Here is a 57,040-nt window from a genome sequence, read left to right on the forward strand (position 1 = left end):
CTGTTGGAGATGCAGTTGGCACTACTCTTGGATTTAAACGCAGAGACAGTGAACATGTAGCGGATATGATTGGTGGGGGACCTTTTCAATTAAAACCTGGTGAATGGACAGATGATACGTCCATGGCATTATGTCTGGCAGAGACTTATCTTTCAGAAAACAGAATACACACCGATGTGCTTAGAAAATATCTCCTGAAATGGTATCTTGACGGAGAGAATAGTAGTAATGGTCGGTGCTTCGATATCGGGAATACGACGCGATTCGCACTTGAACAGTATATGCGTGTCGGACCTTCCTGGTATGGTAATACAGAGAAACACACTGCTGGTAATGCTGGGGTTATTCGTCAAGCACCGGTGTCTATCTTTCGTCGAAAATCGCTGCGTGCGATTTACTTCGAATCCCAGGCTCAGAGTCGAGCAACGCATGGCGCGGTAGAGGCAATTAACGCATGCCAATTTCTGGGATTGGTATTGCACTATTTAATTAACGGTTATCAAAAAGAAGAAGCTTTTTCCCCTCATGTTTTCCCACTGTGCGCGCGTGTAATGATCATAAATGCGGGTGAGTATAAGCAAAAAACTCGCGATCAGATTCGTTCAAGTGGTTATGTAATCGATACGCTTGAGGCCGCGATGTGGTCCGTATGGAATACTGATAATTTCCGGGATGCGATTCTGCTGGCTGCCAATCTTGCCGATGACGCTGACAGCGTTGCGGCAACGGCGGGACAAATAGCGGGAGCATTATATGGTTATTCCGCTATTCCGCAGGCCTGGAAAAACAAACTCGTACAACACGAACGGATAGCTACAATGGCGGGTAAATTATTCGATAGAGCACCTAAGGATAATTTCTTATAGTTAGAATTGCCAATGATAAACGGTGGAATCTAATGACTTCAATCTGGTGTGATGCTTTAATTTAACTAAATCCCATGCAAAGGATAAAATGACAATCTTTGGTTATGTTGAAAAAGCATTAATTTTAGCAAAAAAGAGATATGCTGAGGTCAAAAATCAGGATCCTCACTCTCCGCTTTTACAAATGTACGACTCTATTGTACAACAATTATTATTTCTATGTGATTTAATTGAAGGCAAGGAAAAGGATAAAGCGAAATTATGGGAAATGACGTTCGGTATGTATGCAGTGAAGGAGTTCGATAACTCTGATGAGTTGTTTTTTGAAAGGTTGTCGGATGCCTGGTTTATTGTGGATCAAATCCGCCGAGGGTTAAAGGTTAGACTGCCGCATGAGGTTGATGCCAATTACAGAATGAAACAACATAATCTTAAAATGAAATATCCTGATGAATTTTAGGGGTTGATATTAAAAATATTTTATTATGGGTGAATGGTGATAGACTTACATGCTAATTTGAATGTATTGTTAAAATATGTAGATATATATCGTAAGTACTTACCTGTTAGCAGTCTTTCAGTCCAGCAGAAGATGCAGTATAAATATAATGATAAACTATTAGAATCATCTTTTGATTGCGATGTACAAAAACAATGGGACTTAACACCACAATGTAACATCTCACTCGCGGAATCACGGGATCGTGCTGTCGGTGCGCTTATTGGTCTTGCTGTTGGAGATGCCGTAGGTACAACGCTTGAATTTTTACCTCGTGACAAAGCACATGTCAAAGATATGATAGGTGGTGGGCCATTTCGACTCCGCGCAGGTGAATGGACGGATGATACATCCATGGCATTATGTCTTGCGGAAACGCTTCTTGAGAAAGGTGATGCTGATACTATATGCTTCAGGAATAAGCTTCTGGACTGGTATCAGCATGGTTATAACAGTTCAAATGGCATCTGTTTTGATATAGGTAATACAACTCGATTTGCTTTAGAGCAATATTTAACTGTTGGTCCCGGGTGGAGCGGTAATACTGCGCCAGAAACTGCAGGTAATGCATCCATTATCAGACAAGCACCTGTCTCAATTTTTTTTAGAAAATCATTAAACAAATCGTTTTATGAAGCAAAAAAACAAAGTATCGCAACACACGGTGCCGCGGAAGCAATAAATAGCACTCAGTATTTAAGTTATTTGCTTGTGCATATGATTAATGGTAGCAATAAAGATTTTATTTTTTCTCCGCATGTCATGCCGCTTCAGCCACGTGTAATGATTATCAACGCGGGTGAATATAAGCAAAAAACTCGCGATCAGATTCGTTCAAGTGGTTATGTAATCGATACGCTTGAGGCCGCGATGTGGTCCGTATGGAATACTGATAATTTCCGGGATGCGATTCTGCTGGCTGCCAATCTTGCCGATGACGCTGACAGCGTTGCGGCAACGGCGGGACAAATAGCGGGAGCATTATATGGTTATTCCGCTATTCCGCAGGAGTGGAAAAATAAACTCGTACAACATGAACGTATCGCCAAAATGGCTGGTGAATTGTTCGATAGAGCCCCTGAAGACACTTTCTTGTAACTGTTTATCTCGATGAAAATTCAGGAAAAGTGGTTTTTTTGTGGCATGAGAAGTCAATCTTACAGCTACTCATTATCAAACCAGCAGCGTTTACGCTTTGCGTATTGAAATGAGTTAACTTCTGGCACTGAGATTAGTCCATAGTGGAATAATGATTATGCTCAACCGAATTACCGTTCAGCTCCCGGTGGAGGGGCTGCTTTTCTGGAAACTCTCAGGCCGCGAGGCGATGTCCGAGTCGTTTGCGCTGACGCTGACCGTACTCGGCACGGACGCGCGCATTGACCGCAGTAAGCTGCTGGGCCAGCCGGTCACGGTGACCATCCCGACGCAGAATCTGCTGACGTCCCGCTATATTAACGGAAAAATTACCCGCGTGGCGGTCAGCGCCGTTGAGCTGACGGGCACCCGCTATGCGGTGTACCAGCTGACGGTGGAGCCGGACCTGTGGCCGATGAAGCGCGACCGTAACCTGCGTATCTTCCAGGGCCAGACGGTGCCGCAGATTGTCAAAACCCTGCTCGGTGAGCATCAGGTCAACGTTGAGGATAAGCTCACCGGCAGCTACCGGGTCTGGGACTACTGCGTGCAGTATCAGGAGTCGAGCCTGGACTTTATCAGCCGCCTGATGGAGCTGGAAGGGATTGCGTATCACTTCAGACACGATGCGGACAAGCACACGCTGGTGCTGACTGACGCCGCCACGCAGCATCAGCCGTTCAGCGGCTATGAGGTCATTCCTTACCACCAGACGCCGTCCGGCGGCAGTACGGATGAAGAGGGTATCAGCCAGTGGGCGCTGGAGGACAGCGTGACGCCGGGGATTTACAGCCTCGACGACTATGACTTCCGCAAGCCGAACGCGTGGCTGTTCCAGGCCCAGCAGAACCCGGCGTCGCCGAAGCCGGGCAGCATCGACGTGTACGACTGGCCGGGGCGCTTTGTGGACAAAGGTCACGGGGAGTTTTATGCCCGTATCCGTCAGGAGCGCTGGCAGGTTGAGCACCAGCAGATTCAGGCCACCGCCACGGCGGCGGGGATAGCGCCAGGGCACACCTTCACGTTAACCAACGCGCCGTTCTTCAGCGACAACGGGGAGTATCTGGTGACGGCGGCGGGCTACCACTTCGAGGAGAACCGCTACGCCAGCGGCGAGGGGGAGACCATACACCGTACCGATTTCACGGTCATTCCGTCGGCGGTGGTTTACCGTCCGGCGCAGAGCACGGCTTGGCCGCGCACCTACGGCCCGCAGACCGCGAAGGTGGTGGGGCCGAAGGGGGAGAGTATCTGGACGGACAAATATGGCCGGGTGAAGGTGAAGTTCCACTGGGACCGGCTGGCGAAGGGCGATGATACCAGCTCCTGCTGGGTTCGCGTGTCGAGCGCGTGGGCAGGCCAGGGTTACGGCGGGGTGCAGATCCCGCGCGTCGGCGACGAGGTGGTGGTGGACTTTATCAACGGCGACCCGGACCGTCCGATTATTACCGGCCGCGTGTACAACGACGCGAGCATGCCGCCGTGGGCGCTTCCGGCCGCAGCGACGCAGATGGGCTTTATGAGCCGCACGAAAGGGGGCTCCGTGGACAACGCCAACGCCCTGCGCTTTGAGGATAAAGCGGGCGCAGAACAGGTATGGATCCAGGCCGAGCGCAATATGGATACCAGCGTTAAAAATGATGAAACGCACAGTGTCGGCGGGGCGCGCAGCCATTACGTGAAGAAAAATGAGCTGCATCGTGTGGAAGCAAACCAGACTCAAGCGGTGAAAGGTGGAACCGAGATCCTGACGGGGAAAGGCAAGCTGGATGCGGCGGTCGAGCAGTATGTTATTGCATCCGGGACGAAGCTGCGGCTGGTCTCAGGTGAGAGCGCTATTGAGCTGAACGCTAACGGCATGATTAACCTGATCGGCAAAGAGTTTAACTTCTTCGTTGAGGGAGATGGTTATATCACCACGGGCGGTAAGCTGCATCTGAATACTTCTGGCACCAAGCCGGGCACAACGGCGCCGGGTTCTGGGCATAAAGGGGATATTGATGCGGCGGTGCAGGCGAAATTTACGCCGGGAAAGGAGAGTAAGGCTGGTGTGGCTGCCAGCGCACCAGCCGAAACCTCTAAAAACGCTACGCCTCCAGCATCCAATGTTCCTTCAAGCGGATATGGAAAGGATGTAGATAGTCTTGTCGATAAATCACCGACGATGAAAAATGACATAGCGACGTTAAAGAAACGAGGCTGGACATTTGAAGAAGGTGAAGCAGGCAAGGGGACGTTTGCCAATCGTCAAAAGCGCGTTATTACCGTTGATAAAAATGAGCTCGGTAACCCGAATGCAGTCGTTCAGTCTCTGTCACATGAAAGTGGTCACGCTTTATATGAACCCAACATTGATTTTTCTTCGCGCGACGCCTATCTCAACAGCACACTCAGTGATGAAGGCGCTGCAACCTTGAACAATATCCGGGTCCAACGCGAAATCATAGCCAACAAGGGTGGGGATATAGGTATTGCAGGCAATCCGGCAAATCAGACACAATATAATCGTATCTATGATTCTCTCGAACGTGGGGCTATAAAGGAAAGTGAAGCGCGTACGCAGATAGGCCGTATCTTTGGCAAAGGCGAACAAACGTCTACCACAGGGCAATATTACGAAGATTATTATGGCGGTTGGTATGATAAAAATTATCCATAGTCTAAAAACGGGTGCGGTGCTTGCGGCTTTATTAACGACGGGAATGGCAGGAGGTAACATGCAGAAACAGGATCTTTGGCAGTTCATTGAAGAAATGAGCGCATCACTCAAAACATTGTCCGTTAACAGTCTGGATAACGCTCCGTTGTCATTCAAGCTAACGAAACAAAATGAATATATCAATTTCTACAATGCCGACGATATCAAACTGGCGGATGGAACGAACATTACTGCAATTGATTTACGTTTAAGTAAAGAAAGTGACGGGATGGCACCGTTACTGAATTTTTCACCGTCCGGCCAGTGCATCACTCTCGACACTGTTAAAAAACATTATCCGCAACTGACGTTAACTGATTATCCACGAGGCCGTTCGGAGAACGAAGTGACCAGTTATACAGCGCTAAAGGATATGAATGGGCAAAAAATAAGCTTCAGTTTTACGGTAAAAAAACCTGACTGCTTGGGTGGGGTCGCTATTAGCGCTGACTAAAAATGTTTATTTCATTACTCACTGCTTTTTAAAGTAGTGAGTAGCATAATATTTATCCAGCAAATGACGATTAACGTGAAAAAACGCCTTTCTGTCTCTCTTTTTTTTACCCTCATGTCTACCTTTCTGAGCAGTTATGAAGTAATGGCTCAGACTATGCCGCTCATTCTGGCTAAAGATGATTTTTCTCTGCAGTTAAACGACCAGATTGTGGCACTGGGTGAGAGATGGACTCCTGAGGTTGCGCGTAAAATTGCAGTTTCTGTGGAAGGTAGTTTTGTCGGTGAAATTCCTTTTGACGGAACGAACTATAAATTCTACCAGCATCAGAAGACTGGGTTAAGAATATTCAGTTCCAATCTCTGGTGGGATAAAACCGAGCGAAGTGTTGACGATTATATTGTGGCGCAGATTACGTTAACTGCTCCGGATGGCAAAACAGTTCGCGGGATCCATATTGGTTCAACAATAAATGAACTTAATAAAGCTTACGGCAGTGGTCAGGTCGAAAATGATTCCGGGGAGCAGTGGGTTTCCTATGAATTGGGTAAGGAATTGCTCTCTTTTGAGCTTAAAGACAGTAAGGTTGTAAAAATAACAATGAATTACGAAAATGGTACTTCAGAGTGATTTATGACCAAAAAACATTTGGCAGCCATATTGTTCACCGCTTTATTGACAGGCCCCGTTGAAACCACAACGGCGCTTGAATTATCACAATATAATAAGCTTGATACGGTTAGCCGCATCGTTAACGACAGCGAAGTGACAGACAATCTCAGGAAAACGCTGGGAAATCATTACCAGACCTTTATTGATAACTTTGATGTCTTCGGTGAACCGCATACCACCACAGGTGGTGGGTTGTTTGTTGAAGGCTGGTTAAAAGATCTCTATCAGGAGAATGCATCCGCGCTGGTCATCAATCCTGACGGCAAAATCTTTGCAGCCTGGGTGGTTCCGACGTCGGACGTTATTCATTACCAGTCATCTGACAATAGCCCGGTTATTCATACCGATATTCAGCAGTGGGCCGCCAGATTTAATGCGATGCATTTTGCAACGTTCGGCCAATCAAAACTCGTATTTGACGGGGAGTGGGCTGGCGAATTCAAGAACGACTCGACGTTAACCCTGCGATTAGCTGAATCAGACAACCGGATCACCGGCTCTTATTGCTATATCTCCCAGAGAGGAAACCGCATAGATTGCCCGGAAGATGATGAGCAAAATCTTAGCGGTACGATCGCTGGCAATCATGCCAGCGTTGAGTTCAACTCATCGTTTGGCGGCGTAGGTGGACGGGCTGTTCTGGAAATAAAGGGGCGTGAAATGGAATGGCGTTTAATTACTCCTCCTCAAAAAGGTAATTACTATGCCCCGCTGCGGTATACGTTACGTAAAGCCGCTTCGGTTCAAAACGCGGAAACCAGAAAACTGGACACCGATAAATTCGCTATTTCGCTGATAAACAAATGCGGCCATTTTGAGAGCAAATGTGACGAGATGGTTTATCTCGGCGTGCGCAAAAGCGATAACAGTACGATCTCCTTAAGGGGTAAAACGTTACACGACTCTGCAGGTAAAATAATCGGCTCAACGTACAAGAATGGCGAGATCGCTTATACCGTGACGTATGCACCTGTGAAATTGGTTGTCAGCAAAGGCAGTCATGTTTTAGTCGAACAGTCAGGTCAGTGGCTTAAATAAAAAAGCCAGCCAAAAGGCCAGCATGGATTGGCCTCTTTTGTTTCTCTCAATATTAATCATCCCGAGTTCACTTATGAAATACACCCTCCAGGAAGGTTCGTTTTCCCTATTTCCTGCTGCCTGGCAGGATAACAGCATGAACATCATTCGCGATGACGAAAGCGGGCTGTCCGTGGTGGTCAGCCGCGGCGTGATTCCCGATGGCAGCGACTACAAACAAGAGTTTCACCGCCAGTGGGACGTGCTGCGTCCTCAGATGGGTGAGATTGCCCAGAGCGAATTCCGGAGCGTAAAAGCCGGGCCTGATGGAAAAATTAACGGGCTGGAAGTTGAGACCACCTTTGACCGCAACGGGCAGCGCCTGTGGCAAAAACAGCTGGCCGTGCAGACGCCGGGCAAACCGGTATTGATGATTTTTACCCTCTCGGCACTCAGAGCCTTTACCGAAGAGGACGAGGTGCGCTGGAGCGCGCTTAAGCAGAGTCTGACGCTAAACGACAACCGGAATGTGTAAGGCATGAGCGATAACAACGCGGCCCGTAAGGGCGACGAGATTATTCACTCCAGCATTTTTGCTGACATCACCAGCATTGTGGCGGAAGGTGCCGCCTATGCGGTGATCGGTGCGGCGGTAGGGCTGGCGGCTACGGCTGCGGCACCACTACTCGGTGCCGGAGCCGCCGCAGCGGGCGTGGCGGCGATTGGGTCCAGCTGTCTGTTAAGCGGAATTATCGGTGGTGTGCTGGCGAACGTGGCGGGGATCACAGACGATATCAGCAATGCCGCGGAAGGGTTAGGTAATACGCTTTTCCCGCCGTCGCCTGCGGGCAAAATCACCACCGGTTCGAACAACGTTCTGACCAACGCAATCCCTGCCGCGCGCGCGGCAGGCACGCTCACGCCCGCCGATACCCCGCCCCCTGAGCCGCAGTCGCCGGGCAGCTTTGCCGATTACGCGGGCATGCTGCTTTCCGCCGCCGGACAGTTTGGCAGCGAAATGTGGCAGCCGAGCGTGGCCTCTGCCGCTGCGGGAACTTCGCCGCTGGAAGAAGACAAGGTGGCGTGTGAAAAACACTCCGGGCCGCAGTATCTGGCGGAAGGCTCCAAAAGCGTCTTCATCAACGGCCAGCCTGCGGTGCGCGCGAAAGATCGCACCACCTGCGAAGGCACCGTTTCCGACGATGTCTCTCCTAACGTGATCATCGGCGGGGACACGCTCACGGTCCGCGATATCAAAAGCGGTAAAACGCCGGGTCTGGCGCTGGGGATGATTGCGCTCTCCCTGCTGCGCGGGCGTCCGGGCAAGATCCTGAAAAACATGCCCTGTGCGCTGGCGGCGGCAGGCGGTGGGATGCTGGCGGATATGGCGGTGAATGCCGTGTTTGGCTCCTCGCACCCGGTTCATGCTGCCACCGGCGTGAAGGTGCTGAATGACGACGACGAGCTCGATTTCTCGCTGCCGGGGCGCTTCCCGCTGCGCTGGCAGCGCAGCTATAACAGCCTGACCACCCGCGAAGGGCTGTTCGGTCTGGGCTGGGCTACAACTTTTGACAGCTATCTGACGCTGGAAGATAACAATGCGACCTGGTTCGATGAAACCGGGCGCGAGCTGAGCTTCGAGCTGCCGCCGGTCGACCGCGCGTTTTACAGCATCAGCGAAGGCATCATTATCCGCCGCAATGAGAACGGCGACGTGGCGATTGCCGACGACGACGGCGCGGTGTGGCGTCTGTACAAACCGACCCGCGCGAATCCTTCTATCCTGCGTCTGGCCTCCCTCAGCGACGAATACGGCAACGCGCTGCTGACGGCGTGGGACGAGCACGGCAGGCTGATCGGTCTTCACGACGAGCCGCGGGCGATAGACGTAACCCTGCGCTATGAGGATGAACGTTTCCCGCAGCGGGTTACCGCAGCCAGCCATTTCGACGGCAACCAAACCTGGCCGCTGATGCAGTGGGGCTACGATGCGCGCGGCCAGCTGGCAAGCGCGACGGATGCCTCCGGCGTGGTGACGCGTGAATACCGTTACAACGACCACGGCCTGATGGTCTGGCACCGCTTGCCCGGGGGGCTGGAGAGCGAATACCGCTGGCAAAAATTCGACCACTGGCGCGTGGTGGAAAACCGCACCAGCACCGGCGATGGCTGCCGCTTTAGCTACGATTTAGACGCGGGGCTGACGACCGTCGAGCACTACGACGGCCAGACGCGACGCCACTACTGGAACGCACAGAATCTGATTGTGCGCTACGTCGACGAGCGCGGTGAAAACTGGCGCTACGAGTGGGACGATAACGAGCTTCTGACGCGTCGCATCGATCCGCTCGGCAATGCCGTCACCTTCGTTTACGACGAGATGGGCAACCGGGTGCAGGAGATCGACGCCGATGGCAATACCCGCACCACCACCTGGCTGGAGCACCGCGCGCTTCCCTCGGCCATTATCGAAGCCGACGGCAGCGCCACCCGCTTCTGGTACGACGAACACCACGGGCTGAAGCGCGTGGTGGATCCGCTGGGGCAGACCACGAAGCTGCGCCGGGACGAGTTTGGCCAGGTTGTGGAAGAGGTCGATGCCGCAGGCAACAGCCGCTATCAGGAGTACAACGAGGCCGGACAGGTTGTCCGTTCGACGGACTGTTCCGGGCGTGTTACCCGCTATCGCTATCATCCGCTGGGCTGGCTGGTGGCTGAGACAGGCGCCGACGGTGAAGAGACGCGCTACCGCTACGACGCCGCAGGGCGCCCGGTGCAGCTCGATCGCCCGGAAGGCTGGACGGAATCGCTCACATGGAACGAACGTGGCCTGCCGGTGAAGCATGCGGGCGCCGACGGGAAAGAGAGTGAGTTCAGATACGATGCGGCGGGGCGCTTAACCGCCACCCGTAATACGCAGGGTGAAGAGGTCCGTCGCCGCTGGGACAGCCGCGGGCGTCTGATTGCCCTGGAAAACGAAAACGGCGAAGCGTACCAGTTCCGCTGGGGCGCTGACTCGCTGCTGCTGGAAGAGGTAGGGCTTGATGGCGTGGCCTCGCAGTATCGCTATGATGCCTGCGGACGCACGATAGCGCGCACGTTTGCCGCCGGCCATCCGGAGGCCATCACCCACGCCTTCGCCTGGAGCGCGAGCGGCCAGCTGGTCGCCCGCACCACGCCAGAAGGGCAGACCCGCTACCACTACACGCCGTCCGGGCTGTTAAGCCGGATTGGGCTGCATCCGGCGCTTTCAGCCGACGCATGGACCACCGAGGCAGAGCAGGAGCTTGCCTTTGAGTATGACGCGCTTGGTCGCGTTACGCGCGAAGCGAGCGAGCATGGTGAGCTGGCGTGGGGATATGATGCGCTGGGCAACCGCACCTCCGTTACGCTGCCCGATGGCCGCGAGCTGAAGCAGTTCTACTACGGCAGCGGGCATCTGCTCAGCATTGCCCTCGATAAGCTGTCGGTTTCCGACTTTACCCGCGACGAGCTTCACCGTGAAACCAGCCGCACGCAGGGGCTGCTGACCACCCGCAGCGAATACGACCGCCTTGGTCGCCTGCATCGGCGGGACGTCTTTACCGGCAACGCTCAGCGCCCGTCGCCGCGCCGCTGGTCCCGCCGCTGGGATTACGACTACCGCAATAATCTGGTTCGCGAAGAGCGGGACGATAATCCGTTCAGCTGGTACCGCTGGCAGTACGACAGCGCCGGGCGCCTGCTGGTGCAGGACGGCACGCTGCCCGGACAGGAGCAGTGGCGCTGGGATGCAGCCGGTAACCCGCTCGAAGGATCTGCTGAGAAGGTCACGCATAACCGCCTGACGCAACTGAACGGCATTCGCTGGCGCTATGATGTCCACGGACGCACCGTGGAGAAAGATAACGGCCAGACCCGCTGGCACTACCGCTACGACGGTGAGCACCGCCTGACGGAGGTGATCAGCCAGCCGCGGGACCGCAACAGGCCGCAGACGCAGGTCAGCTTCCGCTACGATCCGCTCGGGCGACGCATCAGCAAAACGCGCCGCCAGATGCTGGGCGGCCAGCCAACCGGTAAGCCTGTCACCACGCGGTTTGTCTGGGAAGGGTTCCGGCTGTTGCAGGAAGTGCACGGGGAAGTGCCACTGACCTACGTTTACAGCGATCAGGACAGCTACGATCCGCTGGCGCGTATCGACGGGGTTGATGCCCCGGAAATATTCTGGTTCCACTGTCAGCCGAACGGCACGCCGGAACGGATGACGGATAGCGAAGGACAGGTGCGCTGGGAAGGGGTGAACAGCGCCTGGGGCAAATTGCTGCGGGAAAGCGAGACGCAGGTATCAGGATATTCCCAGAACCTGCGTATGCAGGGGCAATATCTGGACCGTGAGACAGGGCTGCACTACAATCTGTTCCGATATTACGACCCGGACTGCGGAAGGTTTACGCAGCAGGACCCGATAGGGCTGGCGGGGGGGATAAACCTTTACCAGTATGCGCCGAATGCGCTGGGGTGGGTGGATCCGTGGGGGTTGAGCCGTGAGTGTAGCGGTAAAACCAAACCTGATTTTTATGTCGGTCCAAGTGGCCCTAGTTCAACTATGCCTTCTACAGCATATCGTTATATGGATAGCAAATATGCTCCACAGACAATAGAAAATAAATCAGCCCCGTTAAGTTATTTTGGGTATACGAAATATAAATCTGCACATGAAGCCAGGGACGCCTATCAAATTTTTTATGAAAAAGGTAATCCAGATTCATGGAGTGATGCTCGTTTATTAGGTGAGTTTGATACATTACAACTGTATAAAAATGGAGTGCCTCAGGTGCAAGTACCTCTTGCCAATGGTGGCCGAGGGCCTGGATATGAGCTTTTCACCAGTGCATACCCTGAGTATGGTAAAGGTGGGGCATTACAGTTGCTACCAATCGAACGTAATTTCCCTGTTATTTTTGAACGTGTAACTATAATTCCGGAGTAAAAGCGATGACAGATGAAGAGTTACGAAAGAATCTTGTTTTTTTAATAAAAAAATATGTTCCGGAAAGTCAACAAAAAGCATTTTATGATGATATATCAAAGTCTGTTGTACCAGTGAAAGGTATTTTAGCTGACTTCAATAAAATCAAAACTAGAACTGTTGATGAAGTTGATGGAGATTTGATACGGGATATTTACTTTTATTTTTGTTGATAGCTAATTACATTGAAAATTTTTTTCTCCGTTCGTTTTTTTATATTTTTTTTGCTGGCGAATGGGGCGGTAAAAAGATAAAGATTATCTTTACCGGCAATTCTAATATCAGTAAAGGCGTTTGGAGAATTATTGGTCAGGCTGATCTTATAGAAGAAAAAATAACTGGAAATATTTAATTATGCTGGGGTTTGTATAACGGAGAGGACTAAACCAGGCGGTTATCTGTTGCCGAATACTCTAATCAAACTACAATGGGGCGGTAGGGTTTGCACTTGTTGCTAACATTCTGCTCAATGTTTGAGCATCAGGGGAAGAGTGTTTCCCCTGTCAGTTTTCATATTACAGCTACATATTAATTCTTTAAAGAATTTCACAAGCATTTTATTTTTGATGGGCTGATTTCACATTATCGGTAGAGCGATAATAGAAATCGAGGTAATGTGATGAATGATAAAAAAATACAAATAGTTGATCTACTGATTTCGCATAGTCAAATATTGTTACGATCCAGAGACTATGACGAAAAGCTGAGTCAGTGGGGAAAAGGCAATGTTTCTCAAGGTGCTGTTCTACACAAGGATTATGTTATATTCGATCCACTACCAGAGGATGCATTTGGAGCAAACGTCTATATTAAAATAGATAATACTTTTATATTAGATAATAATGCTCAACGCTGCATGGTAGTGCCATTTTTTATTACGGATAAAAATAAGCTTCAGATAGCTTCTGCGGCAGAGAAATTTGACGTAAACATTGATGTAACCAATAAAACGTATTCGCTCTTTTATGAGATTTGTGAAGGAGATGAAATTTATTATAATTTAACTCTAGTTCCGGATAAAGACACTATCACTGCTAAATTTTTATTAGACGATCCATGGGGAGGGGTAAAAGGCTACCCTCTCAAAGAAGGTCTTTTTTAAAGTTAAAACAACTAAATAAAAAAATCCACGCCAAAGCGTGGATTTTTTTCATTCAAAACAAATCAAACGTTAAACAGGAAGTTCATCACATCGCCATCTTTAACGATGTAATCTTTCCCTTCCGCACGCATCTTGCCTGCTTCTTTCGCGCCTTGCTCACCCTTGTAGGTGATAAAGTCCTCAAACGCGATAGTCTGCGCACGAATGAAGCCCTTCTCGAAGTCGGTGTGGATCTTACCGGCCGCCTGAGGCGCAGTCGCACCCACAGGAATCGTCCAGGCACGCACTTCCTTCACGCCAGCGGTGAAGTAGGTCTGCAGGTTCAGCAGCTCATAGCCCGCGCGGATCACGCGGTTCAGGCCCGGCTCTTCCAGACCCAACTCGGCCATGAACTCTTCACGGTCGGCGTCGTCCAGCTCGGCGATATCGGACTCAACGGCTGCGCAAACCGCCACAACCACAGAACCTTCCGCCGCGGCAATTTCACGCACTTTGTCCAGGTACGGGTTGTTCTCGAAACCGTCTTCGTTAACGTTGGCAATGTACATGGTTGGCTTCAGGGTCAGGAAGCTCAGGTATTTGATCGCCGCTTTGTCTTCGTCAGTCAGGTTTTTCAGCGCGCGCAGCATGCCCGCATTTTCCAGCTGTGGCAGGCATTTTTCCAGCGCAGCCAGTTCCGCTTTCGCGTCCTTGTCGCCGCCTTTGGCTTTCTTCTGCACGCGGTGAATTGCACGTTCGCAGGTGTCGAGGTCAGAGAGCGCCAGCTCGGTGTTGATAACGTCGATATCGTCAGCCGGATCCACTTTGTTGTTTACGTGGATGATGTTGTCGTTCTCGAAGCAGCGCACAACGTGGCCGATCGCTTCAGTTTCACGGATGTTGGTCAGGAACTGGTTGCCCAGGCCTTCACCTTTGGATGCGCCTTTTACCAGGCCCGCGATGTCCACGAACTCCATGGTGGTGGGCAGAATGCGCTGCGGCTTCACGATTTCCGCAAGCTGGTCCAGACGCGGGTCCGGCATTGGCACCACGCCGGTGTTAGGTTCGATAGTACAGAACGGGAAGTTCGCCGCTTCGATACCCGCTTTGGTAAGCGCGTTAAACAGGGTGGATTTGCCCACGTTTGGCAGACCGACGATACCGCATTTGAATCCCATTTCTAAATCACCTTAATATCTTGATAATCAATCCGTTAACGATAACCGATTGATGAAAAGTAAATAACTACGCCTATTATACACGTAACCCGCATGACGCGCGGTAAAAAAGCCGTATCGGGCGGATTATTGCGCTTTGAAAGCGTGTAAGCGATTTGTCGCTTTGGTTAAGCCGTCTTGCAGCCAGACTTCAGTGCAGCGCGCCGCTTCGTCTACCGCCTCGTCAATCAGTTTTTGTTCTGAAACCGGGGGCTTACCGAGCACGAAACCGACAACTTTGTTTTTATCGCCCGGATGGCCGATTCCCACGCGCAAACGGTGGAAATTCGGGTTATTGCCCAACTTGCTGATGATGTCTTTAAGACCGTTGTGACCGCCGTGTCCGCCGCCCAGCTTGAATTTTGCTACGCCAGGCGGGAGATCCAGCTCATCGTGAGCCACCAGAATTTCATCCGGGTTGATGCGATAAAACGTTGCCATTGCCGCCACCGCTTTACCACTCAGGTTCATAAAGGTGGTGGGCACCAGCAGGCGAACATCCGCTCCTGCAAGGTTGATGCGTGAGGTGTAGCCGAAGAATTTAGGTTCTTCACGCAGGGGAGCACGTAACCGTTCGGCCAGCAGATCGACGTACCATGCCCCGGCGTTGTGGCGGGTGGCCGCATACTCCGCGCCCGGGTTGGCGAGGCCGACAATCAGTTTAATCGTCACGATTCAATTCCTAATGGGTTCCAGATCTGGCGCGTAGTTTACTGTCTGGCGCGCCGCTTGACAAAATTCTGCGGTTATCCCGGCGAAATTCGAATAATTACTCATCTGAACAATTAGAATTTCAAGCTGTTCAACGCCTTATTTGTAAACTTTTGTTTGTGCGTTATTCGTAATTGTGATCATTCACGCAACTCATAAAAGGGGCGTTGTCTATACTTTACACACAAGGATTAGGGGCTTTTCCCCTGACAACCCAAAGTTCCGGAGGTGACATATGAAACGCAAAAACGCTTCGATGCTCGGTAACGTGCTAATGGGGTTGGGACTGTTCGTGATGGTAGTCGGCGTAGGTTATTCCATTTTAAACCAACTGCCGCAGCTTGATCTCCCACAATACTTCGCGCATGGCGCGGTATTGAGCATCTTCCTCGGTGCAGTATTGTGGCTCGCCGGGGCGCGCGTGAGCGGACATGAGGAAGTCTGCGATAAATATTGGTGGGTGCGCCACTACGACAAACGCTGTCGTCGTGACCAGCATAAGCACAGCTAGTGCCTGATTAAGAACATCGAAACGACTCCATCCGGAGTCGTTTTTTTTTTGCATAGCATATTGACCCTCACGTAACGTAAGGCTCCAGAGTGGTGGCACTGGCAAAGTAAAAAGGAGCAGTTATGTTGATTCAGGTGGGTGAGCTGGCGAAACGAGCCGGTATCACCGTGCGGACATTGCATCACTACGAGCAAACAGGGCTGTTGCTGCCTTCTGCCAGAAGCGCGGCAGGTTACCGGCTTTACAACCTGGCGGATGTCCAGCGTCTGCACATGATCCAGGCGCTGGCAAAAGCGGGGCTGGAACTTGCCGAAATCAGGGATTTTCTGGAAAAGGAGTCGCTGTCGTTGACCGAGCTACTCGATGCGCAAATCACGCTGCTGGATAAACAGCTGCGCAGCATACACACGCTGCGCGACCGGCTGGTGGAGCTGCGTACCGGGCTTACCGACGATGCGACGCCGGATCTGGAGTCCTGGCTACAGACTCTGGAGTTAATGAATATGTACGATCGCTGGTTTAGCAAAGAAGAGTTACAGCAGTTGCCGTTTGCGGTACAGAAGGATGCGCTGGCGGCTATCTGGTCAGGGATGGTGGCAGAGGCTAACGCGCTGCTGGAACAGGATATACCCGTTACTGACACGCGGGCGATGGATCTGGCGACCCGCTGGATGGAACGTCTTGAACAGGACACGGCGGGCAAGCCGGAGTTTCTCACCCGGCTGAACGAGATGCACAGCGTAGAGCCACAGATGCAGGCGCAGACCGGCATCACCCCGGAGATGACAGATTACATCACGCGGGCGTTTGCGGAATCTAAGCTCAGCATATGGGAGAAGTATCTCACCGCCGAAGAGATGGCCTTTACCCGGGCACATTATTTTGACCGCATGATGGAGTGGCCGCCGCTGGTGGCGAAACTGCATCAGGCGCAGCGGGACAATATCGCTCCTGACTCGAAGGAGGCGCAAAAGCTGGCTGAAAACTGGCTGGCATTGTTCCAGTCCTACGCAGGCACCAACCCCGAGACCCAGCAAAAGTTTCGTACGGCTATGCAGCAGGAGCCGCATCTGATGAAAGGAACCTGGATGACGCCTGCCGTGCTTGCATGGCTCCAGCAGGCGATCGGGGTGATGATGCAGAGACGTTTCTCTGCATCAGGTAACTCACAGATCCGCTAACGCGGCTTCACGGTTAGGATAAAAGGCAAGGCGGCCAGGGATCGGCTGCACGCCCGCACGCGCCATCGTGCGCAGGGGCTGGAATTCCAGGTTGCTGACCCGCAGCTCGCAGCCTTCCGGCAGACGTTTCACAAAGCGCTGGAAGGCATCCAGACCGCCGGCATCCAGAACCGGGACGGCATCCCACTTCAGCACCACAACCCGTTTCCCCGCGATGCGGGACTCCAGATCGCTGAACAATCCTTCCGCCGCGGCAAAGAAGAGCGGGCCAATCACGCGCAGCACCAGCACATCCTCAGGCACCTCCACGTTAACCGGAGAGAGGCGCGTCATCTGCGCGATGCGGCGCATAAATAGCAGGGACGCGAGCACGATCCCGACGCTGATGGCGATAACCATATCGAACAGCACGGTCAGCGACATGCAGATCAGCATCACGATGATGTCGTCTTTCGGCGCACGGCGCAGCAGATTCACCACCTTATGCGCCTCGCTCATGTTCCAGGCCACCATCAGCAGCAGGGCGGCCATGGCGGAAAGCGGCAGCCAGGAGAGCAGTGGGGCAAGGATCAGCAGCGCCAGAATCACCAGCACGGAGTGGATAACCGCTGAAACGGGGGAAGTCGCACCTGCGCGCACGTTTGCCGCAGAACGGGCGATGGCTGCCGTGGCGGTAATCCCGCCAAAGAATGGTGCGATGAGGTTGCCTAAGCCCTGACCGACCAGTTCGCTGTTGGCTTTGTGCTTGGTGCCGGTCATGCCGTCGAGCACCACGGCGCACAGCAGGGATTCAATCGCTCCCAGCATCGCCATAGAGAACGCGGCGGGCAGCAGGGCGTGAAGGGAATCCCAGCTCAGGGTGAAGCTCGAACCAGGCATGTCCCACGGCAGCACCAGCTGCGGCAGCAGCTGCGGAATGCCGTTACCCTGCGAACCGTCCGCCAGAACATAGTGGAACTGCGAGCCGATAGTCGCGACATGACCGCCGAACATATTGACGATAGCCATCACCGCGCAGCCCAGCAGCAGGGCGGGCAGATGGCCCGGCAGGCGAATACCGAGGCGAGGCCATACGATCAGCGTCCCCAGGGTGACTATTCCGATGGCGGCGTCGCCCAGGTTGGCCGTTGGCAGCGCCATAAACAGCGCCCCCACTTTTTGTAAATAGTGCTCCGGGACGTGGGGCATCTGCAGACCGAGAAAATCTTTGATCTGCATGGTTCCGATGGTGATCCCAATCCCCGAGGTGAACCCCAGCGTCACGGAAAGGGGAATGTATTCAATCAGGCGACCGAAACGGGCCAGACCGAACAGAATCAAAAAGACGCCGGACATCAGGGTGGCAACCAGCAGGCCTGCCAGACCAAACTGTTGTGAAACCGGGTAGAGGATCACCACAAAAGCGGCGGTCGGGCCGGAGACGCTGAAGCGCGAGCCGCCCGTCAGGGCAATAACAATCCCGGCAACGGCCGAGGTGTACAGACCGTACTGTGGCGCAACGCCGCTGCCAATCGCCAGCGCCATCGCCAGCGGGATGGCAATAATTCCGACGGTGATCCCGGCAATCAGGTCACGGATAAAGCGTGACGAGGTGTACTTCTCTTTCCAGCAGGCGTCGATGAGGGCGCGAAAGGGCAGAACATGTGAGGAGGCTACGTTTTTCACAATTATCTATCATCCGTGTGCGCATCATCTGTCATATGAATGGCAGGTGAAGGAGGCATTAATCATACAAATAAAACCCAGAGACAAAAAAACCCGCCGCAGCGGGTTTTTTGGCCGTGTTCGATTAGTGTTCGAACATTGCAGAGATGGATTCTTCGTTGCTGATACGACGAATCGCTTCGGCCAGCATCCCGGACAGAGTCAGGGTACGCACGTTTGGCAGTGCCTTGATCTCGTCGCTCAGTGGGATGGTATCGCATACCACAACTTCGTCAATGACGGAGTTGCGCAGGTTGTTCACGGCATTACCGGAGAAGATCGGGTGGGTCGCGTAAGCGAACACGCGCTTGGCACCGCGCTCTTTCAGCGCTTCAGCGGCTTTACACAGCGTACCGCCGGTATCGATCATGTCGTCAACCAGCACGCAGTCGCGGCCAGCCACGTCACCGATGATGTGCATCACCTGAGAAACGTTAGCGCGCGGACGACGCTTGTCGATGATCGCCATGTCGGTATCGTTCAGCAGCTTAGCGATAGCACGGGCACGTACCACGCCGCCGATGTCCGGAGAAACCACGATTGGGTTATCCAGGTTCAGCTGCAGCATGTCTTCCAGCAGGATTGGGCTGCCGAATACGTTATCAACCGGGACGTCGAAGAAGCCCTGGATCTGCTCTGCGTGCAGGTCAACGGTCAGTACGCGGTCAACGCCGACGCTGGACAGGAAGTCAGCAACAACTTTTGCGGTGATTGGCACACGCGCGGAACGGACGCGACGGTCCTGGCGGGCATAACCAAAGTAAGGGATAACAGCAGTGATACGGCCTGCGGAAGCGCGACGCAGAGCGTCGACCATAACAACCAGTTCCATCAGGTTGTCGTTTGTTGGAGCACAGGTGGACTGGATGATGAAAATATCACCACCGCGTACATTTTCGTTAATTTGTACGCTGACTTCGCCGTCGCTAAAGCGACCTACGGCGGCGTCGCCGAGGGAAGTGTACAGGCGGTTGGCAATACGTTGTGCTAGTTCCGGGGTGGCGTTACCAGCAAAAAGCTTCATATCAGGCACGAGAAGAACCTCAGGCATGCGTCCAGTGGTGGATAGCGTTCGCCGCAAACTGCGGGGCCTAAGCGAAGGCTATCCAGGCGGTGTATTAAAGAGCGCGATGCAACGTCTGGAACAGGGTGACGTTGTCACCGAAACTCAGTCTGCGCCAGAATGGCCTGCTGTAGGGGGGAGGTGTTCATCCCGCGCGCTACAAAACCATGCAGCCAATCCGGCGCTTGCTCAAGCACCTGACGGGCGGCGGATTCGGTGTCAAATTCAGCAAAGACACAGGCCCCTGTACCGGTCAGGCGCGACGGCGCGTATTCTAACAGCCAGGAAAGCACCGCATCAACCTCGCGAAAACGTTTTCTTGCGATATCCTCGCAATCGTTGCTGAATTCACAATTTAATAACGTTTCTATTGACCGTACCGGGGTATTTCTTTTCAGGTCAGGATCTTTAAAGATGACCGGGGTCGGAATGCTCACGCCGGGGTGGGCAACCAGATACCATTTCTCCGGCGGGTTGACCGGGGAGAGGATCTCGCCCACGCCCTCGGCAAAGGCCGCGTGGCCGCGAACAAACACAGGGACATCTGCGCCCAGCGTTAAGCCCAAACCAGCCAGTTCATCCGTCGACAGCCCGCAGCCCCAGAGGTGGTTCAGCGCAACCAGCACGGTGGCGGCGTTGGATGAGCCCCCGCCGAGACCGCCACCCATCGGCAGACGCTTCTCAATGCGGATATCCGCACCGCTTCCCGCCGGCAGACGGCCCGATTCCGCGGCGGCTTTCATCAGCAGGCGCGCGGCGCGGACGATCAGGTTGTCCTCATGCGCCACGCCGTCGACCGGCGTCAGCAGGCAAATCTGCCCATCCTGACGCGGCTCGATGGCAATCGTGTCGCCATAGTCAATAAACTGAAACAGCGTCTGCAGAGTGTGATAGCCGTCAGCACGCTGGCCGGTGATGTATAAAAACAGGTTCAGTTTTGCCGGAGAAGGCCAGTGGGTCATCATTTAACGATCCAGTTGTCCATTTTCAGCTTGATGCGCTGGCTGCCCTGGGTCAGCTCCATGTTTGATGGCAGCGAAGGTTTACTCTTGCTGTCATAGGCGCTGTACACCACTTTCCAGGTTTTGCCGTTCTGGGTGTAGTTGACCTGGCTCAGACGGTATTGATCGTCAAGCGTATAGTCGGTCGCTTCGCCCGGCAGGCCGAGGATCCACTGGCGCAGGCTGTTCAGCGGAATTGGCATCCCGGTCAGCTTGCCAATCATCTCTTCAGCATCAGTCGCCGTGTAGTGCTGGCCTTTGTTATCGGTGATCTGCGCTTCGCCCGGTTTGGCGATAAGCTCCAGCTCGGTGCTGCCCAGCGGGTTCAGCAGCAGCAGGCGATAGTTGTCCTGCCCCGTTTGCTGCCAGAAGAAGCGGGCATAAACCTTTTGTTCGTCAGAGAGATACGCGAAGGCGCCGCGCGTCTGGTACTGCTTCAAATTAAGGACGTCCTGCTGGTGCTGACGCCACTGCGGTGAATCAGGGCTTTTGCCCGGGCCTTTTGGTTGGGTGACAGTACAGGCGGTCAGAACCAGTGCTGCCAGCGGCAGCAGGCGAATCAGTCGGGTCATAATGAGGACAAATCCTTGAGATACGTTGCAGTTATAACTGTTAATGCTAGCGCCCCGCAGTGCTACCGTCTACGTTCAAATTATCTCAAAGCGTTGAGTAACCTATTACTCCGAAAGGAGGCGGTCTCTTTTATTGATCTCGCGCATCCTGTATGATGCGTCCTGCTAACCTTATTAACGCTGGTACTACTCCCGCTCAACATGACCCTATTAGCACTCGGCATCAACCACAAAACGGCCCCGGTTTCGCTGCGAGAACGCGTTACGTTTTCGCCGGATACGCTTGACCTGGCGCTGGACAGCCTGCTTGCACAGCCGATGGTGCAGGGTGGCGTGGTGCTTTCGACGTGCAACCGTACCGAGCTGTATTTGAGCGTGGAAGAGCAGGATAACCTGCACGACGCGCTGATCCGCTGGCTATGTGACTACCACAATCTCAACGAAGACGAGCTGCGCAACAGCCTGTACTGGCATCAGGATAACGATGCGGTCAGCCATCTGATGCGCGTCGCCAGCGGTCTGGATTCGCTGGTGCTGGGCGAGCCGCAGATCCTCGGCCAGGTAAAAAAAGCCTTCGCAGATTCCCAGAAAGGGCATCTCAAGGCCAGCGAGCTGGAGCGTATGTTCCAGAAGTCCTTCTCCGTGGCGAAGCGTGTGCGAACCGAAACCGACATTGGTGCCAGTGCGGTTTCTGTTGCTTTCGCGGCCTGTACCCTTGCACGGCAAATCTTTGAATCCCTGTCGACCGTCACCGTGATGCTGGTAGGCGCGGGCGAAACCATCGAGCTTGTGGCGCGCCATCTGCGCGAGCATAAAGTGAAAAAGATGATTATCGCGAACCGCACCCGCGAACGCGCGCAGGTGCTGGCGGACGAAGTGGGTGCCGAGGTGGTTGCGCTGAGCGATATTGATGAACGTCTGAAAGAGGCGGACATTATTATCAGCTCTACCGCCAGCCCGCTGCCGATCATCGGTAAAGGGATGGTGGAGCGTGCGCTGAAATCTCGCCGTAATCAGCCAATGCTGCTGGTGGATATCGCCGTTCCGCGCGATGTTGAGCCAGAGGTTGGCAAGCTGGCTAACGCCTATCTTTACAGCGTGGATGACCTGCAAAGCATTATTTCGCACAACCTCGCCCAGCGTAAAGCGGCGGCGGTGCAGGCGGAAACCATTGTTGAGCAAGAAACCAGCGAATTTATGGCCTGGCTGCGCGCGCAAAGCGTCAGCGAGACCATCCGCGAGTACCGCGGGCAGGCGGAGCAGGTGCGTGATGACCTGACTGCCAAAGCGTTAGCGGCCCTGGAACAGGGCGGCGACGCGCAGGCGATTATGCAGGATCTGGCGTGGAAGCTGACCAACCGCCTGATCCATGCGCCAACCAAATCTCTTCAACAGGCTGCCCGTGACGGGGATGATGAACGCCTGACTATTCTGCGCAACAGCCTCGGGCTGGAATAGCGCCCTATACCCATTTTCTAAGACAAGGTGCACTTACGCCTATGAAGCCTTCTATCGTCGCTAAACTGGAAGCTCTGCACGAGCGCCATGAAGAAGTACAGGCGCTGCTCGGCGATGCCGGGACTATCGCAGACCAGGAACGTTTTCGCGCGCTTTCGCGTGAATATGCGCAGTTGAGTGATGTATCAAAATGCTTTACCGACTGGCGACAGGTTCAGGAAGATATTGAAACCGCGCAGATGATGCTCGACGATCCAGAGATGCGCGAGATGGCGCAGGAAGAGCTGCAGGATGCAAAAGCGCGTTCCGAAGAGATGGAGCAGCAGCTTCAGGTGCTGCTCCTGCCGAAAGATCCGGACGATGAACGTAACGCGTTTGTCGAAGTGCGCGCCGGGACCGGCGGTGACGAAGCGGCGCTGTTTGCCGGGGATCTGTTCCGCATGTACAGCCGCTACGCCGAATCGCGCCGCTGGCGCGTGGAGATCATGAGCGCCAACGAAGGCGAACATGGCGGCTACAAAGAGGTTATCGCCAAGATCAGCGGCGACGGCGTATACGGTCGTCTCAAGTTTGAATCCGGCGGTCACCGCGTGCAGCGCGTTCCGGCCACCGAATCTCAGGGCCGTATTCATACCTCCGCCTGTACGGTGGCGGTGATGCCGGAGCTGCCGGAAGCGGAACTGCCGGACATCAACCCGGCGGACCTGCGCATCGACACCTTCCGCTCCTCCGGGGCGGGCGGTCAGCACGTTAACACCACCGACTCCGCCATCCGCATTACCCACCTGCCGACCGGCATCGTGGTGGAGTGTCAGGACGAACGTTCGCAGCACAAAAACAAAGCCAAAGCGTTGTCCGTGCTGGGCGCGCGCATCCACGCGGCGGAAATGGCGAAGCGTCAGCAGGCTGAAGCCTCTACGCGTCGTAACCTGCTGGGCAGCGGCGATCGCAGCGACCGTAACCGCACCTACAACTTCCCTCAGGGGCGCGTGACCGACCACCGCATCAACCTGACCCTGTACCGTCTGGACGAGGTGATGGAAGGGAAGCTAGATATGCTGATTGAGCCTATCGTGCAGGAATACCAGGCCGACCAGCTGGCGGCGCTGTCCGAGCAGGAATAATGGATTTTCAGCGCTGGTTAAGCGAGGCGGCCGCTGAGCTTTGCAAAAGCGAAAGCCCGAAGCGAGACGCCGAAATTTTGCTTGAGCATGTGACGGGTAAAGCCCGCACGTACCTGCTGGCATTCGGCGAAACTGAGCTGACCGCAGAGCAGGAAGCACGGCTCGCCGCGCTGCTTGCCCGCCGTAAAAACGGCGAGCCGGTGGCGCACCTTGTCGGTGAGCGCGAGTTCTGGTCGCTACCGCTTTACGTCTCGGCGGCAACGCTGATCCCGCGTCCGGATACCGAGTGTCTGGTTGAGCAGGCGCTGGCACGTTTACCCGCAGCGGCCTGCCGCATTCTCGATCTCGGGACGGGAACAGGTGCTATCGCGCTGGCGTTGGCCAGCGAGCGGCCTGACTGCGATGTGACGGCAGTGGATGTGATGCCCGACGCGGTGGCGCTGGCGCTGCGTAATGTGGAACGTCTCAGGCTCAGCAACGTAACGGTGCTGCAAAGCAGCTGGTTTGCTGCGCTGGAGAACCGCTCATTTGCGATGATTGTCAGCAATCCTCCTTACATTGACGAACATGATCCACACCTTGCGCAGGGGGATGTTCGCTTCGAACCGCTGACGGCGCTCGTGGCCGCCAACGCGGGATTAGCCGATCTTGATCACATTGTGACAACGTCACGAGAGCATTTGCTTCCCGGCGGCTGGCTGCTCGTGGAGCATGGCTGGACGCAGGGAGAATCCGTGCGGGCACTGTTTACCCAGGCAGGCTACGCCGCTGTCGAAACCTGCCGCGACTACGGCGGCAACGAACGCCTGACGCTGGGGCAGTGGTCTTGAGTTCCGGGTATCTGCCATTTACTGATAAAGGCGTAAGGCTGACTGAAAGGCAGTTTGGCGTTATCATCTACATCGTTTTGAGTTTTATCGCGCCTGAGCGTCATTGTTCGCTCAGTCGTTACTGGGGTAAGTCATGAGGTCCTTAGCCGATTTCGAATTTAATAAAGTGCCGCTTTGCGATGGCATGATCCTGATTTCGGAGATGATACGCGACGATTTTACGTCGCAGTACGTCTACGATGAGCTGGAGAATCTGGTCAGCCTGGCGCGTGAAGAGATCAATCAGGCGCGCCCGCAGGACTGGCAATTAGAGAAGCTTCTGGAGCTTTTCTACGGCGAATGGGGTTTCTGCGACACGCGTGGCGTGTATCGCCTGTCTGACGCATTATGGCTGGACCAGGTCTTAAAAAATCGTCAGGGCAGCGCCGTTGCGCTGGGCTCTATTTTGCTGTGGGTTGCGCACCGTCTGGATATTCCGCTGGTGCCGGTTATTTTCCCGACGCAGATGATCCTGCGTGCGGAGTGGCTGGACGGTGAGATGTGGCTCATTAATCCGTTTAACGGCGATACGCTGGACGAGCATACGCTGGACGTCTGGCTGAAAGGCAACATCAGCCCGGTGGCCGAGCTCTTTAACGAAGATCTCGACGAAGCCGACAACGCCGAAGTCATTCGCAAGCTGCTGGATACGCTGAAGTCAGCGCTGATGGAAGAGCGTCAGATGGAGCTGGCCTTGCGTGCCAGTGAAGTGCTGCTGCAGTTTAATCCGGAAGATCCGTACGAAATTCGCGACCGCGGGCTTATCTATGCCCAGCTCGACTGCGAGCACGTGGCGCTGAACGATCTGAGCTATTTCGTCGAGCAGTGCCCGGAAGATCCGATTAGCGAAATGATTCGCGCGCAGATCAACGCGATCTCGCACAAACAAATTACACTGCATTAATCTTAATTCCGATTCACACCTGAATAAGGCGATCCTATGAAACAAAAAGTGGTTAGCATTGGTGATATCAAGGTAGCAAACGACCTGCCGTTCGTGCTGTTTGGCGGTATGAACGTGCTGGAATCCCGCGATCTCGCCATGCGTATCTGCGAGCACTACGTGACCGTGACCCAGAAGCTGGGCATTCCGTACGTGTTTAAAGCCTCTTTTGACAAAGCCAACCGCTCCTCCATCAACTCTTACCGTGGCCCGGGCCTGGAAGAGGGGATGAAAATTTTCCAGGAGCTGAAGCAGACGTTTGGCGTGAAAGTGATCACCGACGTGCATGAGTCCTGGCAGGCGCAGCCTGTGGCAGACGTGGTAGACGTAATCCAGCTTCCGGCGTTCCTGGCGCGTCAGACCGACCTGGTTGCCGCGATGGCGAAAACCGGTGCCGTGATCAACGTGAAAAAACCGCAGTTCGTGAGCCCAGGCCAGATGGGTAACATCGTCGATAAGTTTATCGAAGGCGGTAACGACAAGATTATTCTGTGCGACCGTGGCGCTAACTTCGGTTACGACAACCTGGTTGTGGACATGCTGGGCTTCAGCGTGATGAAGAACGTCTCAAACCAGTCGCCGGTGATCTTCGACGTGACCCACGCGCTGCAGTGCCGCGACCCGTTTGGTGCAGCCTCTGGCGGCCGTCGTGCTCAGGTGACCGAGCTGGCGCGCGCCGGTATGGCGACCGGCCTGGCAGGTCTGTTCATTGAAGCGCACCCGGATCCGGCTAACGCGAAATGCGATGGCCCATCCGCGCTGCCGCTGGATAAGCTGGAGCCGTTCCTGAAGCAGATCAAAGCGATTGACGATCTGGTGAAAAGCTTCGACGAGCTGGATACCAGCAACTAATAAAAAAACCCGCTTCGGCGGGTTTTTTTATGGGACATATTGCCGGGTAAGCGCAGCGCCGCTGGGCAAAAAGACTATGCAAAGATCGTCATCAAGTACGCTACAAACAGCGCCATATGCGCCGCGCCGTTCAGGACATTGGTGCGGCCAGTGGAGAATGAAATCTGGCACAGCAGCAGCGAGGCCACCATCACAATCATCTCCGGCGCGCCCAGCGCAAACTGCAGCTCGTTACCGGTCATAAAGGCGATCAGCGTCACCACCGGTACGGTGAGTGAAATGGTCGCCAGCACGGAGCCGAAGAACAGATTCATCGCACGCTGCACCTGATTGTTCAGCACCGCCTTCAGCGCACCTAAACCCTCAGGGGAGAGGATCAGCAGCGCCACCAGGAAACCGGTAAAGGCCACCGGCGCGTTCAGCTCGGTTAACAGCGTCTCCAGCGGGTTGGCGTTCATCTTGGTGACGGCAATCACCGCAATCAGATGCACGATCAGCCAAACCGTGTGCCACGCGCTGCTGTGGGCCGACGGCTTGCCGTGGTGCGGGTCATCGTCGTCGCTGTCGTCTTCATGCTCATACACAAACAGGCTCTGGTGCGTTTTGGTCTGAATGAGCAGGAACACGCCGTACATGGCGGCGGAAATCAGCGCGACCAGCAGCGCCTGGCCGGTGGAGAAGTTTGCACCCGGCAGCGCCATCGGGAAGACCAGCACGATGATGGCCAGCGGGAAGAGGGCGATCAGATACTGTTTAATGCCGAAAAGATTCATGTACTGGGTCGCAAATTTGCGTCCGCCCAGTAACAGAGAGAAGCCTACCAGGCCGCCCGTCACAATCATAATGATGGAGTAAAGCGTATCGCGCATCAGGGTCGGGGCGGCATCGCCGGTTGCCATCAACGCGGAAATCAGGCTGACTTCGAGAATAACGACGGAAAGGCTGAGAATTAAAGAGCCATAAGGCTCGCCCAGGCGGTGGGCTAATACGTCCGCATGGCGAACGACGCTAAATGCGCTGGTTAAAATGCCCACCAGGGCAAGAATATTGATACCAACCACCACTGGCAGTGACTGACTGCTTCCCCAGAAGAGCAGCACAGCCAGTGCCAGAACCGGGAAAATGAGAGACGTCTCCTTGTGGCGGGTCTTTACCGCCTCGTGTGTTGCTGTCATGTGCTTCTCCATCAATGCAGGTGCTTGTAATTATAGATAGATTTTAAGGGCATTAAATTAACAGAAATCTGTTAAATAACCTTTATTTTTTACTTAATTTTACCCTTTGTTATGGTTTTCATGTTTAATGCCTATAATAAGATATTTCTTTTAAATATATATTTAATAACAATGAATTATGAAATTCATCCGTTCATTGTTTATGACCGGCTGGCACACCGGCGTATCGTCGTCCACACTTAACTCTTTAGGCAAAAGAGAGGTTAGTGATGCCATATAAAACGAAACGCGAATTACCCGATAACGTGAAAAACGTCCTGCCCGAACATGCGCAGGATATCTACAAAGAAGCGTTTAACAGCGCCTGGGATAAGTACAAAGATAAAGACGATCGGCGGGATGATGCCAGCCGGGAAGAGACGGCGCACAAGGTCGCGTGGGCCGCAGTAAAACATGACTATGAGAAAGGAGACGATGATAAATGGCATAAAAAGAAATAGCCGTGAAATTATTCGCTGCCTTCATTTTGACTTTTCAGGCGGTTGAACTGCCGTTGTATTGCAACTGGTCCGCTAATTGCTTATCGTAATTTGACTGCTGGCAAAATGACCAGCACAGAATGCCGGGAAGGCGAATTACAGATGTCGCAAGGAAGCATGCAGTGGCGGAGGTGGAAAGTGTTAACGCGTGATTTCTTAATGAAGGCAGATTGTAAGACGGCATTTGGTGCTATTGAGGAATCGCTTCTCTGGTCAGCTGAACAACGTGCGGCGTCGCTCGCTGCCACGCTTGCCTGCCGCCCGGATGATGGCCCGGTATGGATTTTTGGCTACGGTTCACTGATGTGGAACCCGGCTCTCGAATTTGTTGAATCGGCAACCGGCACGCTGCCCGGCTGGCATCGCGCATTTTGCCTGCGCCTGACGGCCGGACGCGGCAGCGCCTGTCAGCCAGGGCGCATGCTTGCACTAAAAGAGGGCGGACGCACCACGGGCGTCGCGTATCGCCTTCCGGATGCCACGCTCGAAGAGGAGCTGACGCTGCTCTGGAAGCGCGAGATGATCACCGGCTGCTATATGCCGAGCTGGTGCAAGCTGGAGCTCGACGACGGGCGCACCGTTAACGCGCTGGTATTTATTATGGATCCGCGCCACCCGCTGTATGAAGCGGACACCCGCACGCAGGTGATTGCCCCGTTAATTGCCGCCGCCAGCGGGCCGCTGGGCACCAACGCGCAATATCTCTTCTCCCTCGATCAGGAGCTGACCCGCCTCGGCATGCAGGACGATTGTCTGAATGAGCTGGTGGTGAAAGTGAAGGCGCTGCTGGAAGGTAACCCGCTCAACAGCACGCTGCGACCGGGTTTTGCCTGAGAATACGCCCGGCGAGCCGGGCGTTTAAATTACGCTGCCACGTAGCTGACCGAATGCTCCAGCGACTGGCTGTGGCTGTCGATCAGCACATCCCACGTGCCGGTATACGGCACGGTAAGCCAGGCCTTGTCATCCTGCACGGTCAGAATATCCGCCTGGGATTGTTTCTGTGCTTTCGCACTCATCAGATGAATACGACAGCGCTCTGAGCAACGCACCACCACCGTATCCCCGCCAAACAGTTTCAAACTTGTTTTCACCAGTGCCATTTTCTACCCCGTCGATTTTGCCCATCCCGAGCGTGATGTTGTTCACAAAATACTCATTGCATAACACCAAAGCGGGGAGCGAGGGATGCTGATTTTGATCAAAAAATGGCATAACGATTAAACAAAAATGACAAAATTCCTGAAACCTTTCAGCGGACGCGCGTTTAATCTGTTTAACGCGCGCCTGAAGAAAATTAAATGCGGAAATGGCCGGCGGTTTCAGCAAGCTCGCCCGCCTGGCTTTGCAATGCGCTGGCGGCCGCGGCGGACTGCACCACCAGCTCGGCATTCTGCTGCACCATTCTGTCGAGATGGGTCACCGCGTGGTTGATCTCGTGAATGCCTTTCATCTGCTCGCTGGTGGCAATCGAGATCTCTCGCATGATGCCGGAGACGCTGCCGATGCTGGAGCGGATCTCATCCATGCTTTCCCCGGCCAGATGCACGTAGCGCGAGCCGGTGGCCACGCTGTCGGTGGTGGAGTCGATAAGCGATTTGATCTCTTTCGCCGCCTGGGCGCTGCGGCTGGCGAGGTTCCGCACTTCACCGGCAACCACGGCGAACCCGCGGCCCTGCTCACCGGCACGCGCCGCCTCGACGGAGGCGTTCAGCGCCAGAATGTTGGTCTGGAAGGCGATGCCGTCGATCACGCTGGTGATATCGCCAATCTTAGCGGACGCCACTTCGATGGACTGCATGGTGCTGATGGCCTGCGAAACCACTTCACCGCCGCGCGCTGCGGCCGCAGAGGCCTTGCTGGCCTGGTCGTTGGCTTCTGCTGCCGATTCATTCGACTGGGTGACAGAGGCGGTGATCTCTTCCACGGCGCTGGCGGTTTCGCGAAGGCTGGACGCCGCCTGCTCGGTACGTCCGGAGAGATCCTGGTTACCTGCCGCAATCTCCTGCGCGGCGTTTTTCACCGAGGCGCTGGCGTCGCGGAGCTGAACCATTACCACCGAGAGCTTATCGCTGAAGGCGTTAAACGCCTGCGCAATTTGCGCCACTTCGTCATCGCCGCTGTCCGGCAGGCGCTGGGACAGATCGTTAGTGCCGTTGGCAATGTTGTGCATCGCGTCGCGAATGTCGGACAGGCGCTTCAGCAGGCGGGCAATCAGGACGTGAACAATGGCGCCGCTCAGGAGTGCGAGGATCACCAGCGAAATCGCCGACGCTTTCAGCAGGGCACGCATGCCGGAGGTGGCATCGCTGCTGTCGAGGGCGACGACCAGGAGCCAGTTCGTGCCCGGCACGGCTGAGGCGATAAAGGTTTTTTCCTCGTCATTCAGCGTTCCGTCGACCGGGTTACCGCTCTTCAGCGCCGCAAGGTCGATGCCTTTGATCGTCTCGGCAAACGGCTTCAGCGTCAGGGCCGGCTCGTTGGCGGCAATCACCGTGCCGTCGCTGTTCAGAAGCAACCCGCTGCTGGCCGGCGTGGGGTGGATCCCGCGCACGTTCGCCACCACGCTATCCATGGCGACATCGCCCGCCACCACCGCTTTCAGAGCGCCATTCTCCTTGACCGGCAGGGCAAACGTGACCACCAGCTTCCCGGTCCCGGCATCAACGTAGGGTGCCGTTACCACCGGGCCGTCCGTGCTCACCACCTGTTGATACCAGGGACGAACGGTGGGGTCATAATCCGCCGGGACGCCTGTCGGGTCTGAGAATTTCGCCGTCTTGCTGGCGTAGCCCACGTAAACGTTGGTGAAACCGCCCGCCAGGGCAAGCTGCTTAAACGCCGGAACCGGATCGTCAGCCAGCGCGATGCTCTGCGCGGAGGTAATCACCGTCATTTTGCTTTTGACCCAGTCGGCAATCGCCATGTTGTGGCTGGCGCTGGTGCTGGTCAGAATATCGCGCTGGGACTGCTGGTTATCCTGGCGCGTGACCTGGAAGTTAATTACGGTATTGAGAAGAAGGGCGACGACGAGGCAGCCTGTCGTCGCGGCGATAATGCGTGCGCGAATGGATCTGAACATAAGTGAAATACCTGCTGTGTTGTTTCCATGCCTATCGGCAACCCCGCAGGTAAACTTGATGCTGAAACCGCATCCATAAGAAAATAATATTTTTACGGGTTTATTATTAAAAAGTTAATACTTTATCCGCGGTCAGCGTCCATTCGGCCAGTTCAACCAGCGTACCGATTTCTACGCCCTCGATCAGCGGCAGCCCGGTAATGCCGCGCCCGTCGGTGCAGGTCTTACAGAGTTTTACCGGCACGTCCTGCGCGGTCAGGATCTCCAGCATCTGCTGAATGTTGTAGCCTTCCGCCGGTTTTTGACCCTTCAGCCCGGCGGTGACGGCGTCGGACATTAAAAATATCCGCAGTACCAGGTCGCTCTCTTTTTCGCGTAGCGCGATCGCCAGGCGCAGGCTGTTGAAAAGGGATTCGCTGCCGTAGGCCGCCCCGTTGGCGACGATCACAATCTTCTGCATGTTGACTCCTGTTCTTATAAAGGCACGAATATTGCTTAATTTCCCCGGAGTTTCGCTGTCCGGGAGAGTAAGCATGACATTAATGGCCGGCATTTCGCCAGGTGCAACCGAATGGCTCCAGCGCGCAAGGCGGATGCGCCGGGAGCAGCTCAGCAGGCTGGCGCAGCTGAACGTGCTGGTGCGCGGAATTAGCCAGCTGGTGCATATGCTCCAGTGCGAGCGCGGCGCATCTAACGTCTGGCTCTGCTCACAGGGTAAGCTCTATGCGCCTGAATGCAAAGCCAGCCGGGCCCTGGTGGATGAAAACCTTGCTGCACTGAACGACATTCTTGGAAAACAGTCCACCTTCCCGGGAAGCGCCGTTTGCGAACGTATCGGCAATGCGCTGCTCACGCTGGAGACGCTTCCCGCGCTGCGCGACGGTGTAAATCGGCAAACGCTAACGGCTCCGCAGGCAATGGAGCACTACTCCCGCATGCTGCGCCACCTGCTCAGTATTGTACCGCAGCTTAATGACAGCATTGACGACCCGCAAATCGCGGGCCGTTTCGTCGCGCTATATAGCCTGATGCAGGGGAAAGAGCTGGCGGGACAAGAGCGGGCCCTGGGGGCGATTGGCTTCACGCAGGGCTTTTTCGATGATGTGACCCGCCAGCGGCTGGTTGACCGCATTGACGGGCAGCAGGCCTGCTTTGAGAGCTTTCTCTCCCACAGCCAGGCCGACGTGCAGACTTCGTTCTCCCTTAATTGTCAGCCCGATCGTGAGACGGAGCAGCTCCGGCGCGTGGCCTGTACCCGCCAGCCTGCTCCAGACAATGGACATACCGCACTCGCCTGGTTTGCGCTGCAAACGGCGCGGCTGGAGCATCTTCGCGCGCTGGAGGAGACGATCATCGCCGAGCTGATGGTCGCGGTGGATGAGCGTATTCAGCGCGACGAGGCGTACCCGCTTCCCGGGGATGAACAGGACGATCCGCTGGCGCACTACCCGGATAAACCGCTGCTGACCCTGGTTCGCCAGCAGGCACGAGAGATAGAGCAGCTTTCCCGCCAGCTCGCGTCGCTGCGCGATACGCTTGAGGAGCGCAAAACCATTGATAAAGCCAAAAGCGTGCTGATGACCCACCAGAACATGAGTGAAGAACAGGCCTGGACGACGCTGCGCAAAATGGCGATGGACAAGAACCAGCGCATGGTCGATATCGCCCGCGCGCTGCTTACGGTGAAGAGCGTCTGGCAGGTAACACCAAAGGAGTAGCTGCACAATCAGCGGGCATTTTATGCTTGATTGAGGTGCGCGAACGCGGGCAAAACCCGGTTTTCGGCCCTGAAAGAGGGTCTTTAAACCTGGCACTGGCTTTGCATTATTTAATTAACCATTTTTGACGGTGCGCCAACGGCGGTGCATTTGTCTTCGGGATAAAGGCGTCCAGCGGTGCTTCGGCACGGCGGGCGCTTTTTTTTGGCTTTTTTTCGGGAGCGGTTATGGCGGATTTGTCGAGACGGCGATTTTTGCAGGCCAGCATGCTGGCGAGTGGCGCAGCGCTGTTACCGGGTGTTATGCAGGCTGCCTGGGCGGCTGGCTCAGATAAACCGGAACAGGAGACGGTGCGCGTCGGGTTTATCCCGTTGACCGACTGCGCGCCGGTGGTTATCGCAGCGTTAAAAGGCTTTGATAAAAAATACGGTATCACCATCGTTCCCACCAAAGAGGCGAGCTGGGCGGCGGTGCGCGACAAGCTGGTGGCGGGAGAACTGGACGCCGCACACATTCTTTACGGTCTGCTGTACGGGCTGGAGCTGGGCATCGCCGGCAAGCCGCAGCAGATGGCGAACCTGATGACGCTCAATCAGAACGGCCAGGCCATCACGCTTTCAAGCGATCTGGCGGAGAAGGGCGTTCGCGATCTCGACGGGCTGAAAACGCTGATCGGGCAGCAGGCGCCGGGAACCTACACCTTCGCGCACACCTTCCCGACCGGGACGCATGCCATGTGGCTTTACTACTGGCTGGCCAGCGCGGGCATTAACCCCTTTGACGACGTGCGCACGGTGGTGGTGCCGCCACCGCAGATGGTGATGAACATGCGCATCGGCAACATGGTGGGCTTCTGCGTCGGCGAGCCGTGGAACGCGCGGGCGATTAACGACCGGATCGGCTTTACCGCCGCCACGTCGCAGTCCATCTGGGCCGATCATCCGGAAAAGATCCTCGGCACGCGACGCGACTGGGTGGAGAAAAACCCGCATACCGCCCGGGCGCTGGTGAGCGCGGTGCTGGAGGCCGCGCGCTGGATCGAGGCGTCCCCGGAAAACAAACGAGAAACCGCGCAGATCCTCTCCCGCCGGGCGTGGCTCAACTGCAAAGAACAGTATCTCATCGGGCGCATGCTCGGCGAGTACGACAACGGCCTGGGCCAGCGCTGGCAGGACGCGCACCCGATCCGCTTCTTCAACGAGGGGGCTGTGAGCTACCCGTATCTCTCCGACGGCATGTGGTTCTTAACCCAGTTCCGCCGCTGGGGCTTGCTCAAAGCCGCGCCGGACTACGCGGGCATCGCGCAGCGCATCAACCAGACCGCGGTCTGGCAGGATGCCGCCACCGCCGTCGGCGGCATGTCCACGCCGTCATCACCGTACCGCAGCAGCACGCTGATGGACGGCACCGTCTGGAACGGCACCGATCCGGAAGGGTACGCCAGCCGTTTCGCCATTCACCGTAAAGGGGCCTGATTATGCCGCATCTGCAAAACACGAAACCACAAGAGACGCCAGAGAGCGGGGAAGTGATTGTCCTGCCTCCGGTACAGGTTCGCCGCCGCCCGCCCGCGTTAGCGCGCCGGATGAACGACTTTTTCCAGCGCGTTATCCCGGCGCTGCTCGGCCTTGGGCTGCTGGTGGTGCTCTGGCAGCTGGCGGCGATAAACAGCAAAGGCTTCCCGACGCCGCTCAGCACGCTTGATTCCGCCATTACCCTCTTTGCCGACCCGTTTTATCGCGACGGGCCTAACGATATGGGCATTGGCTGGAACGTGCTTGCTTCACTGCAGCGCGTCGCCATCGGTTTTGGCCTGGCAGCGCTGGCGGGTATTCCGCTGGGCTTTTTGATTGGCCGCTTCACCTTTTTCTCGCGCATGTTCAATCCGCTGATTGCGCTTCTGCGCCCGGTCAGCCCGCTGGCCTGGCTGCCCATCGGCCTGCTGCTGTTCCAGAAAGCGGAGCCCGCGTCGAGCTGGACCATTTTCATCTGCTCTATCTGGCCGATGGTGATCAACACCGCCGAAGGCGTGCGCCGCATTCCGCAGGACTACCTCAACGTCGCCCGCGTATTGCAGCTTTCCGAGTGGACGATCATGCGCCGCGTACTCTTCCCGGCTGTGCTACCCGCTGTACTGACCGGGGTGCGCCTCTCCATCGGCATCGCCTGGCTGGTGATTGTCGCCGCCGAGATGCTCACCGGGGGGCTGGGTATCGGCTTCTGGATCTGGAACGAGTGGAACAACCTCAACGTCGAAAACATTCTGATCGCCATCGTCATCATCGGCGTGGTCGGGTTGCTGCTGGAGCAGGGGCTGATGCTGATCGCCCGTCGCTTTAGCTGGCAGGAAAAATAAGGAGCGAACATGAAACCATTAATTCAGGTCCAGGCCGTGAGCCAGCGTTTTTCCACCGCCAGCGGCGAGTTTCTGGCGCTGCAGAACGTCTCTTTTGATATCCACGAGGGCGAAACCGTGAGTCTTATCGGCCACTCCGGCTGCGGTAAGTCGACGCTGCTTAACCTTATCGCCGGGATCGCGCTGCCGACGGAAGGCGGGCTGATTTGCGACAACCGCGAAATCGCCGGGCCGGGGCCCGAGCGCGCGGTGGTGTTCCAGAACCATTCGCTGCTGCCGTGGCTGACCTGCTTCGACAACGTGGCGCTGGCGGTGGATCAGGTGTTCCGTCACACCATGAGCAAGGCCGAGCGCAAAGAGTGGATCGAGCACAACCTCGACCGCGTGCAGATGGGACACGCGCTGCACAAGCGTCCGGGGGAAATCTCCGGCGGCATGAAGCAGCGCGTCGGGATTGCCCGCGCGCTGGCGATGAAGCCGAAAGTATTGCTGATGGATGAGCCGTTCGGCGCGCTGGATGCGCTGACGCGCGCCCATCTGCAGGACTCGGTGATGCAGATCCAGCAGGCGCTGAACACCACCATCGTGCTCATTACCCACGACGTGGACGAGGCGGTGCTGCTCTCCGATCGCGTGCTGATGATGACCAACGGCCCGGCGGCCACCGTCGGGGAGATCCTCCGCGTTGACCTGCCGCGCCCGCGCAACCGGGTGCAGCTGGCGGACGACAGCCGCTATCACCACATGCGCCAGCAGATCCTCCATTTCCTCTACGAAAAACAGCCGAAAGCGGCGTAACGAGGGGGCGTTGATGCGACTGGTCATTATCGGGAATGGCATGGCGGCAACCCGGCTGATTGCTTCGCTCACCGGGCGAGCTTCCGGTCGGTTCGCTATCACCGTCATCGGTGACGAGCCGGAGCATGCCTATAACCGCATCCAGCTTTCGCCGGTGCTGGGGGGTGAAAAAACGGCTGCGGGCATCTGCCTTCAGGATGACCAATGGTACCGGGAGCGCGGCGTGACGGTGCTGCGGGGCGAAAAGGCACTCGCCGTGAACGTGGACGCGCGGGAAGTGCAAACCACCGCCCGCACGCTGGGCTGGGATGCGCTGGTATTTGCCACCGGGTCAATGCCGTTTGTGCCGCCGATTCTTGGGGGCGATGCGCCGCACGTCTTCACGTTCCGTACCCTGGAGGATACCCGCGCCATTCAGGCGATAGCCGGTCCGGCGGTGGTGCTGGGGGGCGGCGTGCTCGGCGTAGAGACGGCGGCAGCGCTGGCTCGTTCAGGTGACAACGTCACGCTCGTTCATCGCGGCCCGTGGCTGATGGAGCAGCAGCTGGACCAGCAGGCGGGGGTACTGCTTGAAGAGGCACTGGCGGCGCGGGGCGTGCGCTCTGAACTCGCCACCGGCATCGCGGCGATTAACGGGAATAGCGTGACGCTGCTCAACGGACGCCGCGTCGCCGCCGCGCGCGTGGTGCTGGCGACCGGCGTGCAGCCCAACGTCGCGCTGGCGCAGGCCAGCGGTGTTCGCTGCGCGCGCGGCATCGTGGTGGATAGCCAGATGCGGACCTCCGCACCGGACGTCTACGCCATTGGCGAGTGCTGCGAAATTGACGGCCAGACCTTTGGCCTGGTCGCCCCCTGTATGACGCAGGCGGATATTCTCGCCGCGCGGCTGGCGGGCGACACAGCCGCACCGTTTGCCCTCACCGACAACGGCGTGCGCCTCAAGGTGACGGGCGTGGAGCTGTTCAGCCTCGGGCGCGCGACGGTGCAGGAGGACGACGTGGTCTGGAGTTCCTGGGATCCGCTAACCCGTCACTATCGTCGGTTACTGATCCATCAGGGTGCGCTGGCTGGCGTGCTGCTGATGGGCGACTGCCGCAGCGCGGCAACATTTACCGATTTACTGGCAACGGCTGCGCCCGCACGCGCGGACTGGCTGTTCGATCGTTTCACTACGCAACCGCAGGTTGCAGGACAGAACGCTATGACAAAACCTACTCTGGTGGTGGTTGGGCACGGTATGGTCGGCCATCATTTTCTCGAAGACTGCGTTAACCGCAATCTGCATCAGCAGTATCAGATCGTTGTCTTTGGTGAGGAGCGCTATGCCGCCTATGACCGCGTGCATCTGTCGGAATACTTTGGCGGCCGAAGCGCGGCGTCGCTCTCGCTGGTGGAGGGGGAGTTCTTTGCCGATAACGGCATTGAGCTGCGCCTCTCGCAGCAGATCGTCGCTATCGATCGCGACGCGCGCGTGGTGCGTACCGCCAGCGGGCATGAGACCCACTGGGACAAGCTGGTGCTGGCGACCGGCTCATACCCGTTCGTACCGCCGGTACCGGGCAACGATCTGCCGGGCTGCTTTGTCTACCGCACCCTTGACGACCTGGACAACATAGCGGCCCACGCGGCGGGCTCGCGTCGTGGCGTGGTGATTGGCGGCGGCCTGCTCGGGCTGGAGGCGGCGAATGCCCTCAAGCAACTCGGGCTGGAAACGCACGTGGTGGAGTTTGCGCCCAATCTGATGGCGGTGCAGCTTGATAATGACGGTGCGGCGATGCTGCGCAGGAAAATCGAGGCGCTGGGCGTTGGCGTTCACACCAGTAAAGCCACCACGGAAATTGCTGCGACGGACGACGGGCTGGTGCTGCGCTTCGCAGACGGTGAACAGCTGGAAACGGACATGGTGGTCTTCTCTGCCGGTATTCGTCCTCAGGACGCGCTGGCGCGCAGCAGCGGGCTGGCTGTCGGCGAGCGCGGCGGGATCTGCATTGATGACGCCTGCCGGACCTCCGATTCGAACGTGCTTGCCATCGGTGAATGCGCCCTGTGGGAGGGGAAAATCTTTGGCCTTGTGGCGCCGGGCTACCAGATGGCGCGCGTGGCCGCCGCCGCGCTCGCGGGCGAAGATAAAACCTTCACCGGGGCAGATATGAGCACTAAGCTCAAGCTGCTCGGCGTGGACGTGGCGTCGTTTGGCGATGCTCATGGGCGCACGCCGGGGGCGCTAAGCTACCAGTGGACGCACGGCCCGCAGCAAATCTACAAGAAAATCGTGGTCAGCCACGACGGCCAAACGCTGCTCGGCGGCGTGCTGGTGGGCGATGCCAGCGAATACGCCACGCTGGTGCAGATGATGCTTAACGGCATCAGCCTGCCGAAAGAGCCGGAAACGCTGATACTACCCGCGTTGTCAGGCAGCGCGCCAAAAGCGCTGGGCGTGGCGGCGCTGCCGGAAAGCGCGCAGATCTGTTCGTGTCATAACGTCAGCAAAGGCGATATCTGCCGGGCGGTGAGCGCGGGCGCAGCGGATATCGGCGCCGTTAAGCAGTGCACCAAAGCGGCGACCGGCTGCGGGGGCTGCAGCGCGCTGGTGAAGCAGGTGATGGAGTTCCAGCTTGCCGAGCAGGGCGTGGAGGTGAAAAAGGACATCTGCGAACACTTCCCGTACTCGCGCCAGGAGATTTACCATCTGGTGCGCGTCAACCATATCCGAACCTTCGACCAGCTTATCAGCCGCTACGGTCAGGGGCACGGGTGCGAAATATGTAAGCCGCTGGTGGGGTCAGTGCTGGCCTCCTGCTGGAACGAATACCTGCTGAAGCCGGCGCATCTGCCATTGCAGGACACCAACGACCGCTACTTCGCCAATATTCAGAAGGACGGGACGTATTCCATCGTGCCGCGCATGCCCGCAGGAGAAGTGACCGCCGACGGGCTGATCGCCATCGGCCAGATTGCGAAACGCTACGGCCTGTACAGCAAAATCACCGGCGGGCAGCGTATCGACCTGTTTGGCGCCACCCTGGAACAGCTGCCGGAAATCTGGCAGGCGCTGGTGGAGGCCGGGTTTGAAACCGGGCACGCTTACGGGAAATCCCTGCGCACGGTGAAATCCTGCGTCGGGTCGACCTGGTGCCGCTACGGCGTACAGGATTCCACTGGTCTCGCGGTCAGACTGGAGCACCGCTACAAGGGCCTGCGCGCCCCGCACAAAATCAAAATGGCCGTTTCCGGCTGCACCCGCGAGTGCGCGGAGGCGCAGAGCAAGGACGTGGGGGTGATTGCCACGGACAAAGGCTGGAACCTCTATCTGTGCGGCAACGGCGGGATGAAGCCTCGCCATGCGGATCTCTTCGCCAGCGATCTGGATGACAAAACGCTGATCCGCACCGTCGACCGTTTCCTGATGTTCTACATCCGCACGGCGGATCGCCTGCAGCGCACCAGCACCTGGATGGACAACCTGGAGGGCGGCCTCGACTATCTGCGTGAGGTGATCCTCAACGACAGTCTCGGCATCGCCCACGAGCTGGAGCAGGAGATGGCCCGGGTAGTCGAGACGTACCAGTGCGAATGGCAAACCACGCTCAACGATCCTGACCGCCTGGCGCTGTTCCGCACCGCGGTGAACCTCCCTGTCGTGGAGGAAAGCAAGCGCTGGCAGGAAATTTGCGGCATCGACGATATACCGGAGCAGGCGGGCATCGGCGCGCATCTTGGGCGCAAACCGATCGCGCTGTTCCGCTTTGGTCAAACCGTTTATGCCCTCGACGATCGGGAGCCGGGCAGCCGCGCGAACGTGCTTTCGCGCGGCATCCTCGGCGATGCGGCGGGCGAGCCGGTCGTTGTCTCTCCGCTATACAAGCAGCGCATTCGCCTGCGCGACGGCTGTCAGGTGGAGAGCGGCGAACCCGCGGTGCGCGCCTGGCCGGTAAAAATTGAAAATGGCAAGGTGTGGGTTGGCAACGAAGAGCTGGTGATGCGTGCGGAGGCCTCATGACGGAAACCCGGACAACGTGCCCTTACTGCGGCGTGGGCTGCGGGGTGGTCGCCAGCGTAGAGGGCGAAAAGGTAAGCATCCGGGGAGATGAAACCCATCCTGCGAATTTTGGGCGACTGTGCGTGAAGGGATCGGCCCTGGGGGAGACAACGGGCTTGCAGGGGCGATTGCTGTACCCCGTTGTCGATGGACTTGAGGTGGACTGGTCCCAGGCGCTGAACGCGGCGGGCGAGCGACTGCGGGAGATCATCGACACATGGGGGCCACGGGCGGTGGCGTTTTATGCCTCCGGCCAGCTGTTAACCGAGGACTACTATGCCGCCAACAAGCTGATGAAAGGGTTTATCGGCGCGGCGAACATCGATACCAACTCCCGGCTCTGCATGTCCTCGGCGGTGGTGGGCTACAGGCGCGCCTTTGGCGAAGACGTGGTGCCGTGCAGCTACGAGGATGTGGAAAACAGCGATCTGGTGGTGCTGGCCGGCTCGAACGCGGCCTGGACGCATCCGGTGCTCTATCAGCGTCTGGTGCAGGCAAAGCACAACAACCCGCAGATGAAGGTGGTGGTGATTGACCCGCGTAAAACCGCTACCTGCGATATTGCCGACCTGCATCTGGCGCTTAAACCCGGCAGCGACGCCGGGCTGTTTGTGGGGTTGCTCAATCTGATCCAGGGCACCGATGAGTGGCCGATTGCCCGCGTGGCGGCGTTTTGCGACCTTCCGGCAGAGGATATTGGTACCTTTTACGACTGGTTTGTTACCGTGCCTCGCGCCATTACGCTCTACACCATGGGGATCAACCAGTCCTCCAGCGGCAGCGACAAGTGCAGCGCCATCATTAACGTGCATCTTGCCAGCGGGAAGTTCAACCGTCCGGGCTGCGGCCCGTTTTCGCTGACCGGACAGCCAAACGCCATGGGCGGCCGGGAAGTGGGCGGGCTGGCGAACCAGCTGGCGGCGCATATGAGCTTCGAGCCGGACGACCTTTCGCGGGTGGCGCGTTTCTGGGGAACGGAACGGCTGGCGCAGACGCCGGGGCTGATGGCGGTGGAACTGTTTGACGCCATCGCCCGCGGCGAGGTGAAGGCGGTGTGGATCATGGGCACCAATCCTGCCGTATCGCTGCCGGACAGCCACGCGGTGTGTCAGGCGCTGGCGGCCTGTCCGCTGGTGATTGTCTCTGAGGTGATGAAAGATACCGACACCAGCCGGTTCGCCCATATCCGTTTTCCGGCGCTGGGCTGGGGGGAGAAGGACGGCACGGTGACCAATTCCGAGCGGCGCATTTCGCGCCAGCGCGCGTTTCTGCCCGCGCCGGGTGAGGCGAAGCCGGACTGGTGGATCGTGGCTCAGATTGCAAAACGGCTGGGCTACGGCGAGGCCTTTGCCTGGCAACATCCGCAGGAGATTTTTTGCGAACATGCGGCGCTGACGGCGTTTGAAAATGACGGCGCGCGGGCGTTGAACCTTCAGGAACTGGCGGGGTTAACCCGTGAAGCGTGGGACACGCTTGAGCCGTACCAGTGGCCGACGGGGAATTTACCGCGCCGAAACGTAGTGCCTGTCGATCCGCTGCCGCACGGCGCGACGGCTACCGCGCTATATCCGGCGATCCTCAACACTGGCCGTATCCGCGACCAGTGGCATACCATGACCCGTACGGGATACGTGCCCCGGCTGATGCAGCATATTGCGGAGCCGTTTGTTGAGGTCTGCGCCGCAGACGCCATTCGGTTTTCACTGTGCGACGGCCAGCTGGCGCGGATCGGCTCGCCGCGCGGCGTGATGGTGGCCAGAGTACGAATCAACGACGGAATACGGGAAGGCGAAGCGTTTGCTCCTATGCACTGGAACGCTGAGTTTGCCCGCCAGGGAAAGGTTAACGCGCTGGTGGAAGTGCGCATCGATCCGGCTTCCGGGCAGCCGGAGAGTAAGCAAACCGCCGTCAGAATCATGCCCTGGCAGCCCGCCTGGCAGGGGGAGCTCTATGCCCGGGAATGGCCGGAAATCCCCTCTTCGGTTCACTGGTGGCGTAAAGCCTCGCGAATGACGATAGCGGGTGAAAAGCCGCTGCTGTCGTGGGTCATGGACTATGCCAGCGGCCGGGGCTGGCAGCTGCAGGTTGCGCAAACCGGGGAACGCAGCAGCGTGCTGGCCTGGCATAACGGCCATCTGATGCTGGGTTTTTGGGAAGGCACCGCCTTGCCCGATCTGGCGCACCCGGTGATAGAAGCCGCTTTTCAGTCACCACCCTCGACACCCGCTGAGCGCCATGCGCTGCTGAACGGGCAGGGCGTGGGGAAGGTTACAGATCCGGGGCGCATCATCTGCAGCTGTTTCAGCGTTGGAGAAAACGCGATACGGGAGGCGATTGCCGGAGGCTGCGGTTCCGTTACCGCGCTGGGGGCGACGCTACGGTGCGGCACGAACTGCGGTTCGTGCGTGCCTGAGCTCAAAACAATGTTTCAGGAAATTCCGGAAAATTCCCCGTAAAGCTGCAAAGAGGGAGAAATCACGTTAAGGTACTTGGTGTTCTTACGTAAGCACCGGGTAATTCTTACGACATTGATGACTGTTTCTCCCCCTTTCCGAACGCTGGTTTTACTCTCCCTTGTTACTGCCGGAGCCGTTCACGGTGCGCCGAATTCCTTTATCCAGCAGGCACAAAATCCCTTTGATAATAACGGGGATAATCTCCCCGATCTCGGTATGGCAGCCCCCACCGGGGAAGGGGAAAAGCATCTCGCCGAAATGGCGAAAGCCTTTGGTGAAGCCAGTATGACCGACAACGGCCTGACTACGGGCGAGCAGGCGCGGCAGTTTGCCTTTGGTCAGGTGCGCGACGCGGTGAGCGGCGAGGTGAACCAGCAGATTGAATCCTTGCTGTCGCCCTGGGGGAATGCCAGCGTCAATTTGCTGGTGGATAACGACGGGAAATTCAACGGCAGCAGCGGGAGCTGGTTTATTCCCTGGAACGATAACAACCGTTACCTGAGCTGGAGCCAGCTCGGCCTGACGCAGCAGACGGATGGCCTGGTCAGTAACGCCGGAATCGGGCAGCGCTGGGTGGCCGGAAAATGGCTGCTGGGCTACAACACCTTTTACGACAACCTGCTGGATGAGAACCTGCAGCGTGCCGGGCTGGGCGCGGAGGTATGGGGAGAAAATCTGCGCCTGTCGGCTAACTATTATCAGCCTTTTGCCGGCTGGCGCGACAGCTCTGACGTCCTGGAGCAGCGCATGGCGCGGGGATATGACGTGACCGCCAAAGCCTGGCTGCCGTGGTTTCATCACCTGAACACCAGCGTCAGCTTTGAGCAATATTTTGGCGACAACGTTGACCTCTTCAACAGCGGAACCGGGTATCACAACCCGGTGGCGGTCAATCTCGGGCTTAACTATACCCCCGTGCCGCTGGTGACGCTGACCGCCGGGCATAAGCAGGGCGAAAGCGGAGAGAGCCAGAATAACCTCGGGCTGAAGCTCAACTATCGCTTCGGCGTGCCGCTGGTTAAGCAGCTCTCCGCCGGAGAGGTCGCGGCCACGCGATCCCTGCGCGGAAGCCGCTATGACTCGCCGGAGCGTAACAGCCTGCCGGTGATGGAGTTCCGCCAGCGTAAAACGCTCTCCGTCTGGCTGGCAACCCCGCCGTGGGATCTCAAAGGAGGCGAAACCGTCATGCTGAAGCTGCAGGTTCGCAGCACTCACGGTATTCGTCAGATCCACTGGCAGGGTGATACCCAGGCATTGAGCCTGACGTCCCCGGGGAAAAGTGACAGCACCGACGGCTGGAGCGTGATCATGCCTGCCTGGAATGACGCTGAAGGGGCGACAAACCGCTGGCATCTCTCGGCGGTAGTGGAAGATGCGAAGGGCCAGCGCGTCTCATCCAATGAGATCACGCTCGCTGTGGTGCAGCCGCTGGTCGCATTACCTGACGACGACCCGCGCTGGAAGCTGCTGCCGGATGAGTAATGCTTAAAAAATACGCTCCTGATGGACCCACACCGCGGCTTCAACGCGGGATTTTAGCTTCATTTTCTTGAGCATATGCTTCACGTGCACTTTAACCGTGCTTTCGGTGATATCCAGGCGGCGGGCGATCATTTTGTTCGGCAGGCCCTGGGCAATCAGCTTCAGAATATCGCGTTCGCGCGGCGTTAACTGGCTGACGTCGCGGTCAGAGGTGGCGCGGTTCGCCCGCAGGCTGGCGGCCAGCACCGGCGTCAGGGCCTCGCTCAGCACCATCTCGCCTGCGGCGGCCTGCTGCAGCGCCTTGAGCAGGTCTTCCGGCTCCATATCCTTCAGCAGATAGCCATCCGCGCCGCGCTTCAGCGCCGTGACCACATCCTCTTCGTGGTTGGAGACGCTAAAGACCACCACGCGACCGGAAAGGGATTTCTCGCGCAACTTGTCGAGGGTTTCCAGACCGTTCATGCCGGGCATGTTGAGATCGAGCAGGATCAGATCCGGATCGAGGGATTCGGCCAGCTCAATACCCTGTTCACCGTTGCTGGCTTCGCCAACCACGGTAATGTCGGGTGCCATGCTGACCAGCTGTTTTACGCCAGTACGCAGCATCGGATGGTCGTCGATCAACAGGATGGATGCCGGTTCCTGATTAGTCATGGGTTTCTCCTTGAGCAGTTGTAAGCGGTTTTTCGGGAATAAAGGTGACCACAACTTCCGTGCCACCCGTCTCTCTCCGTCGAACCTGGCAATCACCGCGCAGGCTTTGGGCGCGGTCTCGCATAATGATTAAACCATAGTGGTTAGTGCGTTCGGCATTTTCCGGCACGCCGCGACCGTTGTCGTGAACCGTCAGCCTGACCTGATTAGCGTGCTGGCTGACGGTAACCGTAACCGCCGTTGCTTCAGCGTGTTTGAGCACGTTGCTCAGCGCTTCGCGGGCGATCTGCAGCAGATGAATCGCCTGATGAGAAGGGACAAACCGCGGCGGCAGCTGGTAATCCAGCTTCACCGGGAAGCCAAGCCGGGCGCTAAATTCCTGGCAACTGGATTCCAGCGCCGGGCGCAGCCCCGGCTCGGTCAGCTGCAGGCGGAAGGTGGTCAGCAGCTCGCGCAGCTGTACCCAGGAGGTGTTCAGCTCGTTGCGGATCTGGCTCAGCAGCTGTTTGTTGCTTTCCGGCATTTCCGCGTCCTGCATCTGCAGGCAGCTCACCTGCATTTTCATACAGGAGAGCGACTGGGCGATAGAGTCGTGGAGCTCGCGGGCGATGGTCGCGCGCTCTTCCATGACGATCAGCTGCTGCTGTTTTTCCTGGTGCCTGTCGAGCGCCAGCGTGGCCGTTAGCTGTTCAACCAGGGTGTCCACCAGCTGCTGCTGGTCGTGGCTCAGATGACGTCCGGCTGGCAGGGTGGCCAGCAGAATACCGTACTGGGTGTGGCTGTCCGTCAGCCGCCACTTCAGGGTAGTGCCGCCAGAAGCCTGCAGCGGCAGGCCGCGCGGGCACAGGTGGCAGCCTTTATCATCGCAGGACATGTCGGACTGACAGGTAAACTCCTGATGATTATCTTCATCTTCCACATCGTAAACCCGCAGCTCCAGGTCATGCAGCAGAGTCAGATTTTGCAGGCCGTTCAGCACCGGCGAAAGGCGTTCACATAGCGGCACCTGCATGTGCAGCCGACGGTTGGCTTGCCACAGGAAGGAGAGGATCTCATTTTTCTGCTCCAGCCCGGCGGTTTTTTCCTGCACGCGCTGTTCCAGCACCGCGTAGCTTTCGGAGAGCTCCGCCGACATGGTGTTCAGCGCCTGGCCGAGCATGGCCATCTCGTTGCGGCCGCTGATGTGCGTGCGCTGGGTAAAATCTCTGTTCGTTACGGCGCGCGCCATCGCCAGCAGCTGTTTCCAGGGATTCAGCAGCCGCGCCCGGAGCCAGATAATGGTGAAGATCAGCAGCAGGCCCATAAACAGTGCCATGGCACGGTGTATCATTACCACCCGGTCGATGCGTAATTCGGTGGTTTGGTCGAAAGAGGAGACCAGCGCGTCAATGCGGGAGACGAAACCCGCTACGTCCTGCGCAACGGTTTCGGTGCTGCGCGCCTGTTTCAGACCGGGTTCCAGCTGGGTGTGCCAGTAGCCCTGCAGGGCTTTAAGCTGGGACTGCTGGCCGGCGCGGATGGCGGCGTTTTCCAGTTCGGGGCTGAAGGCCGTGCGCTCCATTTCATCAATTAAGGGCCGATCGTCCTGCGTCAGGGGGACCGACGCCAGCAGACGATAACTCTGCATGCGTAGAGAACCTGCCTCGTTGATGGCATGTGCATTACCCTGTACCCCTTGTACCAGCCAGCCGGAAATCGCCATGCCGGCCACGCCAAGGGCGGTAGACAGCAAAACAATCAGGGCTAGCTGATTGACGAGAGTCAGCGGTGATAAACATCTTTTTAACATAGAGTTGCCGGGCTCCTGACGTGGCCTGCTTGCAGGAATGGCGCTATTCTGGTGCATACCCTTGAGTATACCCATACCAATAAAGGATTACCCCTAAATTGCCAACGGAGTATAGGTGAAGAAGCGGTGGTAGCAAGGAACCTTCAGTGCAGTGAAAAACCACGTCTTTTTTACCGAATTATCCTACTCACTAAGGATAACCCCTTTTTTTGCGCCGCAAATCCCCGCACTTTTCCTTTGATTTATATCAACTTACCGCCGCCCTAAAACCCTAATGTTTGCAGCATCATTCGAGAATCAGAGGTGTCTATGAGTCACTCATCCGCTCCCGAAAGGGAAAATGGTGCCGTTATTACAGACTGGCGTCCAGAGGATCCGGCGTTCTGGCAACAGCGCGGCCATCGTGTAGCAAGCCGGAATCTGTGGATTTCCGTTCCGTGTCTGCTTTTAGCGTTTTGCGTATGGATGTTGTTTAGCGCGGTCGCGGTAAACCTGCCGAAAGTAGGGTTTACGTTCACGACCGATCAGCTGTTTATGCTTACCGCATTGCCGTCGCTGTCTGGCGCGCTGCTGCGTGTCCCTTACGCGTTTATGGTCCCGGTATTCGGAGGCCGTCGCTGGACGGCGTTCAGTACGGGCATCATGATCGTCCCTTGCGTGTGGCTAGGCTTCGCGGTGCAGGATACCTCCACGCCGTTCAGCGTGTTCGTGATTATCTCCCTGCTGTGCGGTTTCGCCGGCGCTAACTTCGCCTCCAGCATGGCGAACATCAGCTTCTTCTTCCCGAAAGCGAAACAGGGCGGCGCGCTGGGAATTAACGGCGGTCTGGGCAACATGGGCGTAAGCGTGATGCAGTTGATTGCGCCGCTGGCGATCTCTGTTTCTATTTTTGCCGCCTTCGGTGGCGGCGGCGTTGAGCAGGCGGATGGTTCTTCCCTCTACCTGCAGAACGCGGCCTGGATTTGGGTTCCGTTCCTGGTGGTGTTCACCCTCGCTGCGTGGTTCTTTATGAACGATCTGAGCGCGTCGAAAGCATCCCTGAGCGAGCAGCTTCCGGTGCTGAAACGTGGACACCTGTGGGTGATGGCGCTGCTGTATCTGGCTACCTTCGGTTCGTTTATCGGCTTCTCAGCGGGCTTTGCCATGCTGTCGAAAACCCAGTTCCCGGACGTGCAGATCCTGCAATTCGCCTTCTTCGGTCCGTTCATTGGCGCACTGGCGCGTTCGCTGGGCGGCATGATCTCCGACCGTCTGGGCGGGACTCGCGTTACGCTGGTGAACTTTATTGTGATGGCAGTCTTCTGCGCGCTGCTGTTCCTGACGCTGCCTTCTGACGGGCAGGGCGGTAACTTCTTTGCCTTCTTCGGCGTGTTTATGGTGCTGTTCCTGACGGCCGGGTTGGGGAGTGCTTCCACCTTCCAGATGATCTCCGTGATCTTCCGCAAGCTGACGATGGATCGCGTGAAAGCGCAGGGCGGAAGCGAAGAGCAGGCCATGCGTGAAGCGGCGACGGATACGGCTGCGGCCCTGGGCTTTATCTCGGCTATTGGCGCAATTGGCGGCTTCTTTATTCCGAAAGCGTTCGGCATCTCGCTTGACCTGACCGGCTCTCCGGCTGGCGCCATGAAAGTCTTCCTCGTCTTCTATATCGCCTGCGTCGTGATTACGTGGCTGGTATATGGCCGTAATACCAAGAAAAATAAGTAAGTGTGATTATCCGTTAACGCGGCCTTCGTGCCGCGTTTTTTTTCGACTGAATAATAGTTACAACATACTGAAAGCTTTTGCAGCAGTCATCTGCGGGTAACACTGTGATCGCCATCGCTTTGCAGGTATGTCTACCCCTTAATACCTGAGATGTTAAATTTTGCCGGGGTTATTGTACGATGAATAATAAATATCTTTATAAATCATTTATTTATTCGTTTTAAAAATATACCGCTTTGGTGGTATTTGGTCTAACCCCTCCTTTTACAGTCCCTCTTCGTCTTGATCGTTATCAATTCTCCCCCTCTTTCAGGGCGTTACCTTCGCTGCAAATCAGCAATGTCGATTTAGAGAGCCACAGGCTCCATACAGGAGATACCCGATGAGCAAATTTTTGGACCGGTTTCGCTACTTCAAACAGAAGGGTGAAACTTTTGCCGATGGGCACGGCCAGGTTCTGGATACCAACCGGGACTGGGAAGACGGTTACCGCCAGCGCTGGCAGCATGACAAAGTCGTCCGTTCTACCCACGGCGTAAACTGCACTGGCTCATGTAGCTGGAAGATTTTCGTTAAAAACGGTCTGGTGACCTGGGAAATGCAGCAGACCGACTATCCGCGCACCCGTCCGGATATGCCAAACCATGAACCGCGCGGCTGCCCGCGCGGGGCCAGCTACTCCTGGTATCTCTACAGCGCCAACCGTCTGAAATATCCGCTGATGCGCAAACGCCTGATGAAAATGTGGCGTGAAGCGAAAGTGCAGCACAGCGATCCGGTTGATGCGTGGGCCTCTATCATTGAAGATGCCGACAAAGCGAAAAGCTTCAAGCAGGCGCGCGGTCGCGGTGGTTTCGTTCGTTCTTCCTGGAAAGAGGTGAACGAGCTGATTGCCGCTTCCAACGTCTATACCGTAAAAACCTACGGTCCTGACCGCGTGGCGGGCTTCTCGCCAATCCCGGCGATGTCGATGGTCTCTTACGCTTCCGGCGCGCGCTACCTGTCGCTTATCGGCGGGACCTGCCTGAGCTTCTACGACTGGTATTGTGACCTGCCGCCTGCCTCTCCGCAGACCTGGGGTGAGCAGACCGACGTGCCGGAATCCGCCGACTGGTACAACTCCAGCTACATTATCGCCTGGGGCTCTAACGTGCCGCAGACCCGTACCCCGGACGCGCACTTCTTTACCGAAGTCCGCTACAAAGGGACCAAAACCGTTGCGGTCACCCCGGACTACGCGGAAATCGCCAAGCTGTGCGACCTGTGGCTGGCACCGAAACAGGGTACCGATGCCGCGATGGCGATGGCGATGGGCCACGTCATGCTGCGCGAATTCCACCTCGACAAACCGAGCCAGTACTTCACCGACTACGTGCGTCGCTACACCGACATGCCGATGCTGGTGATGCTGGAAGAGCGTGAGGGCTACTATGCCGCGGGCCGCACGCTGCGCGCCGCCGATCTGGTGGACGCGCTGGGCCAGGAAAACAACCCTGAGTGGAAAACCGTTGCCTATAACAGCAACGGCGAGCTGGTGGCGCCAAACGGTTCTATCGGCTTCCGCTGGGGCGAGAAGGGCAAGTGGAACCTTGAGCAGCGCAACAGCACCACCGGTGAAGAGACGGAGCTGCGCCTCAGCATGCTGGGCAGCCAGGACGAGATCGCCGAGGTTGGCTTCCCGTACTTTGGCGGTGAAGGTTCCGAGCACTTCAACAAGGTTGAACTGAAAAACGTGCTGATGCACAAGCTGCCGGTTAAGCGCCTGCAGCTGGCCGACGGTTCTACCGCGCTGGTCACCACCGTCTATGACCTGACAATGGCGAACTACGGCCTGGAGCGCGGTCTGAACGACGAAAACTGCGCAACCAGCTATGACGACGTGAAGGCCTACACCCCGGCCTGGGCGGAGCAGATCACCGGCGTACCGCGCGCGCAGATCGTTCGTATCGCCCGCGAGTTTGCGGAAAACGCCGACAAGACCCACGGTCGTTCGATGATCATTGTGGGTGCCGGTCTGAACCACTGGTATCACCTCGATATGAACTATCGCGGTCTGATCAACATGCTGATCTTCTGCGGCTGCGTCGGGCAGAGCGGCGGCGGCTGGGCGCACTACGTGGGCCAGGAAAAACTGCGTCCGCAGACCGGCTGGCAGCCGCTGGCGTTTGCCCTTGACTGGCAGCGTCCGGCACGTCACATGAACAGCACCTCCTACTTCTATAACCACTCCAGCCAGTGGCGCTACGAGACGGTTACCGCGCAGGAACTGCTGTCGCCGATGGCGGATAAATCCCGCTATAGCGGCCACCTGATTGATTTCAACGTCCGCGCTGAACGCATGGGCTGGCTGCCGTCTGCGCCGCAGCTGGGCACTAACCCGCTGCGCATTGCACAAGAGGCGAAGAAAGCGGGCATGTCGCCGGTGGATTACACCGTGAAATCGCTCAAGGAAGGCTCAATTCGTTTCGCGGCAGAACAGCCTGAGAACGGCAAAAACCATCCGCGCAACCTGTTCATCTGGCGCTCCAACCTGCTGGGCTCGTCCGGTAAAGGCCACGAGTACATGCTGAAATACCTGCTGGGCACCGAGAACGGTATTCAGGGTAAAGACCTCGGCAAGCAGGGCGGCGTGAAGCCAGAAGAAGTGGAGTGGAAAGACAACGGTCTGGACGGCAAACTGGATCTGGTGGTGACGCTGGACTTCCGTCTGTCCAGCACCTGCCTGTACTCCGATATCGTGCTGCCAACCGCCACCTGGTACGAAAAAGACGACATGAATACCTCGGATATGCATCCGTTTATTCATCCGCTGTCTGCCGCCGTTGACCCGGCGTGGGAATCGAAAAGCGACTGGGATATCTACAAAGACATCGCGAAGAAATTCTCCGAAGTCTGCGTAGGTCACCTGGGCAAAGAGACCGACGTGGTGACGCTGCCAATTCAGCACGACTCCGCTGCCGAACTGGCGCAGCCGCTTGACGTGAAGGACTGGAAAAAAGGCGAATGCGACCTGATCCCGGGCGTGACCGCGCCGCACATCATTCCGGTTGAACGTGATTACCCGGCAACTTACGAGCGCTTTACCTCCATCGGCCCGCTGATGGAGAAAATCGGTAACGGCGGCAAAGGCATCGCCTGGAACACCCAGAGCGAAATGGACCTGCTGCGCAAGCTCAATTACACCAAAGCAGACGGCCCGGCCAAAGGCCAGCCAATGCTCAACACGGCAATTGATGCGGCGGAGATGATCCTGACCCTGGCACCGGAAACCAACGGCCACGTGGCGGTGAAAGCGTGGGCGGCCCTGAGTGAATTTACCGGTCGCGACCACACGCATCTGGCGAAGAATAAAGAGGAAGAGAAAATCCGCTTCCGCGATATCCAGGCCCAGCCGCGCAAGATTATCTCCAGCCCGACCTGGTCAGGACTTGAAGATGAGCACGTGTCCTATAACGCTGGTTATACCAACGTTCACGAGCTGATCCCATGGCGCACGCTTTCTGGTCGTCAGTCACTGTATCAGGACCACCAGTGGATGCGCGACTTCGGTGAAAGCCTGCTGGTGTACCGTCCGCCAATCGACACCCGCTCCGTGAAAGCGGTGATGGGCGCGAAATCGAACGGTAACCCTGAGAAGGCGCTGAACTTCCTGACGCCGCACCAGAAGTGGGGTATCCACTCCACCTACAGCGACAACCTGCTGATGCTGACCCTGTCGCGCGGTGGTCCGATTGTCTGGATGAGCGAAGCGGACGCCAAAGATCTGGGTATCGAAGATAACGACTGGATTGAAGTGTTCAACAGCAACGGCGCCCTGACGGCGCGTGCGGTGGTGAGCCAGCGCGTGCCGGCCGGGATGACCATGATGTACCACGCGCAGGAACGTATCGTGAACCTGCCGGGTTCAGAGATCACCGAGCAGCGCGGCGGTATTCACAACTCCGTGACCCGTATTACGCCGAAGCCGACCCACATGATCGGTGGCTATGCGCAGCTGGCCTACGGCTTTAACTACTACGGCACCGTAGGATCGAACCGCGATGAGTTCGTGGTGGTACGTAAGATGAAGAATATTAACTGGTTAGACGGCGAAGGTAATGACCAGGTACAGGAGAGCGTAAAATGAAAATTCGTTCACAAGTCGGCATGGTGCTGAATCTGGATAAGTGCATCGGCTGCCACACCTGTTCAGTGACCTGTAAAAACGTCTGGACCAGCCGCGAAGGTATGGAGTACGCCTGGTTCAACAACGTGGAAAGTAAGCCGGGCACCGGTTTCCCGACCGACTGGGAAAACCAGGAGAAGTGGAAGGGCGGCTGGATCCGCAAAATCAACGGCAAGCTGCAGCCGCGCATGGGTAACCGCGCAATGCTGCTGGGTAAAATCTTCGCTAACCCGCACCTGCCGGGGATTGAGGATTATTACGAGCCGTTTGATTACGACTACCAGAACCTGCACAACGCGCCGGAAAGCAAACACCAGCCGATCGCCCGCCCTCGCTCGCTGATCACTGGTCAGCGCATGGACAAAATTACCAGCGGTCCAAACTGGGAAGAAATTCTGGGCGGCGAGTTCGAAAAGCGCGCCAAAGACCAGAACTTCGAGAACATGCAGAAGGCGATGTACGGCCAGTTCGAAAACACCTTCATGATGTATCTGCCGCGCCTGTGCGAACACTGCCTGAACCCGGCGTGCGTCGCGACCTGCCCGAGCGGTGCCATCTACAAGCGTGAAGAAGACGGCATCGTGCTGATCGACCAGGACAAGTGTCGCGGCTGGCGCATGTGCATCACCGGCTGTCCGTACAAAAAAATCTACTTCAACTGGAAGAGCGGTAAGTCTGAGAAGTGCATCTTCTGCTACCCGCGTATCGAAGCCGGTATGCCGACCGTCTGCTCCGAGAGCTGCGTAGGCCGTATTCGTTACCTCGGCGTGCTGCTGTACGACGCGGACGCGATTGAGAATGCCGCAAGCACCGAGAATGAGAAAGATCTCTATCAGCGTCAACTGGACGTCTTCCTCGATCCGAACGATCCGAAGGTGATTGAGCAGGCCCTGAAGGACGGTATTCCACAGAGCGTGATTGACGCCGCACAGCAGTCGCCGGTGTACAAAATGGCGATGGACTGGAAGCTGGCCCTGCCGCTGCACCCGGAATACCGCACCCTGCCGATGGTCTGGTACGTGCCGCCGCTGTCTCCGATTCAGTCTGCGGCGGACGCGGGCGAGCTGGGCAGCAATGGTATTCTGCCGGACGTGGAAAGCCTGCGTATCCCGGTTCAGTACCTGGCAAACCTGCTAACCGCCGGAGATACCCAGCCGGTGCTGCTGGCGCTGAAACGTATGCTGGCGATGCGTCACTTCAAACGTGCGGAAACCGTTGACGGCGTTAACGATACCCGCGCGCTGGAAGAGGTCGGCCTGACCGAAGCGCAGGCGCAGGAGATGTACCGCTATCTGGCAATCGCTAACTACGAAGATCGTTTCGTGGTGCCAAGCAGCCACCGCGAGCTGGCTCGCGAGGCCTTCCCGGAGAAAAGCGGGTGTGGCTTTACCTTTGGCGACGGTTGCCACGGGTCAGACAGTAAATTCAACCTGTTCAACAGCCGCCGCATCGACGCGATGGATGTGACCAGCAAAACGGAGCCGCACCAATGATCGAACTCGTCATTGTTTCGCGCCTGCTCGAGTACCCTGACGCTGCGCTTGCGCAGCATCAACAGGAACTCTTTGATGCACTCGCGTCATCTGAAAACCTGGATAAAGAGGATGCCCAGAAGCTGGGCGTTTTCCTCCGCGACCTGCTGGCGCGCGATCTTCTCGATGCGCAGGCGGACTACAGCCAGCTGTTTGACCGTGGTCGTGCGACGTCTCTGCTGCTGTTTGAACACGTTCACGGTGAATCCCGCGACCGTGGTCAGGCGATGGTGGATCTGATGGCCCAGTACGAACAGCACGGCCTGCAACTCGACAGCCGCGAGCTGCCGGATCACCTGCCGCTGTACCTGGAGTATCTGGCGCAGCTGCCGAAAGAAGAGGCGCTGGGTGGTCTGCAGGACATCGCTCCCATTCTGGCGCTGCTCGGCGCGCGTCTACAGCAGCGTGAGAGCCGCTATGCCGTACTGTTCGATCTGCTGGTGAAGCTGGCGAACGCCTCGGTCGACAGCGAAAAAGTGGCGGAGAAAATCGCGGATGAAGCTCGCGACGATACCCCACAAGCGCTGGACGCCGTCTGGGAAGAAGAGCAGGTGAAATTCTTTGCTGACCAGAACTGTGGCGAGTCTGAAATCTCTGCGCATCAGCGTCGTTTTGCCGGAGCGGTGGCTCCGCAATATTTGAATATCTCTAACGGAGGACAGCACTAATGCACTTCCTGAATATGTTCTTCTTTGACATTTACCCGTATATCGCGGGCACCGTGTTCCTGGTGGGAAGCTGGCTGCGCTATGACTACGGCCAGTACACCTGGCGTGCTGCCTCCAGCCAGATGCTGGATCGCAAAGGGATGCACGTCGCGTCTAACCTGTTCCACATCGGTATTTTGGGGATTTTTGCCGGTCACTTCCTTGGGATGCTGACGCCGCACTGGATGTACGAAGCGTGGCTGCCGATTGAAGTGAAGCAGAAGATGGCGATGATCGCCGGCGGTGCTTGCGGCGTGATGACCCTGGTGGGTGGCCTGCTGCTGCTGAAACGGCGTCTGTTCAGCCCGCGCGTGCGTGCCACCACCACTGCAGCGGACATCCTGATCCTCTCCCTGCTGATGGTGCAGTGCGCGCTGGGTCTGCTGACTATTCCATTCTCTGCGCAGCATATGGACGGCAGTGAAATGATGAAGCTGGTGGGGTGGGCGCAGTCCGTCGTGACCTTCCACGGCGGAGCGTCTGAGCACCTGGACGGCGTGGCGTTTATCTTCCGCGTTCACCTTGTGCTGGGGATGACGCTGTTTGTGCTGTTCCCGTTCTCCCGACTGGTGCATATCTGGAGCGCGCCGGTGGAGTACCTGACGCGCAAATACCAGATTGTGCGTGCCCGTCGCTAATTCAGCGTCTTGATACCAACCCCGCATTCGCGGGGTTTTTTTTCGCCCCAGTCCAGGTTGTTACCCGCTGCAGCAAACAGGATCAACGCGCCGCCCGCCAGCTGCGTCAGGTTCAGCGAGTGTCCGAACACCAGGTTATCGACAACGATCGCCACCACCGGATAGATAAACGACAGGGAGCCGGTAATGGGGGTAGGTAGCTTCTGAATCGCGCTGTAGAGCAGCTGGTACATAATGCCGGTATGGACGATGCCGAGCGTCAACAGGAGCGGCCAGGGAAAATCACCGGAAAATGACGGCCGGCTGGCAAACGGCAGAAGCATCACGACGCCAGTCAGCACCTGAATAAAGGCAATATGCTGCGGTGCGATTGTTTTCAGTTTGCGCGCAATGATTGCCGTCAGCGCGTAGAAGAAGGCCGCGGCCATTGCCAGACCGATACCCGCCAGCCATTCAGTGTCGTGGGTGCCGGTCAGCTCGCTGGAGAGCAGTATCACCACGCCGCCGAAGGCGAGGAACAGCCAGCCCCATTTCACCATGCTGACGCGCTCGCCTAAAAACATCCCCATCAGGACCAGCATAAACGGCTGAGTGTTATAGACCACGGTCGAAAGACCAATAGAGATCCGCTCATAGGCTGCGAAGAGCAGCAGCCAGTTCACCACTAATGCCACACCGCCGAGAATCGCCAGCAGCAGCGTGGTGCGGGTGAGGGGGCTAAAGGGCTTTTGACTTACCCGGATAAAAATGAAAAGCGCTATTGCCCCAATAAGGCAGCGCCAGAACACCACTTCCGTCACCGGCAGACCGCTGAGCAAAACAAACGCGCCGATAGAGCCGGAAATTAACATCGCCAGACTCATCTGCCAGACGCCTTTATGTAAATCACGCATCATTCACCTCCTGATTAATAACGCTATTGTCGAAAATCGCTGTTGGGTTTTACAGGGGTGAGATAAGGTTGAAGGTGTTAACTGCTTTTTTAAATTAGGTGAAACGAGTGGAATACCTTATTGATGATATCGATCGGCAAATTTTAGCCTGCCTGGTTGAGGATGCGCGCATGTCGTTGAAGGTGCTCAGCGGCCGCATTGGCCTGACCTCACCCAGCACGGCAGAGCGTCTGAAGCGGCTGGAAGAGCGTGGTGTGATTCAGGGGTATGGCGCACGTGTGAATCTCGCGGCGCTGGGGTATACGCTGCAGGCGCTGGTACGCGTGCGGCCTTTGCCGGGGCTGTTGCATAAGGTGGATAAATACATACAGGCGATGCCGGAGTGTATTGAGAGCGACAAAGTGACCGGGGAAGACTGCTTTGTGATTAGGCTGGTGGTGCGATCGATAGAACAACTGGATGCGCTGCTGGACGGGCTGGCGGAGCATGCCCAATGTAATACGTCGATTGTGAAAAGTTCGCCGGTGAAGCGTCGTTTGCCGCCAATGTAGTCGTCTGTCGCCGGGTGGCGGATGCGCCTTACCAGGCCTACAGAGGCGGATTCGGTTGAGTGTTTGGTTTTAATATGACTTGGGATTTTGCTGGAAGTGATGGTGGTGGGGGAAGGAT

General features: G+C 56.8%; 46 protein-coding genes and 1 pseudogene (1 of these 47 running past the window's edge). 34 read left to right on the top strand and 13 right to left on the bottom strand.

Features of this window, described 5'->3' with window-relative positions; all coding sequences use genetic code 11:
- The 11 genes from tri1 (IM265_RS01535) to comJ all read left to right on the top strand — a co-directional run.
- On the top strand, positions 1-866 hold the 3' portion of the coding sequence (tri1, locus tag IM265_RS01535) for an ADP-ribosylarginine hydrolase Tri1 (RefSeq protein WP_193032226.1). Its footprint begins 202 nt before the window's first position; the window shows 866 of its 1,068 coding nt (coding positions 203-1,068); its start codon lies off the left edge, out of view; its stop codon occupies positions 864-866.
- Positions 867-954: 88 nt separating this feature from the next.
- Complete coding sequence (locus IM265_RS01540) at positions 955-1,326, top strand: immunity protein Tsi6 family protein (RefSeq protein WP_193032223.1); 372 nt, start codon at positions 955-957, stop codon at positions 1,324-1,326.
- Between the two features lie 36 nt (positions 1,327-1,362).
- Complete coding sequence (gene tri1 / locus IM265_RS01545; protein WP_370551791.1) at positions 1,363-2,463, top strand: ADP-ribosylarginine hydrolase Tri1; 1,101 nt, start codon at positions 1,363-1,365, stop codon at positions 2,461-2,463.
- A 157-nt stretch (positions 2,464-2,620) separates the two neighbouring features.
- Positions 2,621-5,161: a type VI secretion system Vgr family protein gene (locus tag IM265_RS01550; RefSeq protein WP_193056005.1), complete on the top strand. Its 2,541-nt coding sequence runs from the start codon at positions 2,621-2,623 to the stop codon at positions 5,159-5,161.
- Positions 5,142-5,654, top strand: coding sequence for a hypothetical protein (locus IM265_RS01555; RefSeq protein ID WP_047366809.1), 513 nt, complete (start codon positions 5,142-5,144; stop codon positions 5,652-5,654). The genes IM265_RS01550 and IM265_RS01555 overlap by 20 nt, the downstream gene beginning before the upstream one ends.
- Before the next feature lie 75 nt (positions 5,655-5,729).
- On the top strand, positions 5,730-6,284 hold the full coding sequence (locus IM265_RS01560; protein ID WP_224222657.1) for a hypothetical protein: 555 nt from the start codon (positions 5,730-5,732) through the stop codon (positions 6,282-6,284).
- 3 nt (positions 6,285-6,287) lie between these two features.
- Positions 6,288-7,364: a hypothetical protein gene (locus IM265_RS01565; RefSeq protein ID WP_193030835.1), complete on the top strand. Its 1,077-nt coding sequence runs from the start codon at positions 6,288-6,290 to the stop codon at positions 7,362-7,364.
- A gap of 73 nt (positions 7,365-7,437) precedes the next feature.
- Positions 7,438-7,878, top strand: coding sequence for a DcrB-related protein (locus IM265_RS01570; RefSeq protein ID WP_193030832.1), 441 nt, complete (start codon positions 7,438-7,440; stop codon positions 7,876-7,878).
- A gap of 3 nt (positions 7,879-7,881) precedes the next feature.
- Positions 7,882-12,315: an RHS repeat-associated core domain-containing protein gene (locus tag IM265_RS01575; protein ID WP_193030830.1), complete on the top strand. Its 4,434-nt coding sequence runs from the start codon at positions 7,882-7,884 to the stop codon at positions 12,313-12,315.
- 5 nt (positions 12,316-12,320) lie between these two features.
- The gene (locus IM265_RS01580) at positions 12,321-12,527 is read left to right on the top strand and encodes a hypothetical protein (RefSeq protein ID WP_193030828.1); all 207 of its coding nucleotides are present in this window, start codon (positions 12,321-12,323) and stop codon (positions 12,525-12,527) included.
- A 446-nt stretch (positions 12,528-12,973) separates the two neighbouring features.
- Entirely contained in the window at positions 12,974-13,456 is a 483-nt protein-coding gene (gene comJ, locus IM265_RS01585; RefSeq protein ID WP_193030826.1) for a competence protein ComJ, read from the top strand.
- 62 nt (positions 13,457-13,518) lie between these two features.
- On the opposite strand, the gene ychF is transcribed toward comJ, so the two are convergent.
- Together ychF and pth are read right to left on the bottom strand one after the other, a co-directional pair.
- Positions 13,519-14,613, bottom strand: coding sequence for a redox-regulated ATPase YchF (ychF, locus tag IM265_RS01590; protein ID WP_003856650.1), 1,095 nt, complete (start codon positions 14,611-14,613; stop codon positions 13,519-13,521).
- A gap of 126 nt (positions 14,614-14,739) precedes the next feature.
- Complete coding sequence (gene pth, locus IM265_RS01595) at positions 14,740-15,324, bottom strand: aminoacyl-tRNA hydrolase (RefSeq protein WP_048960163.1); 585 nt, start codon at positions 15,322-15,324, stop codon at positions 14,740-14,742.
- Positions 15,325-15,598: 274 nt separating this feature from the next.
- Here pth and ychH point away from each other — a divergent pair, with 274 nt between their 5' ends.
- The gene (ychH, locus tag IM265_RS01600; protein WP_028013466.1) at positions 15,599-15,874 is read left to right on the top strand and encodes a stress-induced protein YchH; all 276 of its coding nucleotides are present in this window, start codon (positions 15,599-15,601) and stop codon (positions 15,872-15,874) included.
- A gap of 122 nt (positions 15,875-15,996) precedes the next feature.
- Entirely contained in the window at positions 15,997-17,055 is a 1,059-nt protein-coding gene (locus IM265_RS01605) for a MerR family transcriptional regulator (protein WP_150144088.1), read from the top strand.
- On the opposite strand, the gene dauA is transcribed toward IM265_RS01605, so the two are convergent.
- The 4 genes from dauA to lolB all read right to left on the bottom strand — a co-directional run bounded on the left by dauA (position 17,041) and on the right by lolB (position 21,395).
- Positions 17,041-18,720, bottom strand: a complete 1,680-nt coding sequence (dauA, locus tag IM265_RS01610) for a C4-dicarboxylic acid transporter DauA (protein ID WP_100170119.1) — start codon at positions 18,718-18,720, stop codon at positions 17,041-17,043. The two genes, IM265_RS01605 and dauA, sit on opposite strands and share 15 nt — an antisense overlap.
- Positions 18,721-18,844: 124 nt before the next feature.
- Positions 18,845-19,792: a ribose-phosphate diphosphokinase gene (gene prs, locus IM265_RS01615; RefSeq protein WP_003856663.1), complete on the bottom strand. Its 948-nt coding sequence runs from the start codon at positions 19,790-19,792 to the stop codon at positions 18,845-18,847.
- Positions 19,793-19,917: 125 nt separating this feature from the next.
- Positions 19,918-20,787: a 4-(cytidine 5'-diphospho)-2-C-methyl-D-erythritol kinase gene (ispE, locus tag IM265_RS01620; RefSeq protein ID WP_028013463.1), complete on the bottom strand. Its 870-nt coding sequence runs from the start codon at positions 20,785-20,787 to the stop codon at positions 19,918-19,920.
- On the bottom strand, positions 20,784-21,395 hold the full coding sequence (gene lolB, locus IM265_RS01625) for a lipoprotein insertase outer membrane protein LolB (RefSeq protein WP_028013462.1): 612 nt from the start codon (positions 21,393-21,395) through the stop codon (positions 20,784-20,786). The genes ispE and lolB overlap by 4 nt, the downstream gene beginning before the upstream one ends.
- A gap of 201 nt (positions 21,396-21,596) precedes the next feature.
- Here lolB and hemA point away from each other — a divergent pair, with 201 nt between their 5' ends.
- The 6 genes and pseudogenes from hemA to kdsA all read left to right on the top strand — a co-directional run bounded on the left by hemA (position 21,597) and on the right by kdsA (position 26,641).
- On the top strand, positions 21,597-22,853 hold the full coding sequence (hemA, locus tag IM265_RS01630; protein ID WP_021240361.1) for a glutamyl-tRNA reductase: 1,257 nt from the start codon (positions 21,597-21,599) through the stop codon (positions 22,851-22,853).
- Between the two features lie 41 nt (positions 22,854-22,894).
- Positions 22,895-23,977: a peptide chain release factor 1 gene (gene prfA, locus IM265_RS01635; RefSeq protein WP_021240360.1), complete on the top strand. Its 1,083-nt coding sequence runs from the start codon at positions 22,895-22,897 to the stop codon at positions 23,975-23,977.
- Positions 23,977-24,807 carry a peptide chain release factor N(5)-glutamine methyltransferase gene (prmC, locus tag IM265_RS01640; protein WP_193030824.1) on the top strand — a complete coding sequence of 277 codons (831 nt, stop codon included), beginning with the start codon at positions 23,977-23,979 and terminating at the stop codon, positions 24,805-24,807. Before prfA ends, prmC begins: the two co-directional genes overlap by 1 nt.
- A gap of 8 nt (positions 24,808-24,815) precedes the next feature.
- Positions 24,816-24,899 (top strand): annotated as a pseudogene (locus IM265_RS21930) (siroheme synthase); the annotation flags it as partial.
- Between the two features lie 41 nt (positions 24,900-24,940).
- Complete coding sequence (gene sirB1, locus IM265_RS01645) at positions 24,941-25,750, top strand: invasion regulator SirB1 (protein ID WP_028013460.1); 810 nt, start codon at positions 24,941-24,943, stop codon at positions 25,748-25,750.
- Between the two features lie 36 nt (positions 25,751-25,786).
- Positions 25,787-26,641 carry a 3-deoxy-8-phosphooctulonate synthase gene (gene kdsA, locus IM265_RS01650; RefSeq protein WP_028013459.1) on the top strand — a complete coding sequence of 285 codons (855 nt, stop codon included), beginning with the start codon at positions 25,787-25,789 and terminating at the stop codon, positions 26,639-26,641.
- A gap of 74 nt (positions 26,642-26,715) precedes the next feature.
- Here the strand turns inward: kdsA and chaA are convergent, their stop codons facing one another.
- Complete coding sequence (chaA, locus tag IM265_RS01655) at positions 26,716-27,816, bottom strand: sodium-potassium/proton antiporter ChaA (protein ID WP_008499517.1); 1,101 nt, start codon at positions 27,814-27,816, stop codon at positions 26,716-26,718.
- 269 nt (positions 27,817-28,085) lie between these two features.
- Here chaA and chaB point away from each other — a divergent pair, with 269 nt between their 5' ends.
- Both chaB and IM265_RS01665 read left to right on the top strand, forming a co-directional pair.
- A complete protein-coding gene (gene chaB, locus IM265_RS01660; protein ID WP_193030822.1) occupies positions 28,086-28,316 on the top strand; it encodes a putative cation transport regulator ChaB in 231 nt (76 codons plus the stop codon).
- Positions 28,317-28,493: 177 nt separating this feature from the next.
- On the top strand, positions 28,494-29,189 hold the full coding sequence (locus IM265_RS01665) for a gamma-glutamylcyclotransferase (protein WP_028013457.1): 696 nt from the start codon (positions 28,494-28,496) through the stop codon (positions 29,187-29,189).
- Positions 29,190-29,218: 29 nt separating this feature from the next.
- Here the strand turns inward: IM265_RS01665 and IM265_RS01670 are convergent, their stop codons facing one another.
- The 3 genes from IM265_RS01670 to IM265_RS01680 all read right to left on the bottom strand — a co-directional run bounded on the left by IM265_RS01670 (position 29,219) and on the right by IM265_RS01680 (position 31,897).
- Positions 29,219-29,458 carry a DUF1883 domain-containing protein gene (locus tag IM265_RS01670; RefSeq protein WP_013096243.1) on the bottom strand — a complete coding sequence of 80 codons (240 nt, stop codon included), beginning with the start codon at positions 29,456-29,458 and terminating at the stop codon, positions 29,219-29,221.
- Positions 29,459-29,652: 194 nt separating this feature from the next.
- Positions 29,653-31,437, bottom strand: coding sequence for a methyl-accepting chemotaxis protein (locus IM265_RS01675; protein ID WP_193030820.1), 1,785 nt, complete (start codon positions 31,435-31,437; stop codon positions 29,653-29,655).
- A gap of 106 nt (positions 31,438-31,543) precedes the next feature.
- Entirely contained in the window at positions 31,544-31,897 is a 354-nt protein-coding gene (locus IM265_RS01680; protein WP_028013455.1) for a DsrE/DsrF/TusD sulfur relay family protein, read from the bottom strand.
- 73 nt (positions 31,898-31,970) lie between these two features.
- On the opposite strand from IM265_RS01680, the gene nasR reads away from it, so the two are divergent.
- The 7 genes from nasR to IM265_RS01715 all read left to right on the top strand — a co-directional run bounded on the left by nasR (position 31,971) and on the right by IM265_RS01715 (position 44,286).
- On the top strand, positions 31,971-33,155 hold the full coding sequence (nasR, locus tag IM265_RS01685) for a nitrate regulatory protein NasR (RefSeq protein ID WP_193030819.1): 1,185 nt from the start codon (positions 31,971-31,973) through the stop codon (positions 33,153-33,155).
- A gap of 227 nt (positions 33,156-33,382) precedes the next feature.
- Positions 33,383-34,630, top strand: coding sequence for a CmpA/NrtA family ABC transporter substrate-binding protein (locus IM265_RS01690; protein ID WP_193030817.1), 1,248 nt, complete (start codon positions 33,383-33,385; stop codon positions 34,628-34,630).
- Positions 34,631-34,632: 2 nt separating this feature from the next.
- Positions 34,633-35,511 (top strand): nitrate ABC transporter permease, encoded by an 879-nt coding sequence (gene ntrB / locus IM265_RS01695; RefSeq protein WP_193030815.1) that lies wholly within the window; start codon positions 34,633-34,635, stop codon positions 35,509-35,511.
- Positions 35,512-35,520: 9 nt separating this feature from the next.
- Complete coding sequence (locus tag IM265_RS01700; protein WP_045630583.1) at positions 35,521-36,309, top strand: ABC transporter ATP-binding protein; 789 nt, start codon at positions 35,521-35,523, stop codon at positions 36,307-36,309.
- 13 nt (positions 36,310-36,322) lie between these two features.
- Positions 36,323-40,309: a nitrite reductase large subunit NirB gene (nirB, locus tag IM265_RS01705; RefSeq protein WP_193030812.1), complete on the top strand. Its 3,987-nt coding sequence runs from the start codon at positions 36,323-36,325 to the stop codon at positions 40,307-40,309.
- Positions 40,306-42,804: a nitrate reductase gene (locus tag IM265_RS01710; RefSeq protein ID WP_193030810.1), complete on the top strand. Its 2,499-nt coding sequence runs from the start codon at positions 40,306-40,308 to the stop codon at positions 42,802-42,804. Before nirB ends, IM265_RS01710 begins: the two co-directional genes overlap by 4 nt.
- A 75-nt stretch (positions 42,805-42,879) precedes the next feature.
- Positions 42,880-44,286: a YchO/YchP family invasin gene (locus tag IM265_RS01715; RefSeq protein ID WP_193030808.1), complete on the top strand. Its 1,407-nt coding sequence runs from the start codon at positions 42,880-42,882 to the stop codon at positions 44,284-44,286.
- Between the two features lie 3 nt (positions 44,287-44,289).
- Here IM265_RS01715 and narL read toward each other — a convergent pair whose 3' ends face one another.
- Both narL and narX read right to left on the bottom strand, forming a co-directional pair.
- Positions 44,290-44,940 (bottom strand): two-component system response regulator NarL, encoded by a 651-nt coding sequence (gene narL / locus IM265_RS01720; RefSeq protein WP_003856701.1) that lies wholly within the window; start codon positions 44,938-44,940, stop codon positions 44,290-44,292.
- Positions 44,933-46,729, bottom strand: coding sequence for a nitrate/nitrite two-component system sensor histidine kinase NarX (gene narX, locus IM265_RS01725; protein ID WP_193030806.1), 1,797 nt, complete (start codon positions 46,727-46,729; stop codon positions 44,933-44,935). Before narX ends, narL begins: the two co-directional genes overlap by 8 nt.
- 309 nt (positions 46,730-47,038) lie before the next feature.
- On the opposite strand from narX, the gene IM265_RS01730 reads away from it, so the two are divergent.
- From IM265_RS01730 to narI, 5 genes are all read left to right on the top strand, one after another.
- On the top strand, positions 47,039-48,436 hold the full coding sequence (locus IM265_RS01730; protein WP_047364940.1) for a NarK family nitrate/nitrite MFS transporter: 1,398 nt from the start codon (positions 47,039-47,041) through the stop codon (positions 48,434-48,436).
- A gap of 382 nt (positions 48,437-48,818) precedes the next feature.
- Positions 48,819-52,562 (top strand): nitrate reductase subunit alpha, encoded by a 3,744-nt coding sequence (locus IM265_RS01735; protein ID WP_028013445.1) that lies wholly within the window; start codon positions 48,819-48,821, stop codon positions 52,560-52,562.
- Positions 52,559-54,094 (top strand): nitrate reductase subunit beta, encoded by a 1,536-nt coding sequence (gene narH, locus IM265_RS01740; RefSeq protein ID WP_028013444.1) that lies wholly within the window; start codon positions 52,559-52,561, stop codon positions 54,092-54,094. Before IM265_RS01735 ends, narH begins: the two co-directional genes overlap by 4 nt.
- Positions 54,091-54,801: a nitrate reductase molybdenum cofactor assembly chaperone gene (gene narJ / locus IM265_RS01745; protein WP_063866535.1), complete on the top strand. Its 711-nt coding sequence runs from the start codon at positions 54,091-54,093 to the stop codon at positions 54,799-54,801. The genes narH and narJ overlap by 4 nt, the downstream gene beginning before the upstream one ends.
- The gene (gene narI, locus IM265_RS01750; protein ID WP_021240339.1) at positions 54,801-55,478 is read left to right on the top strand and encodes a respiratory nitrate reductase subunit gamma; all 678 of its coding nucleotides are present in this window, start codon (positions 54,801-54,803) and stop codon (positions 55,476-55,478) included. Before narJ ends, narI begins: the two co-directional genes overlap by 1 nt.
- Here the strand turns inward: narI and IM265_RS01755 are convergent.
- Complete coding sequence (locus IM265_RS01755; protein ID WP_193030847.1) at positions 55,475-56,371, bottom strand: DMT family transporter; 897 nt, start codon at positions 56,369-56,371, stop codon at positions 55,475-55,477. The two genes, narI and IM265_RS01755, sit on opposite strands and share 4 nt — an antisense overlap.
- A 107-nt stretch (positions 56,372-56,478) precedes the next feature.
- On the opposite strand from IM265_RS01755, the gene IM265_RS01760 reads away from it, so the two are divergent.
- Entirely contained in the window at positions 56,479-56,922 is a 444-nt protein-coding gene (locus IM265_RS01760; protein WP_041909598.1) for an Lrp/AsnC family transcriptional regulator, read from the top strand.
- Positions 56,923-57,040: the final 118 nt, after the last annotated feature.

The sequence above is a fragment of the Enterobacter cloacae complex sp. P17RS genome (assembly GCF_014895885.1).
GTDB classification, from domain to species: Bacteria; Pseudomonadota; Gammaproteobacteria; order Enterobacterales; family Enterobacteriaceae; genus Enterobacter; species Enterobacter bugandensis.

Excerpts from the sequence above, each read along its gene's own strand:
- narL (WP_003856701.1), bottom strand. The coding sequence starts at position 44,940 with ATGACTAATCAGGAACCGGCATCCATCCTGTTGATCGACGACCATCCG.
- IM265_RS01680 (WP_028013455.1), bottom strand. The coding sequence starts at position 31,897 with ATGCAGAAGATTGTGATCGTCGCCAACGGGGCGGCCTACGGCAGCGAA.
- ntrB (WP_193030815.1), top strand. The coding sequence starts at position 34,633 with ATGCCGCATCTGCAAAACACGAAACCACAAGAGACGCCAGAGAGCGGG.
- prfA (WP_021240360.1), top strand. The coding sequence starts at position 22,895 with ATGAAGCCTTCTATCGTCGCTAAACTGGAAGCTCTGCACGAGCGCCAT.
- IM265_RS01605 (WP_150144088.1), top strand. The coding sequence starts at position 15,997 with ATGTTGATTCAGGTGGGTGAGCTGGCGAAACGAGCCGGTATCACCGTG.
- ychF (WP_003856650.1), bottom strand. The coding sequence starts at position 14,613 with ATGGGATTCAAATGCGGTATCGTCGGTCTGCCAAACGTGGGCAAATCC.
- comJ (WP_193030826.1), top strand. The coding sequence starts at position 12,974 with ATGAATGATAAAAAAATACAAATAGTTGATCTACTGATTTCGCATAGT.
- sirB1 (WP_028013460.1), top strand. The coding sequence starts at position 24,941 with ATGAGGTCCTTAGCCGATTTCGAATTTAATAAAGTGCCGCTTTGCGAT.
- IM265_RS01550 (WP_193056005.1), top strand. The coding sequence starts at position 2,621 with ATGCTCAACCGAATTACCGTTCAGCTCCCGGTGGAGGGGCTGCTTTTC.
- nirB (WP_193030812.1), top strand. The coding sequence starts at position 36,323 with ATGCGACTGGTCATTATCGGGAATGGCATGGCGGCAACCCGGCTGATT.
- narJ (WP_063866535.1), top strand. The coding sequence starts at position 54,091 with ATGATCGAACTCGTCATTGTTTCGCGCCTGCTCGAGTACCCTGACGCT.
- IM265_RS01675 (WP_193030820.1), bottom strand. The coding sequence starts at position 31,437 with ATGTTCAGATCCATTCGCGCACGCATTATCGCCGCGACGACAGGCTGC.
- IM265_RS01570 (WP_193030832.1), top strand. The coding sequence starts at position 7,438 with ATGAAATACACCCTCCAGGAAGGTTCGTTTTCCCTATTTCCTGCTGCC.
- IM265_RS01580 (WP_193030828.1), top strand. The coding sequence starts at position 12,321 with ATGACAGATGAAGAGTTACGAAAGAATCTTGTTTTTTTAATAAAAAAA.
- hemA (WP_021240361.1), top strand. The coding sequence starts at position 21,597 with ATGACCCTATTAGCACTCGGCATCAACCACAAAACGGCCCCGGTTTCG.
- narH (WP_028013444.1), top strand. The coding sequence starts at position 52,559 with ATGAAAATTCGTTCACAAGTCGGCATGGTGCTGAATCTGGATAAGTGC.
- ychH (WP_028013466.1), top strand. The coding sequence starts at position 15,599 with ATGAAACGCAAAAACGCTTCGATGCTCGGTAACGTGCTAATGGGGTTG.
- IM265_RS01700 (WP_045630583.1), top strand. The coding sequence starts at position 35,521 with ATGAAACCATTAATTCAGGTCCAGGCCGTGAGCCAGCGTTTTTCCACC.
- IM265_RS01710 (WP_193030810.1), top strand. The coding sequence starts at position 40,306 with ATGACGGAAACCCGGACAACGTGCCCTTACTGCGGCGTGGGCTGCGGG.
- IM265_RS01555 (WP_047366809.1), top strand. The coding sequence starts at position 5,142 with ATGATAAAAATTATCCATAGTCTAAAAACGGGTGCGGTGCTTGCGGCT.
- nasR (WP_193030819.1), top strand. The coding sequence starts at position 31,971 with ATGACATTAATGGCCGGCATTTCGCCAGGTGCAACCGAATGGCTCCAG.
- IM265_RS01540 (WP_193032223.1), top strand. The coding sequence starts at position 955 with ATGACAATCTTTGGTTATGTTGAAAAAGCATTAATTTTAGCAAAAAAG.
- IM265_RS01755 (WP_193030847.1), bottom strand. The coding sequence starts at position 56,371 with ATGCGTGATTTACATAAAGGCGTCTGGCAGATGAGTCTGGCGATGTTA.
- IM265_RS01565 (WP_193030835.1), top strand. The coding sequence starts at position 6,288 with ATGACCAAAAAACATTTGGCAGCCATATTGTTCACCGCTTTATTGACA.
- IM265_RS01735 (WP_028013445.1), top strand. The coding sequence starts at position 48,819 with ATGAGCAAATTTTTGGACCGGTTTCGCTACTTCAAACAGAAGGGTGAA.
- ispE (WP_028013463.1), bottom strand. The coding sequence starts at position 20,787 with ATGATGACCCACTGGCCTTCTCCGGCAAAACTGAACCTGTTTTTATAC.
- kdsA (WP_028013459.1), top strand. The coding sequence starts at position 25,787 with ATGAAACAAAAAGTGGTTAGCATTGGTGATATCAAGGTAGCAAACGAC.
- IM265_RS01730 (WP_047364940.1), top strand. The coding sequence starts at position 47,039 with ATGAGTCACTCATCCGCTCCCGAAAGGGAAAATGGTGCCGTTATTACA.
- prmC (WP_193030824.1), top strand. The coding sequence starts at position 23,977 with ATGGATTTTCAGCGCTGGTTAAGCGAGGCGGCCGCTGAGCTTTGCAAA.
- IM265_RS01715 (WP_193030808.1), top strand. The coding sequence starts at position 42,880 with ATGACTGTTTCTCCCCCTTTCCGAACGCTGGTTTTACTCTCCCTTGTT.
- chaB (WP_193030822.1), top strand. The coding sequence starts at position 28,086 with ATGCCATATAAAACGAAACGCGAATTACCCGATAACGTGAAAAACGTC.
- lolB (WP_028013462.1), bottom strand. The coding sequence starts at position 21,395 with ATGACCCGACTGATTCGCCTGCTGCCGCTGGCAGCACTGGTTCTGACC.
- narX (WP_193030806.1), bottom strand. The coding sequence starts at position 46,729 with ATGTTAAAAAGATGTTTATCACCGCTGACTCTCGTCAATCAGCTAGCC.
- IM265_RS01575 (WP_193030830.1), top strand. The coding sequence starts at position 7,882 with ATGAGCGATAACAACGCGGCCCGTAAGGGCGACGAGATTATTCACTCC.
- chaA (WP_008499517.1), bottom strand. The coding sequence starts at position 27,816 with ATGACAGCAACACACGAGGCGGTAAAGACCCGCCACAAGGAGACGTCT.
- IM265_RS01670 (WP_013096243.1), bottom strand. The coding sequence starts at position 29,458 with ATGGCACTGGTGAAAACAAGTTTGAAACTGTTTGGCGGGGATACGGTG.
- narI (WP_021240339.1), top strand. The coding sequence starts at position 54,801 with ATGCACTTCCTGAATATGTTCTTCTTTGACATTTACCCGTATATCGCG.
- IM265_RS01690 (WP_193030817.1), top strand. The coding sequence starts at position 33,383 with ATGGCGGATTTGTCGAGACGGCGATTTTTGCAGGCCAGCATGCTGGCG.